Here is a 57,671-nt window from a genome sequence, read left to right as displayed (position 1 = left end):
ACCGGGGTGGTGTTCATGCCGACGTTGCCGTGGTGGTCGTAGACCTGCTCCACGATCAGCCGCTGCGACAACGGCTCCCAGGCCAGCACGCCCCAGCCGGAGCCCTGCACCAGCGAGGTGGCGGCCGTGAGCTGCTTGGAGAACGCCTCGAAGGAGCCGAAGTGCTCGTCGATCGCCGCGGACAGCTCACCGTCGGGCCGGTCGCCGCCGTCGGGGGAGAGGTTGTCCCAGAACATCGTGTGCAGCACGTGCCCGGACAGGTTGAACGCGAAGGTCTTCTCCAGGCCGACGATGCCGGAGAAGTCCTCCTTCTCGCGCGTCTCGGCGAGGCGCTCGAGCATGTCGTTGGCGCCCTTGACGTAGGCGGCGTGGTGCTTGCTGTGGTGCAGCTCCAGGATCTCGCCGGTGATCGCGGGTTCCAGCGCCGCGTAGTCGTAGGGCAGATCCGGCAGCACGTACTGGCTCATCGGTCTCTCTCCGGGGACGGCTTCGTGGTGGGTGCCGCCAGCCTTTCGCAACAGCCATAAGCTTGCAACAGGGAGGTGGGTCAATGGACGAGTACGACTTGACCCCAGCCGGCGCCCACGAGCTCGCCCCGCTGGTCACGCCGCTGAAGCGCCTGTACCGCCGCTGCTTCTCCGGCCCGCCCTGGAACGAGGGCGAGGCACGGCTCGCCGGGTTCACCGGCCGGTTCGCCGCTCACCTCGCCGTCGCCGGCACGCACGGCGTCATCGCCCGGCACGGCGGTGCGATCGCCGGGATCGTCTACGGCTGGCCAGCCGCCGCGGAGACGCCTGACAGCCCGTTCTACGCCCGCGTGTACGGCGCGGTCGATCCAGCGAAGCACCACCTGCTGCTGGCGCCTTCGCTGGAAGTCGCCGAACTGATGGTCGACCCCGACCATCAGGGTCGCGGCCTCGGCCGGGCGCTGCTGGCCCAGCTCGCTGATCCGCACCCGCTCGCATGGCTGTGCACGCACCCCAACGCACCGGCCCGCGGCCTCTACGAGTCCGAGGGTTGGGCGAAGCTCGGCGCCTACACCAACGCCGACGGCACACCGCTGATCGTCATGTCCCGTGCTCGGGGGTGCTGAACGCTACTTGTCGAGGTGCCTCGCGCGTTCGGCCCTGCCGGCGAGCACGTCGTCGCGCTTCTGCTCCATCTCCGCCAGCGCGGTCTCGCGATCGCCTGGGGAGAGGTGGTCGACGTACAGCGTGCCGTTGAGGTGGTCCGTCTTGTGTTGCACGCAGCGGGCGAAGTAGCCGGTCGCCTTGATAACCAGGGGACGGCCGTTCTTGTCCTGGCTGCGGACGACAGCACGGTCTGCGCGGGCCAGGTCGCGGCGCAGCTCCTGCAAGGCCGACTTCGTGTCATGGGCGAGGTACGCCAAGATCGCGGCAGCAAGCTGCCGGTGGGTGAGCACTGGGTTAAAGCGGGTTCACGAGTCCTTCCCGAGACGCGTGCGCTTGCCGGTGGCTGGGGATGAGCGACCGCTGAGGGATGTCGTGCCCACCTGGCGCTGGTGTGAGCACATCACCAAAACCTGTCGGCGTTCTCCCGCTGATCGCTGTCGTTCGAGGCGTGGAGGTACGTGAGGTGTTGTTCGTCGGTGATGACTGGGCTGAAGGTCATCACGACATCGAGATCATGGACACGAACGGCAAGAAGCTGTGTGGCACACGATTGCCTGAGGGCGTCGAGGGCATCCAGCAGCTGCACGCGTTGATCGCAGATCACGCCAGCGGCGGCCCGGATCAAGTGCTGGTCGGCATCGAGACCGATCGCGGGCCGTGGGTGACGGCACTGGTGGCTGCGGGCTACCGGGTGTTCGCGGTCAATCCGCGCCAGGCCGCTCGGTTCCGGGAACGCTTCGCGCTGTCCGGAGCCAAGAGCGATGCCACGGACGCGCACGCGCTGGCGGACATGGTGCGAACGGACTCCCACCAGCTCCGCGAGGTGGCGGGCGACAGCGACCTGTCCGAGGCGATCAAGTTGCTCGCGCGCACGCACCAGACTTTGATCTGGGAGCGGCAACGACAGGTCGCTCGCCTGAGAGCCCAATTGCGCGATTTCTTCCCCGCCGCGCTGGCCGCGTTCGGCGAAGACCTGGCCGCTGCCGAGGTGCTGGATCTGCTCAAGCGGGTACCAGACCCCGATGCCGCGGCAAAGCTGTCGAGGCCCGACATCCTGGCAGTGCTGAAGCGGGTGGGCAGGAAGCGGCTCGTCGATGAGCGAGCCGAACGGATCCACACCGGCCTGAGCTCGGAACAGCTCCGCTTGCCCGTCGTTCTGCAACGGGCCTACGCGATCACGGTCCGAGCTTTGGCGGGCGTGATCGCCGCGCTGGTCGAGCAGATCGACCTCGTCGAGGCCGAGTTGGTCAAGCGTCTCGGTCGGCATCCGGACGCGGAAATCTACCTCTCGCAACCTGGCATGGGTGAGATCGTGAGCAGCAGGGTGCTCGGTGAGTTCGGCGACGACCCCACCCGCTATGCAGGAGCGAAAGCGCGGAAGAACTACGCCGGCACCAGCCCGGTCACCATCGAGTCTGGCCGCAGGGGCACGGTCAACGCCCGCCACGTTCGTAACACGCGGTTGATCGACGCGCTGATGCGCCAGGCCATGTGCGCCCTGCGGAGCTCACCAGGCGCACGGGCCTATTACGATCGCCAGCGCGCCCGCGGAGTGCCGCACAACGCCGCTCTCCGGCATGTTGCCAACCGCCTTGTCGGGATCCTCCACGGCTGTCTCGCCACCCGCACCACCTACGACGAGGCCACCGCGTGGGGCCACCGCGACGAGCGGGCCGCCTAACCTCCAGACGAGGTACCTCGCCCTGCACGGTGCGTCCATCGAGGTCTTGAAACCACTGCGACGGTTCACGCTCCTCGTCAGCGCCGTGACCTTGGCGCTCAACGTGGCAGATCCACTGCTGTCGGGTGACTATGGCAAGGCTGCGTTCGACGCGGTGGGGCCGGTGCTGCTGATCGGGTGGGCCGAGGTCGGACCCGGCATGCTCCAGTCGATCTCGCAGGCTGGTCGATCACGGCAGGCTCAGCTGCTCGCCGTTAGCCACGAGCATCGTGCCTACGAGATGTCCGACGTCGAAGAGGATGCTACGAACCTTGGTCGTGCACGACAGGCGGACGCCCGACACTGGGCGGTCCACAAGCGACCCATCTCGGCGGACACGCTGCGCGGTGAGCTCAAGATCAGCATGGATTGTGCGCGTGAACTAGTAGTCGCTCTTCGTGCCGAACTCGCTGACCTAGTTGTTGAACGTGTTGGGGGACATGGCCTGGGGCTGCGAGTCGCCGCCTTGGTCGGCGATGAACGCGACTAGTTCGTTGCACTGAGTCCGCGATCCCGTTCCGGCCGGCTCAAGGTTCAAACCCGCCGTATCGACTGCTTCTCGATAGGCTTACTGGTTTCACGACGTTCAACTAGACCTTGCTGGGCCAGTTGATCCCATGCTCTTCGGAGGTGCTTGCCGTCGGCAAGTCCCAGCGTTGTACCGAAGATCACGTCCATGTCCCGGCAGACGTCGAGTCGCGGTCGCGTCTGTGTCAGCCTTTTGATGTTCTCGGTGATTGTGGCGATCCATCGCTTCTGGAGTTCCTCCTCGGCCCGTGAGTGTTCCTCCTCGGTGATTTGAGGAACCAGCGTCCCCGAGAACAAGTCCTCCTGACCGGTGTCGGCTTCACGGGCGAGGCGCTTAGTGAGTGCGAGCTGGTGATTGGCCTGGCGCCAGGTGCTGTTCGCCTTCGCTGCCGCTTCGGCGATGCACCACTTGCCCTGAGGGTGGAAGGTGAAGTGGACCAGCCAGTAGACCGGTGTGTCCTGCTCCAGCGTGTTCCAGACCGGAATCAACGTCGCTTCACACCGCTGTGGGGTCCCAGGCTGCGCGCGCTTGTTGACTGCCTCGCACACGAGGCGGGCGTACTCGCTGACCAGCTTGCTCACCGCTTGTCCGCCTGTGGATGCCGCCAGGTAGACGTCGCGCCACCAAGCCCCGCCGAGGACCAGGTCCAGTCGATCGAGGGTGGTTGCTTGTTGGGCAGTGGGCTGGTCGGTGTTGAGAAAGCCTCCGGCTCGAGAGAAGGCCATGGAGATGAAGTTCAGCAGGATCTCGGTCTTGCTTCCTCGTCCGGCGCGAGGGCGCTTGAGCACGCGCACCACCTCGTCGAACGTGGGGCCGAGGCCGTAGGGGTCGATGAACATGAACAGTGGTGCATCACCCGCGAATGCCAGAGCCTCGTCCAAGTGCTTGCTCGCCTTGCCATGGCGTGCTTGCCACCGCGCCTCCGGCGGCATGTTCTGCGTCAGAACGGCCTTGAGGTGTTGATGGTGACTGCGTCGGGCCTCAACGAACATGCACGCGATGTCCCGGTGTGCAGCCCCGGACGCGCCCAACATCCCCGTCACGTTCTTCGCGATCAAGAGAGGGCTTCCGGGCGTGCCGTCTTCGTACTCGCCTGGCCCGGCGTGGGTGTCGACGTAGACCAGGCGCTTGTCGACCTCGGTGGAGCCGGCCTTGCCTGCGAACTTGGGGAAGTAGCTCTTCAGCAGGCTGTGCTTGAACACCGCCGCGGACTTCTTCGACACGAAGAAAGGGTCGCAACCAGGTCCGGTCTCGGTGCCGATCTCACCGCCGGTCTCGCCGCCCAGCTGGTAGTCGGCCAGTTCTTCGGCAGTGAGGTCGTCGTTCGTTCCGTCTGCGGCAATGCTCGGATCGTTGCGCTCGTCGTCAGTCAAGCGGTCCCTCCAGCTCTCACCGAGGTGTCGCTGTTAGTGACCGTCAACGCTACGCAAGAGTGAACCCAGGTCCACTACCTCAGACGGGTGACGCGACGTAGAGTCGCTGACGTTGTGGCGACGACCTTGACGCCGGTGTTGCTGGATCAGATTCGCCCTGCAGGAGTGGCTACCAACTGTGATCGGTTGGGCATCTCGTCCCAGGTACGGCCCTCAAGGAGGCGACCACCTGCTTTCGGCGTGCGGCCTCCCCATTGCTTGAAGAAGAAGGGGACTCCTGCTTGGGCGCACTGGTCACGGATGTCGATCACCCAGCGTTCCTCGACGGGACGTGCGTTCGCGCCTGACTCTCCGCCGACGATGACCCAGTCGATGCGGTCCAAGTTGACATCGTGCAGCGGGCCGATGAGTGGCTCGCAGGACAGGAATCGCACCGCCGCTGGTATGTGCGCGAGGTCGTCGATGCGTCTCACCACGTCCTGGCTCTCCACGGATGTGCCGATCCACACGTTCTCCGGCCAAGTGAGCTTGTCCGCGATCCTGCGCAGTCTCAGTGCTCGCTTGGTGAGGATCTGATACGTGTGCCGGGGGGTCGAGGCCATCACGTCGAACACCCGCTGGATGAACTCGAGCGGGATCTTGGCGTGGAACAGATCGCTCATCGAGTTGACGAACACCAACCGCGGCTCACGCCACCGGAACGGTTCGGCGAGTGAAGCGGCGTGGGTCATCACGCCGAAGCCAGGACCGCTGGTTCGCGGATCCCCATCGGTCTGGTACTTCGCGGAACCCATGGCCTTCAACCGTTTCGCCAGTGCTAGGGCGTAACAGTTGTCGCATCCTGCCGAGATTCGGTCGCATCCGGTTGTCGGATTCCACGTCGTCTCGGTCCACTCGATGCTCGATCGGGTGCTCATCGCTCTCCTCCTGGCCAGATCGACACCGTAGGGCACCGGTTCCTGCCTCTGATGAGTGCTACCCCAGCTTGTATCTCGAACTAGCGTTCGAGGCAACACGCCGCGCCGCGTCCATAAGGTCGTGACGGTGGCGAATCTGTACTGTCACCGAGCCTCGCATCCACCTGGTCGGCTACGGCGACTGGACCGGCCCCGTCCCTTTCACGCTCATCGAAGTCGGGCCGACCGCACACACCACCTTGGCGCAGATCGCGGAAGACCTGGCGTGCCCGCTCGGCGGCGGTGAGCAACGTCCGGACTCCGTAGCCCGGTTTGTCGGAGGTGTGTGTTAGACCTAGGCCGAACGGCCGCACGAGCGCGACCGCAGGGCGACATGGAGTCCGTGCATGAACTTCAACTCCTGGGACCTCAAGCACCAGCCACGCGGCGCGATCGTCGAGGTCAAGCTGAGCGGTAACGCCGCCAACGTCCGCCTCTTCGACAGCTCCAACTTCAGCTCGTTCAAGGCAGGACGGCGCGCGACCGGCTACGGCGGCCAGGCGACCCGCTCGCCGGTGCGCCTACAGGTTCCTCGTTCGGGTCACTGGTACCTCGTGATCGACTACGGCGGCATGAGGGGCAGCGGTCGCGCGTCCGTGCAGGTGCTCCCTGGAGCGCTGCCGGAACTGCGCCAGCGGTCGATGCCCACGCTGGACCGGCTCGCGGAGTCCGTTGCCGCGCTCAACCATGTCGACAACGAGCTCATCTCCAAGCAGTGGGACGTGTTCATCTCCCATGCGTCCGAGGACAAGGACGAGATTGTCCGTCCCCTCGCTCACGCTCTTCAGGGTCTGGGCCTGCGGGTTTGGTATGACGAGTTCGAGCTGAAGCTCGGCGACAGCCTCCGGCGCAAGATCGACCAAGGCATCGCCAACAGCGCGTTTGGTGTGGTTGTGCTCTCCGAGTCGTTCTTCGCCAAGGGATGGGCGCAGTACGAGCTGGATGGTCTGGTCACCCGAACTGTCGACGGCTCGCAGGTCATGCTGCCGCTGTGGCACCGGCTCACTAAGGCGGAGGTCATTTCCTACAGCCCTTCGCTCGCTGACAAGCTGGCCCGTAGCACTACCGACAGCACCCTGGAGGAGATCGCCGCCGAGATCGCGGAGATCGTCATCTCTGCCACCCGAGAGGTTGCTTGAGGACGGCGAATCGGAGTGAGACCCATGTGTCGTTGCCCGGTGGGCCAGGCTGGGGAAATCGTCCACGCCGCTCGTAGTAGCGCAGCGCCTGTGGATCACGCCCGCCAGCTTGGCGAGTCTCTTCCCTTCTCATGCCGGGGTACCGGGTCAAGTCGTGCTCACGGCAGGTGGCGGTCCAGCCAGCGCAGCAGCACGCCCAGACGTCCGCGCTCGTGCCTGCCCTTCCTGATCGCCCTCTTACGGACGGCGTGAACCCCGGTCCGTAGGCGTCCAATGGGCGACGAGTGCAGTTCGTCGCGGCGCAGCATGGCGCGGCGCCGTAACCAGTTGGCGCAAGCATGGATCTGGGCACGGGAGCTTGTAGCTGCTGTTCGTGCGGAACTCGCAAGTCTGGTTGCCAGCAGTCTTGGCGAACTGCCGGCCGGAGCCTTTTGCGAGTTCGAACCTGTGGTGCGGGACCTGACGCCGGTCCCGCAGGATTCGCTGAGCCAGCGGTCTGCGCACCGCTTGCTGGGTGTCGCAACGGAAACGCTTCAGTCCGGTGGCATCATCGTGGTCGTGCGTGGCCTACTCGACAACGAACTCCTCGACGGACCTCATGAGGTGTCCACTTGGCTGCGGCCGGTGCGATGCGCACATCCTGTCGCAGTCGGTGATGTGCCCGGTGCCTTGATGGAGATCGAGTGGCTGTGTCAGCTGTGGGGAGGCGGTGGCCGTCCGCTCCTTCCAGTTCGCGACGGACAGATGCCGGACCTGTACGCCCGTCTGCTGGAGTCCGAGCTGGTCGACTACGTCGCCTCGGGGATCGACGTCGCGACGCCGTTCAGAGTTGATCAGCAGTCCACGTGGGACACGCCGGTGGTTTTGATTGCCTCAGGCGAAGACCGGGATCGTTGGCTTCGTCCGGTGGAGGTGGTCGAGCTCGCGGATGATGATCCTTGGCGGCCGGTCTACACGGCTGTGCTGGGACGACTTCCTGCGACACCGGACCCGCAGAAGCTCGACCTCTTCTTCCTTCGTAAGGATCTGACCTTCGAAGAATTGTTCCCGATTCGGCGCGTTCAAGCTGAGGGTTCACTGCAGGACCTGTTGATCCGGCTCGACAGCTCCGATCACATCAAGCCGCGGCAGCTCAGCAACATGAACTTGGCCGCTGGTATGGAACCCGACACTGGTTTCATGGGGCACGACAAGACGATCCCTCCGCGGTTTCCTATCCGGAGGGCGGCCGGCCCGAACATCATCGTCGTGCTGTCGCCTGGGTCTGTCGAGGATCTGGCGCTGCTGTGGAACTTGAGGGCGGCGCACGGGGACAGGCGGGTGTTGCCGATCGGTGTTCCGGCCGCCGAGTTCACTGATCAGGTTCTTGGTGAACTGCGTCAGCCCGGTAGGGCGACGATGTTCGGGTGGTCAGGTGGGAAGTGTCATGTCACGAGCTCATCGCTGGGGCGCGAGGAGTTGACGGCATTGACCGCACGGACGCCTGGCGTCGTTGTGGCCCGCGAGGAGGAGCTGCTGACCTTCGGTGGTGCCCCGGGAAGGCCTGGAAGTCAGGTGGCCATGTGGAGCGCGGGTCGCGCCAGCCCCACGGTGTCGGACGCCGACCGGAAGGTTCTCAGCCCGTTGCAACAAGATGGTGCCCGTGGTGCGGACGTGATCGTCGACATCAGGGTGCGCGAGCGGTTGTTGCCTCGTGACCGGACGATGCGTGGGCCGCGGTTCTCTGCTGGTTATCGAGGGGGCGCCGCTCAGGCGGATGTGCTGAGGATGGGCCGCATTGATCCGGTTGGTGTGATGTGGCCACCGTCCTGGACTGCTTTGGCTGCCACTGCCCAGACGCGCGGCCTGTCTGCCAAGCCGTCGGAACCAGGCCTCGCTGCGGTCGCGTTGCTGGAGTCTTTGGGTGGCATCGAGCAGATCCGGTGGTTGCTACACGGACCGTTGATCGACTTGCTGTATCGGCTCGGTGAGCGCAGTGGCATGTCGTGGTGGAAGAACCGATGGACGTCGGTGCACAAACAGCTGCGCGCGCAGGGCGTTGATGGTGGGGCGTTGGAGCGTGCGGCGCAAGCGCTAGGTCGTGACGATCCGGCCATCGCGCCCTCGGGCGAGGGACGCGACCTTCCGCTTGAGGACTTCCGGAAGGCGCTTGGCGGCAAGCAACCTGCCGCGGAGAACTGGGTGACTTGGGCGGAGGAGCGGCACCTGCTAGTGCGAGGTGTTCGCGTCAGCTGTCTTGAGTGCAACGGAAAGTCGTGGTTGCCGATGGCCTCGTTGCCTCCACCTGTGGGTTGCACGGGCTGCGGTCGTGAGATCAAGCAGCCGTACGGGGCCAGCGAGCTGAAGTTCACCTATCGGCTCGGAGAGCCACTCCGTCGCGTCCTTGAGACCGACAGCCTTGGGCACGTGATCGTGTTGCGGTGGCTCAACGAGCTGTTCGAGAGCTGGGACCTCGTTGGAGCACATCCTGGTGTGACATTCACGGACCCTGCGACCGGTCAAGATATCGGGGAAGCCGACGTGCTGCTGTTGTTCGCGAACGGAGATCTCGTACCCGTCGAGGTCAAGCGTCGCGTGGCAGGCGCCGACGCCCGCACCACTGACTTGATGGACACCTTGGCCGAAGCGTTGAAAGCACCTTGGGACCTGCTCGCCGTTACCCAGCCTGGGCGAGAGTGCGCGGAGCTGATGGAACTGGCACGCGCTCTGCCGCAGCGACCACGTCTCCTACTCACCAACGATCAACTGCACGAGGGCTTCCCACTTTGGGCCGTGGGCAAGAACCCATTCGCCGCTGGGGATTCACGCGATCCGGACCAGGACGCAGGTCGTGAGGCGTCATTCGTCAAGGCTGTGTGCGACGGCTATCTCGAACAACCACGTGACCGTGTGAGTTCGACGCTTCTAGACCCCTCGCTGAAGTAGCGGCCGGCAGACGGCCAGCCTCCGTACTGGTCCGGATGACGTTGGTGCATCACTGCGGCGAGCTGCAGCAGGGCTCGTGCCACGGCTGCCGGACTGCTAGCTGAGTCAAGGCGGCGTCGACTTCAGGGGGTGCGCTGTATTCCTCGGCCTGCGGCGGAGGGGCTGATCTGGCGATCCTGCCGCGCCGCGCGAGCGAAGGGTCCGCTTGGAATACGGACCCTTCTACGGCCTACTCGGGACTGTTGGCTGATCCCGCTCCTAAGTTGTTTGCTCCGTAGGAGTGCCCTGGGGTGAACACTAAGCCAGACAGTATTTCGTCTGGCTTAACCAACCCTTGCCACGTGACCGGCCATGCTGCTGGGCAGCTCCCAGGTAACGGAGGGGCATCAGATTAAACTTCAACTGCACCACCTCCTAGGGTCACGCCGCCAGGTTACCAGTATGAATGCTGTTGGCGTCACCTCGAGGTCGTCTGTAACACATCCGGTAGTGAGAGCGCTAGCCGGAGGCGCAACCCGCTCGGTACGCGGCTGGGTTCGACCATGTCGCGGATATGGTGACGACTCCCGTAATTCCAGCTGCGAAGGCCCCGACGCTGGCATACTGTGCCTCCGAGTCGTTGGCCCAGGTAGTATCGCCAACCTTAGGCAAAGGATTCAGATGACGACACCTGATCCTCAGACCATGAAGCGGCTGGCTTTTATCCGCTTGCTCCATCAGCAAGGTATCGACCAGTCACGTCTTCCTGAACCTCTCACGTTCACTAGCATTCTGTCTTTCCATGATGCCGTCGAACTTTTCTTGATCTTGACGGGTGAACATCTCCAAGCCACCTTGTCGGACCGAATTCAGTTCATGCAGTACTGGACCGAACTCGGACCACGTCGACTCGCGAACGGTGTTGACCTGTCAGGCAGGGTAGCTATGGATCGCCTGAACCGTCTGCGCAATGCCTTCAAACATGCCGGGGCGATGCCTGGCGCGGCTGCAATCGAGCAGGCGCGCGCCGATCTTGCTAACTTTTTTGAGGACAACACCCCAAAAGTCTTCGGCGTGGCGTACGACCGAGTCGACATGACTGAGATCGTTCCGCAGAATCAAACCCGAGACAAGATCAAGAAGGCGGTTGCTACCAACTTTGGTGGAGACCGCATCGAGGCGATGGCGCTGCTTGTCGAGGCATTTGATGAATTGTTTGCCGAGGTCGACAGGCATAGCTATCCGTCATCGCCGTTCAGCTTCGGTCGGCGCATTCATCATCCTCTTCGCGAGTACGACATTCACTCTATTCTTCGTCAGCCGTCGGATCAGGATAGTCGCATGCCGATTCGAGGGGCGGAAAAGCTTGCGGAAGAATTTGATATAGTTCGCGATATTGCATTGAGTGCTCAAGATGCTCTACGTGTCATGGTGCTTGGTATCGACTACCGGGAGTACGAGCGATTCCGGCAACTAACGCCGAGCGTTTACGGCACGTTTGGTGTTAGCAAGCTCCATCGGTCGCACAGCGACGATTACGCTCCAGATCAGAGTGAGTTCGACTTCTGTCAGCAGTTCGTGATCACCGTCGCGCTGCGCTATGCGGAGCACCAGGCGTACCTTGATCCACCTTCGTGGAAGCAGGTTGCGCAGCCGTGAACTGGTAGTGTTGTTTGGTGATGGGACAGATAATTGGCGACGCTGCTTGGCGAAATTTCGACTTCGGCTAACTAGCTCACGTTCGTTAAGGAGTTGGTGTGTAGGCTGTCGACCTACGCGCATTACGATCTTGTGTGTTTGGATGTAACGGCTTCGGCTGAGTCACGGCCTGGGTTTCGGGCTGTGGGTCCGTTGGAGCCAAGCACCTACTTAACGCGGGCTGATAAGCGCTTTTGCATTGCTGGCTGGCTTGCCAAGTTGCCACCGGCCGCGGCTGACTTCCGTGAATATTCAATCACCACTCGATTCGCCGACGCATGGGCAACTGGCAACCAATCCCTATTGCCGAATCCGTTGTCGGTGAGGTCACCGTCCTCAGCAAGCGCGTGGCATGGGGCCAGTGCTGCGGCGAGCCGCGCTGTTGGTAGGTCAGTGGGGTGACGATCTGCAACCGCGGCCACCCTCGGTGCTCTGTGGCCGTTCACGTTGATCAGTCACCTGATGGGCCTATCGACATGCGCACACGTGTTCTGGTGGGAACGAAGTGGTGTCTGAAGGCGTGGGCACGAGCACCAGTGCTCGTGCCCACGTTCCTGCCCTCGCCGGAGGAGGTGTTGGTAACAACGGCACGCAGAGTACCGACAGGGTGTAGGTCGAAGCTCAACGTGTTGCTCGTTAGACCGGAGACTTCCATGCCGCCAAGCGTGGACGAGGTGAAGCGGCTTGGTCGCGCCATCGCCTTCGTGCACCAGCACGAACCTAACGTGACAAGCCCCTTCGTGAAGGCGGAGATCGAGATCTTGCTACTCACCGGGCGGGCGATGGACTTTGCCGCCCGCTTGAAGGGGTACAACAGCTTCATCCGGTTGCCATCAGAGATGGTGTTCCAGTTCGCGCAGTTTGCGGGTCTCGGGCGGCACGAGCTCCAACAGGTTGTTCTGCCTGCACTGAAGCGTGCAAACATTGTGGACTACACCGTTGATCAGGATGGGAACGTCTCAGAGCTTGAGGAGTATGTCGGCGTCTCGGCGTCGTTGTTGGAGCAGACTGTCGTGTTGTTCGAGAGTCTCAACCCGACTCGCTCGGACCGTGCTTTTCTGAATTCTGTTGAGCTTGGTGCGATCGCACCGCTCGCGAGAACAGAGCATCTCGAACGAATTTCCCGGCGTGGCTTCAGCTCCGAGGAGGCCGAGCGTGCGCTCACCGTCACTCGTGCGGTGGGTATCAATCAGGCGTTGCTATCGGCTGAGCTGAATGAAGACGTGATTTTCAGTCCGTACGTGTGGGGTACTGGACAGATCGATCTTGCGAGCTTCCTGCAGAAGTTGCCGCCTAACGAACGAGACGCGTTGCTTGACATGAGCCAGCAGGTGCTCATGACGCCAGGCATCTCCTTCAACCGCCTCAAGGGCTCGCCTCAAGCGATCTTGAGTGCGCGGCGAAGCGGCTTGATCCAGTCGGCGACGGTGCACTCCGCGTCAGGTGGTCAGTCCACCTATGCGTTCTCGCCGCTGCTCGAAACAGCGGACAATACCCTCGCCACCTCGGAGGCATTGCACCAGCGCAAGCTCTTCGTTGCACACATCCTCTTTGGTCACGAGCAGGCGAGAGCTGGCTTAGGTCGCATCTTGAGCCCCGCCATCCTTGTGAACTCGTTGATCAACCGCGGCCAGGTCGGTCCGGCTACCAACATCAAGACGGACTATCACCTGCTTGAAGCGGCCGGGATCGTGTCAGTGCGACCAGTAGATGATTCAGATCGTGCTTACCTTCGACTGGTTAAGCCAGAGATTGCCAAGGACGGCCTGGAGTGGATCCGGCGCATCACCGACTCCAGCGGCGCTGAGACGATCAAGCTGCGACAATCGCCCTCCGACTTCACGACGCCGGAGCAGATGCGCATGGCGGCGGAGGATGACGGCGAGGCTCGTGAGCTAACGCGGGCCGCTGTGCTCGAACTACGGAAGGAGACGCAGCGTGCCACGCGGCGAGACGACCCCTGGGCTTGAGCCCGGCGACCGTGCCGAAGTTCGAGTTGCTCAGGCATGGTTCTGGGACGGTTACTACGTCCGCCGCGGAGTCGACCTCCAGCATCGCTACGGACGCGATGCACTCAGTGTCACGGATCTGGATCTGCTTGGCTATCTGATTAGTCCGGCGCTGACGGCACAGAAGTACATCGGTGAAGTGAAGACCGGGAAGTCAAGCAGTACACCGAGACCGCTTGACCGAGCGCTGTGGGTTAGAGGTCTCCGTGAGCTCGTGAAGGCCGAGGGCGCGGAGGTCACCACTGCGTTTCGAGCGTCGGCTGATGTCCGTGGATTCACTCGTACCTTCGGTGTGACGATCCAGCACCTTGACGATCTCGAAGCCAGGGAGCGTCGTCTGTATGTTGACGACATCGTCGATTGTGGTTCGCAGGGCGACACGATCGCCCTGCTGATCAAGCAGGTCCACAAGCAGTTGAAGGGCGATGCAGACCTAGAACGTGCGTTCTGGTTTCTCCGGTCGGAGGTCTGGTTCCTCGACCCATTCGACGCGATCAAGCGCAACATCGGCTTGCTGCGCGAGCTGAGGCCGAGATGGTCGGATGGTCTCGATACAGGCTCACTTCAGGCACTGCGATGGTTGTATGCGGAGTCGATAAGTGTCTTGGGGTTGCAGCTTGCCCTGATCGCGGGCGTTGCCGTCACCATGGACGTCTCGTCGTTTCGGGAGCTAGCGCTGGCGCGGTTGTCTGTAGGAGACATACCCCTGTCGGCGATGACTAGGATCTCCGATCGCGTTGATCGCTACGTTAGCGAACTGCTCAAGCATTTTGATGCACCCGTAGACGTGCGGATGGAAGCACTTGGCGCGGTCATGCCTGCGGCGCCTGAGTACGCCGAGCCCTTACTTGAGCTTGTTCAGCGTCTCGCAACCCAGGTCGGTGCGACGTCCAGACTGCCGCGCCAACTTGATCTCCTGATCTTCGAGCGCCTTGCTAGGGCTAGGTCAATCCGAAGTGATGCGGCACGGCGCCTTGGCTTCGGGCCGGCAACTGAGCGCCTCGTCAAGCTGGTTGCCGCTTTCCTACGGGGACAAGTCGGTCTGCCGCCTGCCGTGGACCATGCGCTCACTGCTTCACTGTTCTCCACACGTGGCACTCCAGTGGACCAGCAGGCTCTGTTCGAACCAGAGCCGGAGCATGCGGACGAGCATCAGGCAAATCAAGCCAAGCCGTAGCTGCTTGATCCGTTGCGTTGGCTCACCTTCAGCCCCGTGTCCGGCAGGTACAGAAGTCAGGCGGACAACTGCGGTGCCCATTGCTTCGCGAGGCTCCCGAACACACCTGTGCGCCAAGCACGCGTGATGAGTTCGCGCCAGCCAGTCACCGAGTCGATGATGTGCTTGTTCAGCTCCGCTCGCGCGCTCTCCCACTGGTCGTGTGCCGCCAACCTTGCCAGCAAATGCGGGTGAAGTGACGTCAGCCCACGGTGGAGCTGCTCCCACAGTTGGCTGGGCGAGTCTCCGAGTTGCGGAGCGTCAGCTAGGTGATCGAGGTTGTAGAACCTGCCAGCGATTGCGTAGGTGCCGAGCGTCTCCAGTACCTTGCCGATGTGCGGGTCGTTGTCCACCTTGTCGAGCAGTTCGACTATGTAGCCAGGCGCAGTGCTGCGGGTGGGCGCATCGTGGACGATGAGTCCTCGCACATGCTTGTGTAGCTCCACGATGTCATGGCCGAAGCCCTTCATCATGGTCTTGGACGGCCAGCTTCCCGCGGTGTCCAGCGTGTGCAGGCCCGCGCTGAGCTTCAGCAACTTCTCAATGCCCCCGGCGAGGCAAACAAACACAGTGTCTGCGTCACGGCTGACGAACTTGTAGAACTCGAGCACCTGAAGTCCGTGCCGGAGGAGTGAGGCAGCGGCGTCCACCTCGTCGCTGAGCGCGCGCACTTTGTCGAAGGGGATGTTGCTGCTGCTACTCGTCATCGGCTTCGTCCTCGAAGGGCAGCGGAACGTCGCCCGCAGGAATGCCGTGCGGGTCGTCGAGGTCTTTGATGAACCCGTCCCCGTAGTCCAACTTGTGAACCAGACGCAAGCCCTTCACCTTGGGGCGGTCGTTGTCGACGATGATCAGCTGGAACGGGCGCTCGAAGCGGCCGTCACCGATGGCTCCGCGCTCCTGCAGGGCATCGAGGAACTTCTGGTAGACCCGTCGTGCGAGGCCGCGGTCCGGGTCGTTCGTGCCGAGGTTCTTCTGGGGCGAGTCGATGATCAGCAAGCCGGGCAGCCCGCATTGATCGGTCTCTAGCGTGTAGCTGAGCAGGCTGAGGCTGTAGGCCACCGACACCGCGACTCGGGCGCCGCCACCACGAGACTCGAAGGGCTGCTCGTCGACCCATGGCAGGAGAGTTTTGGCGTCGATGCGAGCCAGCCCTGTGGAGTTCGGGGGCTCGATGCTCTTGATCGTCCGCCGGAAGATGTCGGTCAACGCCTCCGCGACGTCGTCGCGGTTGTCGTAGGCCTCCTCCGCGACACTCAGCTCCGCGTAGCGATTCTCTTGCTCCTCACGCAGCTTCGTGATCGCCAGTTGATCGTCGTCGAGGCGCTGCAGGATGGTGTCGATCTGGGTCAGGTCCTTGAGCTGCTGACGCAGCGCGGCGAGTTCCGCTGTCGCACCGGCGATCGCGTCAACGTGCGGGGCCACCGCTTGCTCGGTCTGCTCGTTCTGGGTGGTGAGCAGCCCCACGAGTTCGACACGAGCGGTCTCGGCCGCTCGCCGGGCCGCCTTTTCCGCGTCACTCAGTGCCGGCATGCGCAGCTCGATCTCTTGGCGCTGCTTCTGCAGCCGGATCCGCGTCTCAAGGTGTTCCTGGCCTCGTAGTGGGCGGCAGCACAGGCTGCAATGCCCAGGAGGCGGGACGATCGCTAGGAGGTCCGCCTCGCACTCGGGACACTCCCGTTTGTCGGCGACCAGCTCTAGGGTGCGTCGATCGGCGGGGTCTGCATCCTCAAGTACTCCGACAGCGCGCAGGCACTCGTTGACCTTGTCGAGCTCAAGCTGGACTTCTCCGAGATCGCGGACGGCGCGCAGCAAGTTCTGCTCGGCGTTGTTGACCCTGTTGTAGGCGGCGAGCCGGCGCTGCTGCCACTGATCGGCGTGCGCGACCGCGGCATTCGCGGACGCCCGCAACTGCGCGAGGCGTGCTTCCGCTTCCTTCTCCTGAACGGCCAGGTCCGTTAGTGCGGCACGCACAGCGGCCGGGTCAGTGGCCTGCGACTCGGCCAGGAACTCCACAATGCCGGTGCTGCGGCGCTGACGTGTGCCGATTTCGCGGTCGATGGCTTCGAGTTCTTTTCGCCGCCTGGTCAGCTCGGGGTTGGTAATCCCCGTCAGGAACTCCAGCGCGTCCAGGCGCAGCCGGTCGGAGGAGGACGGCAGGACGATGTGCCGGTCGATGTCGAACTGGCTGCGGTGCAGGTAGGGCCACACAGCCGAGTGGAATGTCGATTTCGGACCCAGCGCGGAGAATCCCTCCGTAAGACCGAGGTTGTCCAGCAACCACTCCGACATCGTCGTGGCCTCGGCACGGGTTTGCCCGGCGGCGAAGCGCCCGACGAGGTCACCGACCTCGTCGGTGACCTCGACCCGCGAACTGGACGATCGCGACCGCCTTAGCGTGTAGGTGCGGTTACCCAGCCTGATCTTGAGTTCCACCTCGCGCAGCAGGCGGTGCACGGCGCCACGAAATGGCACGTTGTCGACGCCCAGAGCGAAGCCGATCGCATCGGGGATCGAGCTTTTCCCGGTGTCTGCAGGGCCGTGAATGACCACGACCTGGGCATCAAGGTTGTACTCGTGGGCCTGCCACCCACGGTCAGTCCTGATCTTGAGATTCAGCATGCGCAGCACCCGCGCCATGGGTGCTCCTTCCTCTGCGGTGTCGCCGCAGCAATTCGACGAGGCGGTCCGTGGACTGCTGGCCGGAAACCCTGCCTGAGCGGTGAAACTCGGCATGCCTGCGACGCCTTCGTGCCACCCGTTCGGCCGCGCGAGAACCCTCGAACGGCCGAACCCTCGCAATCACGTGACTCCAACTTGCGTGAAGTTATAGCGGATGGTCGACGCTTCCGACGACACGACCCACCCGTGCGTGCATACGGGGCTCGTCGCGCGTGCGTCGCCGATCACGTCGCGCAGATTGTTGACGCACAACGGGTCGGCTGCTGTTCCACGTGCAGACGAACACTCCATGTGCTCGCCCGCGCGCGGATAGTCACCATCGTGGCGACACGCAAGGACCCTCAAGCCTGGAAGTTGGAATCCAAGAGTGTAGAGTCCACTCGAACGCATTGATCATGCGCGAATGCGACGGAGGTGGTGTGCGTGGTCGGGACGCAGCACGCTGACGCCGGAGTGCCCTTGCCGGACGTAGATGTCCTGGTTGCGGGCATCCGGGAGCTGGTGGACGCGGCGCGAACGCTGCGCCAGATGAACGTGACGGGGGTGCAGGCGCTCCCGCCTCGGCTGGTGCAGGCGTGCCGGGAGTTGCTGGACGAGGTGGACGCCTCCTCCAGCAGCTCGTGCACTACGTCTGTTCGTGGTCAGCACTCACGGATCGACGCAGCACCACAGTCAGTCGTGAACAACGCTCTCCGGGAGGTGCCGTTGCGACGCTTGCTGCTGCAGGTGGTCTTGCCCGGCGAGACCTTCACGGTGCCGGAGGTCGTGGCCCGCCTCGCGAAGCTGGGCAAGCAGGTCGATCCGGCCAAGGTCAGCAACGCGCTGGGCTACCAGGTCGACCGCGGGCAGTTGGTTCGTGAGCGTAAGGGGCTCTACACCTACCCGGTGGAGGCACTATCAGCCGACGTCGATGGCACCACAGTGCCGGGCAACGCGCCGGCTGCAGGCGTGAGCGGATCCGTCCGAACCGATCGTCGTCAGCAGGGCGACGATCATGGCCGCCGCACCGTGGCGGTGCGGGGACAGGAGGATCGCCGTGACTCAACCACGGCGGGAGAACGGAGAGAAGCCGGCTAGGAGAAGAATCCACCGGTCCCTACTACGACGAAGGAGCCCCGTATCGCCGGGCGGCCACCCGGTGGGGACTCCTCGTCACATCCAGTGCCCAGAAGCACATAGGACGTCTACTGACGGTACCAGCAGCACCTTGCAGCGTCTATCGCTGCGGGCTCGCGCAGGGGCGGCAGCGATGTCGCACGTCATCAGGTTCTGGTGGAGCTTGCCTCCCGAGATCCACAACTGGGTCGCAGAGCGGCTCCAAGACCTGATCGGCTGAGCTCCTGCGGTGGGTGCCTATTGTCTCCCACCGCAGGGACCCCGCTAAGCCTGCGATGCGCGCCCTTAACCTCGGCGATCCCACCTGACAAGCGGCGAACGATGCGCTCCTCGCGCTTGCGCGAGGAGCGCATCGTTCGCCGCAAAGGCGTTGGTGAGTTGGACTTCTTTCGTGCCGCAGCACTGGAGGAGCGGTCTCCGCGTCTTGGGCACTCCTCACCGGAGGTGTTTGGCTATGCAGCCACGGCGAACGCCCGCTCCGCGAACTCTCCCTCGATCGCACTTGCGTGAAACGCGAAAAACTCGCCGATGGTGAATTCCAACTCGGCGGTTCCGGAGGGTTGAGGCACAGTGCTTCGAAAGACTCGTGCGCCATCGTCTCGGACAACGACCTCGATGCAGTGGCCCGACAGCTCGCCGCGGCCAAGGCCAGCAAGGAAGGCGTCAAACTGGTCGGCCGTGAACCACATTCGATGATCATCAGGGGCGCCGAAGACCTTCTTCGTGTCCCGAACCGCAACCCAGCCGTCGCGCCGAGCGACATGAACGCAGTCCTTGTCCGGGTTGCTTCGACTGGACTTGCGGAAGTCCGCTTCCTCGAACACTGGCGCGTTTGCGATCATCTCGGGGTCTTCTCCTCTGCCTGCAGTCCTGCTACTTGCCGAAATCGCGCGCCACCTGGTGCATGAACGCACGGGACTCCTCGAAGCCCAGCGCGGCCGCGGACAGGCGTGCATGGGCCTGATCGTGGGCCTTCAAGGCGGACTCGTCATCCAAATATCGGATCTCGCCCTCGCCCTCGGTGTAGGCCAGTTCCAGATGTCCGGCGGCACCCGGTGACGGCACACGTACAAGTGTGAACGAGGTCCCGAGTGCGACTCGGCGGCCGGCTGGGACCTTGAAGGGCAACACCTGGATCATCATGTATGGCCGCTGTGACACCTCGATCAAGAACTCGATCTGCTCGCGCATCACGGCCGGGTCAGCCCACTCACGCCGCAGACACGACTCCGATAGGACCATGTGCACGTCCGGCGGGTTGTCCTTCTTGTAGATGTCCTGCCGAGCTAGCCGCGCCTGCACGCGGTCCTCCACGGTCAACCCATCGGCGCCGGGCTGACCTTCGTGAATGGCTCGGACGTACGCCTCGCACTGGCCGAGACCAGGGATGACCTCCGACTGCACGAGTCGAATCCGGTCGGCCAGCTTCTCCAGGTCCACCCGCAGCCGCATGTCCTCGCTGTAGGCGCGGTTGTGGCCGGTGGTCCAGAAGCCTCGCTTGTGGTTGTCGCGCCGCAACTCCATCAGTGTTGCCTGGTAGCCGGGATCGCGGAACCCGAGCTTGTTCGCCATCCGCTCCAGGTCGCCGACAGTGATGTTCCCTTTGCCGTCGATCAATCCGGCGATGCGGCTCTGACTCGTCTCGATCGTCGCGGCTGCTTCAGCCTGCGTGAAGCCGGACTTCTTGATCATGTGCTCGATCTCTTTGCCGAGCAGCAACTTCTTGGCTGTGCGGACAGCGGCCATGCCGGGGTGGGCCTTTCCAGGATGACGGCGGGTCCTGCGCGTACGGCTGGAGGTCATCTTGCCTCAACTACGCAGCGTATCTCGCAACTGCACCCGTTTGGGCGTGCCGCCGAAGGTTGATTATCAACCTAGTTAGTATCACAATCAGATGTGCCCAAGATGATACCGCCGAGGAACATACGCGACTGCATTGAGATCAAGTGAGGGGGCGGGATGACGGACTTGCTGCGCGTTGCCAGCCTGCCTTCACGCTGCGCGGACGCTCCACCGAGTGAGAGTTGCGGCAGGAGCAGGTCTGGTCTGTGTCACCGAACATCCCTCCGTGCCCTATGTGGCGGCGGCATGTCCGTCGGTCGGCTGTTCCTTCCGGTGCTTCACAGCTCGCGAGACCGGGAGGTCCTGTGACTCCGCTGCACCCCACGAAGAGCCAATCGTCCGAGACCCGTCGGCCTCAGGAGATCAAAGTCAGGTGTCGCGACATCGTGGGACGTCGTCGCTTCATCCGTGTCGTTCTGTTGCAAGGCAGCACGATCGCGCTGATCGTTCCGCCAGGCGAAGTCGCGGTCCTCAACTCGGACGACGTGCTTCATCTTCGCGGCGCGTTGCGCCAGGCTGTGTTCGTCGCTTGCGATGCACTGGACGGCGGGGATTATTCGCACGCGGCCACGGACTTGAGCTTCCTGTCCTGCACCATCCCGTGTGAGGACGCCGTTGGCCGCCAGCGGACGATCACTGTGACCGCGACATCCGGCGAACCGATCATGCTGATCGCCCCGGCTGGAGGGGTGTGTGTCCTTCAACCTCTTCAAACCGGAAGCTTGCGGGGCGCTCTACGTGACATGCGCCTAGTCGTGCTCGGCGGCCAGGCGGCATCGCTAGACGTCGTGCAGCCTGAGTCAGCGCGCCGAGAACCCGAGCGGGTGGTCGCATGACCCTCACCGTCCAAGTGGGACTCACGGTGCTGACTGGGTTGATTTTCCTGGTGCGTCTCGTCTGCGTCATGGTGCAGGCCTACGACGACAAACAGATCATCCAGGAGCGAAGTCCGCGGACGAGGCTATGACCGGCGCCGGGGAAACGCATGGCCAAAGTCAGCCTGAATCTGATCCGTGCGCACCAAGCGTCGACTACGCGCTCAACCACGGTTGGTCGTTGGTGCCCAGCCTCGGACATGGCGTGTACGAAGGTGCGCTGACCCGTGAGGTCAACGGGTTCACGGACTTTGTCACGCTACCTCGGCTTGGTCACGCGCTCGTCGCGCGGTTCTACGGCGGGCCTACTCGCGATGAGCCCCGGAAACCCGGCACTGAGTGGTTCAGGCACTACGTGCCCATCGAAGTCGCGCTCAACTGGATCTTGGTCAATGCGGACACCGACGAGCTGCTCCACGACTGGATCCAGACGGACACAGACTCCGGTTCCCGCTAATGACTTCACGCAACGCTGACGACGAGCAAGGAGCTAACGACATGTCATGCGAAGCCGTAGCTGCCGGCGGCGATCTTATGCGTCCTGGGCACGACGGCGATAGCGACGTGCGTCAACGCGCGGCCGAGCTTCGGCAACGAGGATTCCAGCAGACGCAGGTCGTTGACCCGGACACCCACCAGGTTGCCTGGATGTGGGCCAGGGTCTGGAAAGGCGTTCGGGACGCAGTGATCGCCACTCATGATGGCGCACTCGGCTACCGCGTATGGGATGCCGATTTCGATCCGCACAAGCCCTTCGTTGTGGAAGACGACATCGCGCTCTGGAGGCGGGTCGGCAACTTCATCAGCGTCAGCAGCGAACTGCTCGCGATCGAGGATCTGCCGCACATGCGCGGCTACTTCTCCAGGCGTGCCGCTGAGCGGGTCAACCCACCGAGCTGACACCTCTACGGGTGCGGTCGCGCTGTCGCGTTCCATCACGCAGCCCCGGACGGCGCGCCCCCGGCGTGGCCCGGCTCCGAATCAACTCCCTCTCGGAGCCGGGCCCCTGTAATCACCAGAACACGAGGAACACACATGCAGAGCCCGACCAACGACGATCTCAAACGCCTCGCGCAGCATCTCGGAGACGAACTCCGAATAGCACGCAAGGCACGCGGTTGGACCCGTGACAAGCTGCGCGATCGGCTGACCATCGCCAGTGGTGATGATCTCTCACTCCAGACGCTCGGCACCTACGAGCAGGGCACCCGCAGCATCTCCGTCAAGAGGTTCGTCCAGGTCACTTTCGCCTTGGACGCCACACCTCAGCAACTGTTTCAGCGTGCACTCATCCGTACCTTCGGCGACTTCGATGACGTCCACGTCGATGTGAATCTTCATGCGCTTGCGTGCTCTGGCGATCCCCGACTCAGACGGCTTCGGACGTGGGCTGAAGTCCAGCACCGGCAGTCGGATCACAACCCAGTTGCACTGGTCCGGCTCGATCCTCCGGCGATCCAGACAATGGCAGACCTCTCGGGCCTCGGCCCGGCCGACCTGATCGCCGCTCTGAAAGAGCTCTAGCGGACGCGACCTTCCGATCACCGCCCGTCTGTTATCGATCCCCGTCCAGTACGCGGTATGGCCAAGTCGGCCGCGCTTTTCCGTCCACAACCTTTGGAGCGACCGTGGCCGAGTTGTCCAACTTCGCTGGCAAGATCCTGCGCACCATCACCTCGATGCCCGGTACTTCCGACGTTGTCCACGTCGATCTCATCCACGCTGTGGTCGGCGATCCTGTCCAGGGGAGTGACGTCGTGGACGAGCTCGTCCGAGCGGGTCACGCGATCGAGGTTGATCCATGCCACTACCGGCTGACAACGGTGATGCAGCCCGCGGCAGACGATGACCCACTCGGCTACGACGCGTTCATCCTGTGGCACACGATCCGCGCCACGATGGCTGACAAGATCACCCAGCCGTTCAGCTGGCGTCTCTCTCCGGTCTACGAGCAGCCGGGCCAGCTCTACGAATCGGCTGAACACGCGATGAGTTGGTTCCGCGAGCACCGACGGCTTCTCGTCGCCATGTTGAACGCTGCGTTCGAGCGCGGCTGGTATGACCTCTCGTGGAAACTCGCTGAGCCTCTGTGGTCACTGTGCCGGTTCGCCGGCGAGCACGAGGACGAACTTGCCACCCAGCTACTTAGCCTCCGGGCCGTTGACCACCTGCAGGACGACCAACAGGCCCTGCGACGTGCGGTGTTCCATGCTCGCTCGGCGTTCGCCTTGTCCAGTCTGCGTCGCCACGATGAAGCCCTCCCAGAGGCCGAGCGTGCCATCGAACTTGCACGCCGAATCGACACACCGCAGCTGTTGTCGACCGTGCTGTCCGTGCATGGGCGTGCGCTCCAGTTTGCAGGAAGCCCACGAGCTGCCCTGGAAAGATACGAAGAGGCGCTCGTCCTGGCGGAGGAGACGGAGGACACCCGCAGTATCGCGCTGCGGTACCGGCGCGTCGGCGAGGTCTTGATCCAGCTGGACGACGTCGTGGCCGCTACCGAACACTTCCGTGCCGCGGCAGAGTTGATGACCGCTGTCGGCGACGCCGTCGGTCGCGCGCGAGTCCTCACGTTCCTCGGCCGTGCGCAACTCGCAGAGAATGAGCATGTCCGCGGTGCCGCGACGGTTCTTCCTGTACTCGAAGTGCTGGAGAAGAGCGGGTGTGCACTGTACGCAGCGGATGCACTCGAACTTCTTGGCGAAGCCTCCGAAGCGCTCCACGAACCGGCTGCGCGCGTGTACTACATCAGGGCCATCGAAGCGTTCCAAGGCGCGGGCGAAGCTATCCGGGCCGAACGTGTGCGAGGTCGCCTCGCCGGCCTCGGCAACGTTTGAAGGCGTCGTCGTTCCAGGTCAGGACAAGGATCGATACGGCGATCTGTGCACGTCTGCGAAGACACCCCCTGCCGCTTGGACCGGCGGTTGGGGACGTTTGGGAAGGTAACCGAGTGAACACTGAAAGTGATATCGAGGTCGGCGCGGAAGCGCTCCGCAAGGCGATGGTTGACCAGCTCCGCGGCATGGGTGCCGTCCGCAGCGACGCTGTGGCAGATGCCCTGTTGGCTGTGCCCCGGCACCTGTTTGGTCCTGGGGAATCGCTGGAGAAGGCGTACGCGGCCAAGGGCACGCTGCTCACCAAGTGGAACGACGAGGGCGAGGCTGTGAGCACCGTGTCGGCTCCGCACATCCAAGCGATGATGCTGGAGCAGGCCGAGATCGAGCCGGGGATGCGGGTATTGGAGGTCGGTTCCAGCGGCTACAACGCGGCACTGGTCGCCGAGCTGGTAGGCCCGGAGGGCGAGGTCACTACGGTCGACATCGACTCCGAAGTGGTGGAGCGCGCACGAGCGTGTCTGGCTGCGGCTGGATACCACGGTGTGCACGTGTTGGAGGTCGACGCCGAGAACGGGGTGCCGCAGCACGCTCCGTTCGATCGGATCATCGTCACCGCAGGGGCATGGGATTTGCCTCAGTCGTGGTGGGAGCAACTCACCGAGGGCGGCAGGATCATCGTCCCGTTGCTAATGCGCAGCCTGACTCGGTCTGTGGCGTTCGAACGGGTCGGTGATCACTTGGTTAGCCGAGGCTACGAGCTGTGTGCCTTCGTGCCTATGCAGGGCATCGGGTCTCACTCGGAGATGAGCATCCCGTTGCATGGCGACGATGTGATTCTCCGGCTCGACGACAACCCCAGCGTGGATGTCGACCGGCTGCGTGAGGTACTCGCCCAGCCACGTGCAGAAGCGTGGTCAGGCGTCACGATGAGTGGCGAGGGCCGGTTCGACGGCCTGCAGCTGTGGATGGCTATCGCGCTGCCAGGCTTCGGCTTGCTCATGGCGACCAAGGAAGCGCAGACGAAGGGAATCGTGGCTCACGCCTGGCCGATCGGCGTGCCCGCGGTTGCTGTCGACGGCAGCCTGGCCTACCTCGGGCTGCGGCCTGTGGCCGATGACCCGTCGGCACGTGAGTTCGGCGTGTACGGACACGGTCCCGATGCCGACCAGCTCATGGAGCGGGTATTGGAGCGCATCCGGTCGTGGGACGGCGAAAGCCTCTCCGCACAGATCCATGCTTACCCGGCGACGACGCCGGACGAAGAGCTTCCCCAAGGTGGACTCGTGCTGGACAAGAAGCACACGCGGATCGTCGTGTCCTGGTCCTGACGAGCCCTGAGGAAGAACACACGATTCACAAGGAGGACATGTCCATGACCGTTCAGGCCGATCTTGCGATGCCACCGGCGCCGGACGGCTTCGATCTCGACATCCGGTTCGCGGAGTCGGGGCCGGTGCTCGATGTGCTGGTGCAGCTGACTGGTGACAACTGCGGAACCACGTGCGAAAGCGCGTGCGTCAGCTGCCCGTAGCCCGCGTGCGATTCCCGGCGACCGATGGGGTCGCCGGGAATCACGCACCCGCGAAACGAGGGGGGAAAACCGTTGTACCGGTCGGTGGGGATAGCACTGCTGCGGTCGGCCACGCAATCATCCACAGTGGACACAGCGGTGTGTCCAGATCTCTCTGATTGGTCACCGCTAGACCTTGCACAGTGGCACGAGTGGATTCGGAACGTCTGGGAAACCGCGACGCTGGCCCCGGCAATCGAGGTCGCCAGCCCGGTGCTTGCTCGACAGGTGGAGCAGGTTCTCGCCGGTCAGCCCGTCACAGCACGGGAACTGCGGAGCCTTGTTGTGACTCTATTGCGCTACTTGCTGCGCTGCAGGAGCAGAGCGACGCCATTCGGACTGTTTGCCGGCATCGCGCCGGTTAGATTCGGTCCCCATCTTGAGCTCTGCAACGACCTGGAACTTCACGCCTCGGCCCAGGTCGATGCGGAATGGCTGACTGAGGTCGTGCGTCGTCTGCAAGCAATGGCAGACGTTCGCCGCGCGTTGCCGGTGGTCGCGAACAATCTGTTGTTCGTCCGCGACGACCGACTCGTGATCGGGTGCCACCGGCATCCGACGTCCGCCAGCGGTGCCGGCGAGACCTCCATCCGCTACACCAAGCCAGTCCAGGCCGCAGTCGAAGCAGCGCCGACACCAATCCGCGTGGCGGATCTGATCGACAACCTTGAGGCCAGCTACCCGTCGACACCTCGACCACGAATCGAGGCGTTGATTTCGGGCCTGATCGATCAACGGGTACTGCTCACCGCCCTGTACCCGCCCGTGACCTCGCCGGATCCGCTGGGACACGTGTTGGAGGTGTTGGCCCTAGCGGGTGTCGACGACCGTCCAGAGGCTGCGGAACTGGTGGGGCAACTGCGAGCGATCCACGCGGGACTGTCCGAACACAACGCAGCGATCTCCGAGGCCGCACAACGCAACCTGCGCGGGTCAGTCTCGGCGCGGATTACGAACGTCCATCCCAGCGACCGGCCACTGACTGTCGATCTTCATCTTGGCCAAGCCGTGACGATTCCTGACGATGTCGCTCGGGAAGTCGAGGATGCTGCGTCGGTGCTAGTCCGCCTCAACCCGCATCCGTCGGGTGCGCCGGTCTGGCAGGACTACCACGGCCGCTTCGTCGAACGCTACGGCCTTGGGGCCTTCGTGCCGTTGATCGAGCTGGTGCACTTCGACACCGGCCTGGGGTTTCCCGCCGGATACCGCGACTCGATGTTCCCTCCGCCATCGCCACAGCCGCTGTCCGACCGTGACGTCGCACTGCTCGGCCTGGCACAGACCGCAGCGATGGAGCAACGTCGAGAGGTCATTCTCGACGACCTTCTCATCGAACGCCTGGAAGTGGCCCAGGCTGACCACATCCAGCCGCACACCGAACTGCGCTTCCGCGTGCACGCGTCGACGCAGCTCGCACTTACGCATGGCCAATGGGAACTTGCTGTTGCGGGCGTGTCGCGCACCGCAGGAGCCACCATCGGCCGGTTTCTGTGTCTACTTGCTCCCGAGGACCGCGCGGACCTGATCACTGCACTGGCCGCGCTTCCCACGTCGGTGGACGGGGCATTGCCGACGCAGGTGGCCTGTCAGCCGTTGCGATCTCGCGCGGAAAACGTCACCCGGCACCCAGTTGTGCTATCGCATGTCATTGCGCTGGGCGAGCCGCACAGCGGTGGTGGCGAGACGATCGCAATCGACGACCTTGTGGTGACCGGGGATGCCTCGCGCCTGTACCTGATGTCCCGATCACGGACGCGCGTGCTGGAGCCGACGACTTTCAGTGCACTGGAGTTCGTGCACGCCGCCCATCCGCTGCTGCGGTTCCTGTGTGAAATCAGCACCGCCTGGTCGGCCGCATGTGTGCCGTTCTCGTGGGGCGCAGCCAACCATCTACCGTTCCTGCCTCGCCTGCGGTACCAAAACACGATCCTGTCTCCAGCCCGGTGGAATGTCACGAGCGCTCAGTTGCCACCGTTCGGCGCTGACTGGTCGACGTGGGCCGATGCGGTAGCGCAGTGGCGCAAGACGTTCGATGTGCCGGACGGGGTGTACCTGGGCGACGACGACCGACGAGTACTGCTTCACCTCGACGACCCTGCACACCTTCACTTGCTGCGCACCGACCTCGAACGTGCGGGACACGTCACGCTTCGGGAGGGGCCTCCGCCGTCGGCGTACGGTTGGTGTGGCGGACGAGCCCATGAGATCACTGTTCCGTTGGCAGCAACCAGCCCGGCCCAGCCCACACCGCTGATGCGGAACCCCAGCTCGTCCGCGGCCGTCGGCGTGCAAGCGGGGCATCTTCCGGGCGATCCAGAGTCCGGCTGGCTGTACGCCAAGCTGTATGCCCACCCGGATCGGCACAGCGACCTTCTCACGAAGCACCTTCCCCGGCTGCTGGGCAACCTCGACGGCGCGCCCCAGTGGTGGTTCATTCGTTACCAGGACCCACAACCGCACATTCGACTTCGCGTCCGACTCGCGGACCCTGACGCGTTCGGCAACACAGCTGGGCAAGTGGGCTCCTGGGCTGCCGAGCTACAGCACCTTGGCTTGCTCGGCAGGCTCCAGCTAGACACCTACCACCCAGAGGCTGGCCGTTTCGGCGGCGGACTCACCCTCTCGGCTGCGGAAGCGGTCTTTGCGGCCGACTCCGCCGCTGCCGTCGCGCAACTGGCCGCCGGCGATGCCGCGCACTTGCACTCGATCACCGCAGCCAGCCTCGTCGACCTTGTCATCTCGTTCACAGGTAGCCGTCAAGCGGGCCTGCGCTGGCTAATCGAGCACGTCGAGCGGATCTCTACACCCAGGCTCGCGCGCAGCCTCCAGGAACAAGCGATCGAGCTGTGCGACACCGCCAAGAACTTCTCGGCCCTGCGGGCGCTTACAGGTGGCGATCTGATTGCCGCCCGCTTGCAAGAGCGTCAATCCGCAGTGGCCAAATATCGTGACGCTCTTGCCTCCCATGAGACGACCACGGTGGCGCAGCAGGCCGTGTTGCCGGATCTCCTGCATCTGCATTGCATTCGTGTCGCAGGGCCCGACCGCGAAGCTGAGATCGTCTGCCTCCGTCTTGCCCGTGCCGCCGCACTGAGCTGGATCAACCGAGGAGCACGATGACCACCGCATTGGACACAACGGCGGCGCTGATCGAGCGACTGGCCAACCTGGACGCACTCTCATCCCTGCCTACAGGCTGGAGGCGTGGGCCGCAGTCCCTTGGAGGCGGCGCGGCTGGGATCGCCCTGCTGCATATCGAACGCGCCCGCTCGGGCCTAGGAAGCTGGGACACCGCGCACGCCTGGCTGTCGGCAGCTGTCTCCGATGAGCTCACTGCGGGGCCGAACGCGGGGCTGTTCTTTGGCACGCCAGCCCTTGCCTTCGTCATCCACACGGCTGTCGACCGATCGGGAAAGCTCAACGGTGCGCTCCAGAAACTCGACAGCGGCACCGTGGATCTGACTGGACGCCGTCTGCGGCAAGCCCACGCTCGGTTGGACCGGACGGACCGGCCGCCAATGGCTGAGTTCGACTTGATCTGCGGCTTGGCGGGGCTCGGCGCTCACCATCTGCTCCATCAGCCCCGGCACGAGATCACCACCGATGTCCTGTCCTATCTCGTGCGCTTGAGCGAACCCCTTGCCGAACACGCCGATGGACTGCCCGGATGGTGGACTGATGTCGGAACGACAGGTGCTGTGACGCCTGATTTTCCAGGGGGACACGGCAATCTGGCTATGTCACACGGCATCTCCGCACCGCTCGCGCTGTTGTCGTTGGCTCTGCGCCGAGGAATCGTCGTGGACGGGCATCGCGAGGCGATCACCCGAATCTGTGCCTGGCTCGACAGCTGGCGCCAGGACGACAATTTCGGTTCCTGGTGGCCCGGCTTCGTTACCCCAGCCCACGTCGAGAACCGCACCGTGTCTTCCAACAGTAGGCAGAAGTTGTCGTGGTGTTACGGCACTCCAGGGATAGTGCGTGCCCAACAACTCGCCGGACTCGCGTTGGCAGATGTCGAACGGCAGCGGCTCGCCGAGAACGCGATGCTGACCTGCCTCACCGACGCCAGCCAGATCGACCGCATTCGGGAGGTCGGCCTATGCCACGGCATCGCCGGCGTCCTCCAGACCACCTGGCGCATGGCTTCTGATGCCCTGACACCAGCCCTCGCTGCACAGGTGCCGCGGCTCGTCGACGCGCTGCTCCACCGCATTGTCAGCTCACCGACCGCGACTGCGGAGTTTCTCGACGGGGAGGCAGGTGTCGCACTTGCCCTGCACACGGCGGTGACCGACACAGCGCCCCAGGGCAGCTGGGACAGCTGCCTGCTGTTGGCGTAGCCACCCGACAACCCGAGGATCAAGCATGAGCCAGAACAACGAGCCTCACCGGGGCAACAGAGCTTGGCATCAGGTGCTCGTCCGTTTCCCCGACTACGACACCGCTCAGGACACTGCAGTCATCCACCTCGCACCGATCCTCAAGATTGCGGAGGACCGCGGGCTGGTTGCTTCCTGGTTCTTCACCCGCAAGAAGCCCTGCTGGCGACTGCGATTCGGCCTTGATGCGGACGACAACTCTGGTTTCGAGTTCGTCCACACGCGACTGGATGCACTCGTCGAAGGTGGTCACGTGTCCTCGTTGACCAAGACGATCTATGAACCGGAAGTGCACGCCTTCGGAGGGTCCGACGGTATGGCTGTGGCACACAAACTCTTCCATGCCGACAGCCGCCAGGTCCTCACGCACTTCCGAACCGAGAATGCGGTGATCGGACGACGGGAACTGTCTGTTCTCCTGTGCAGCGCACTTCTTCGTGGCGCTGGCCAGGACTGGTACGAGCAGGGCGATGTCTGGGCACGCGTCGCGCAACACCAAGCCCCGCTGGTTGCCGACGCACCGCCTACTGGCAGACAGCATCGCCTACAAGAACAACTACGGCGGCTCATGATCACTGACACGTCACCGGATGGTCCACTGTTTGCTGCCACTGGCTCGCTCGCTGGTCTCGTCGGTTGGTTCGCCGCGTTCGCCGACGCCGGCCAAGCACTAAGGGTCCTCGCGACCGAAGGAAGGCTAGAACGAGGCTTGCGGGCCGTACTCACTCACCAGGTCCTGTTTCACTGGAACCGCCTGGGACTTGATCCGCACACCAAGACATTGCTGGCGAACTCGGCCGCAGGCGCCATATTCGCCGACGGTTCTCCTCCGGCGGCACCCTCGCGACAGGACATCGACGATCAGGCCACCAAGCAGGAGTAGCACGTGCGCGACCTCTCGAGCGATGAAGCCACCGCCCTCTCCAGACTCAGGGAGATGGTTGCATGGTTCCCTCTTGTGCCTCGCGGGCGGCCAGCAGCCCGATCACTGCCAGTGCGCATCGACGAGGTCCACAGACTCGCAACTGACCCAGCGGGCACCGCGGGACAAAGCCGACTGGCCCAACTGACGCAGGCGCTGAACAAGGTCGCGCTTATCGCCAGCGACTGCGGACTCGCTGACCTGGCTCGCGAGTTGTGCTGGCGACAGTTCACGACCTTGCAGGCCGCCGCGTCGCTGCCTGCAGAGGCGGCGCAGTACGCCCTAGAACCCATCGTCAACCTCGGGCGGCTCGCAACACGGCGTGGTGACGGGGGTACGGCGTACCAGCTCTATCAGGACACCTACCGAGCCGTGACCACCGGCACCAGCACGAACATCGATGGCCACGACGTGGATTTCGGCGATCTCGCCCCGCAACCCGATGGGCGGCAGAATCTACAGCGATTCCTCCAAGCAATTCTCGTTGCTGACGGCACCCGTGCACTCACGACGGCAGGGTTGTGGGACCGTGTTCTACCGCACCTGCAGCGCTGCAACGGCGTCAGCGAACGCATGCTCGACGGCCGGCAAGCGGCCGTTCTCGCCTATGCCATGTGTGGTTGCAGTGAACAAGCCCTCGCCCTGATCGACTCTGCCGACACACCAATGCCCTGGGAACGCGCCGTCGCCGCGTGCCTGCGCACACTTTGTCTGCGCCTGACAGGCCGTCCGGCAGAGGGCACGGTGACCGCCATGATCGACGCCTATCAGGCCTTGCCGCTGAATCCCGCTGCCGTCGTGTTCCACACACGTCTCGGTCTATGCGTAGGTGGACTCGCCGCAGCAACCTGTTCGGCAGCGTCAGAGGAGATCACGACGAATCTTGTCCGTCTCGCTGTCCAGGCAAGTGATGCACACGCCGCTGACCTGCTCGCCCGCTGCTTGTCCAATGCTCGCACGGAGTCCTTCGGGCTGTCGCTCGCGTGCATCATCGAGGATGCAGGACTCAACCAACAAAGGATTCCACAGGGGTTGCTGAGCTCCCTGACCTCTGCTGCCGAGCTCGCCCAAGCGGCTCTTAGCGAACTGATCGCTGACGGGACGTTCGACCTCCGGCCTGGATCTGACGTTTAGACGTCAATCCATACAAAGGAAACAAGTCGTGACAACTAGCGCACTCCTCTCTTACTCGTCTGAAGACGACGAGGCTGCACACGCGCTGATCACCAAGCAACTGAGCGTTCGCTACGAGAGCAGCGCGGTATGGGCGGCTCTGATGTCTAGGTCCTACGTCGAGCAGACACATCGGGTGCTGTAGCCATCGGCACCTACGTCGATGTCACCCCGCGGTCCGAGCAGAACGGCAACGCGGTCGAGTAATCGTCCACTCTGGACACTCCTTCTCTCATAGGATAGCTGTGCGTTCGCTTACAAAGGTTAACGAGTCGGAGCGCTCCGCGTGGTTGCGCAAGGTCGGCGGGGAGCTACGTGCCCACCGGGAGCGCCGGGGCGTGAACGTCGAAAGCGTGTACGTTCGAGGGCGCTCTCGCTCGTGGAGCATTCCCGTCGATGAGGTTGTCGGCCTGGAGGCCGGACGTCATTGGGTCTCGCTGACCGACCTGTTCGGGTTGTGCGAGTTCCTCGATGTCGACATGTGGGGCCTGCTCTGCGACAGCTACCGGTACGTGCTGAGTGCGAAGGGGCAGCTTCCGCCGTTGGCGTTCGAGATGAGCAGAGACATCTTCGGTGTCGCCATGGCGTACCTGTGGGTAGGGCTGCCAACATCCACTCTGGCCTTTGTCGAGTGGTGTTGCCGACAGCCGCTGGATTGCGTCTGCGGCGCTGACTGTTCTTGCGCGTGCGAGGGCTGCCATCTCAGCCGTCGTCAACGCCAGGCACTGCTCCGAACGTGGCGCCCGCGACCTTCGGCACTGAACGAGCTGTCGTTACCGGCGGACGACGATCCGGATCAGGTGCCCACCAGCGACTGACGAAGGCTTCACGTGTACCACGACGTCGATCGAGACTCCTACCGCCGCGCGATGGCGGACACGCTCAAAACACTCCTGGAGCGCTCTGGCCTGAGCTACAACGAGACAGTAAAACGCGCGGCCTTGGCGCGGGGCGCGCTCGGCAAGTTCATCGTCGCCGACATGGTGCCGTCGATGGAGTCGTTCGTCCGCCTCTGCGCGGCGCTCGACATCAATGTCTTTACGGCACTCCTGCAGGTCTACGAGACATGCCTTGCAGCACAAGGAAAATTGCTCCCGGCTGACTATGACGAGGTTCCGGGCCGTCACGAGCTGGCCGCCATGCTGGCCTTCGCCGGGGCTCCGGTCTCGGCGATGTCCTTCGCGCACTGGTGCTGCAACAAGGCCTTCGGCTGCCGGTGCGCGCCACAGTGCACATGCTCCTGTGCCGGCTGCCATCTCACGGCAGAGGAGCAGGAACTCGTTTTCGAGGTCTACCGCCTGTCGCCGCCTGCCCCCGGCTGACAGGCGCTGCCGGGGCAGGACTCTCCAGGGAGGAGGCCCTGCCCCCTCCTTACCAATCACATCCGGCCAGGAGGACTCACGATGACATCCACACCAAGGCGTACGCTCAAGCCCAAACCCGGGACTCTTGACCTCACGCTCCCGGAGCGCGAGAAGTACCTCGCCAGACTTGCCAGGCGTTACAAGAACGGGGAGAGCATCCGGGCCACCGCCAGGAGCATCGACCGCCCGTACGGGACCGTTCACCGGTGGCTGTCCGAGGGCGGAGCCCAGTTCTGGCCCCGTGGCGGCAGCAACCAGAAGCCGATCCCGACGACGTCGTCGCTGGCCGACACGCGCGGATGCTGATCTCATGGTGGCTGACCTACCGCGTCTACCGCGACGAACGGGCGCTGTGGGTCGCCGATGCGAAGGCCGAAGGGCTCAGTCTGTCGCAGATCGCCGTCTCGCTCGGCCTGCCGGAAACGCACATCGGCACGGTGTACCCCTGGTTGGTCCGCGGCCGATACCTCCAATACCGAAGAGCGCTGCCCGGAAGCGAAGGGGGAAACCAAGTTGACTGCCACTGTGGACTACACGCGCCACGACGACGCCGACCTGGTCGCGTTTGTACGCGCTGGGACCGTGGGCGCTTTCGGTCCGTTGTACGAGCGGCACGTCACCACGGCGACACGTTGCGCCCCCAATCTCGCGCGTTGCAGCGCCGAGGCTGACGCGCAAATCGCAGGTGGCTGACCGGTGTGGACGGACGCTCCGCTCTCACACAGGCCGGCACCGAGCCCACAGCCTTTGTTTCTACGGCCAGACCGGAGTGCTCGCCGAGGCTGCTGCTCTGTATCGGCCCCGGCAGGCGGCCCGCACCACTTCCTGAATTCCTGACCGTAGCGCCTTTCAGAACGAAGAGAACTCGATGACGCGCGAGCACGATACTGACGATGAGTATGTTCCTTGCGGCACGGAGCAGATCGTTCATGACGACCTCCGGCTGAGCCACGACGCGGGTAGCGATACCGGTACCCGCTGGGCCTTGCGTGCGTTGGGGCATCAGCTGCGGGCGGAGCCAGAACTCGTTGAGCACTCCCTGCACATCATCACCACGCACGGCGACCGAGCTGTCGTCGCCGCGGCGAGCATCCTTGCCTCGATACTCCTCGAAGGTGTGCCCTGTGATCAGCTGACGTGGCCGATAGAGTTTCCTGTCGAGTTCACGGTTCCTGGCGACCTGGACAGTGACGATCGCGCGGCATGGCAGGAGAACGTGAAGGTCGCCTCGGCTGCGGTGTCGGCTTATGCGACACGGGATGCGGGCGCGATCCAGCAAGCCGCTGCCGTCATGTGCCGTGGTGGCGAGTCCGAGGTGTTGGCCGTTCTGGTGACAGCAGCGGTACGCAAGCTTAGCCGTCACGCTTCCTGGTTCGGAGAAGCGATGCGCGCTGCCGAACAGGCAATCGCGCCGAACCTGGTTGCTCCCGAGGGCAACACATGATCCTGCTTGCTTGCCTGTACAGCGAAACGATCCACAGTGGATGAGGTAAGCCTACGGAACCTTACCTCGCCCAAGCTCAATGCGAACGGTGTGGCGGGCACGCGGAAGGCTGTGGAGCGCAGGGATCAGCGGTGAGGAACACGAGAATCCGCCCGTAGTGTCCACCACAGCGACCACGAGGGGTTTGTTGCTCGCCGAGCGACAAACCCCTCTGCCGAGGACAGCGCCAACGCTTGCCCGCACCGGCGTCAACTCAATCTGAAGGCCCAGGCCTGCGATACGTCGAGGTCTCAGGAATTTGGTTGGCCGGTCGAGCACCACTGGTTACCGGGCGGGCCGCTGACGTTCGGCGGTGTGGTGACGTAGTAGGCGTTGACGACCTTGTGCGGCCCGTCCTTGTAGAAGGGGTTCTGACCCCAGGGCGGGACACACACGGTATAGCTGCTGCCAGTGTCCCAGTGGAGTTTGATGAGGATGAAGCTGTCACCGCAGTGGTTGTAGTAGCCGGTCAGCTCGCCTCGCGGCGGGTCGATCGCGTAGAAGCCGCAGACCCGTGGCATGACCCTGGCGGATGAGTTATCGCTGGTGTCGATCATGCCGACCGCGGTCGAGGCGAGGAGCATGCCTGCCGCGGTGAGCGCGCGTGCGGAGTTCACGTTCATCGGGTGATCTCTCTTTCGCTGAAGTTGCTGGTGCACTTCAGTTTTGGAGAGTCCACAACAGACTGACAAGGTGTCTTCTGTATCGCGTCAAAGAGAATACAGAAGACACTGCCTACAGCGGTTCGAGGTAGAGCGTTCCGCCCGCGGCCAACGTCTCGGCGACGAGCATGTCATTCGCGGTCTGCATCGCGGCCACGATCTGAGGCGCGCCGATAGGCGCGTAGCGCAGCGCGGCGATGAGGAAGACGATGTCGCCGTGAGGCAGCGTGAGCCGTGGTGTGGTGATGCGGTCGGTGCGCAGCGGGTAGGCGAGGACGAGGCCGAAGTCGCTGTAGAGGTCGGCGCCGAGTTCGTGTTCGGTGTGGCGCAGCAGGTCGACGGCGGCGTTGCTGGGCAGGAGCAGGTTGCACCACGGGTGCGGTGCGTCCCACAGCCCGGCGTTCCGGAGGAGGGGTTCGCCGTCGGCGAGCCGGTTGACGAAGTCCCAGTAGCTTGCGGTCTGGGTGTCGGCGTCGCGGAACGTGAGGTCGTCGAGGCGGCCGTGTCCGGCGGAGACGCCGGTGTAGGTGACCGCTTCCAGTTCGGCGACGCGCCGATTGTCGCGGATTTTGAGTTGTCCTTCGACGTAGTCGAAGGTGCCAGTGGTGACGAGGTGCTGTTGGTCGGCGGCGAGCTGGTCGACGGTGTCGTAGTGGAGTTTGTGCCACATCACGGTGTCCGGTGCAGGGACGAGGCGCAAGGTGGCGCGGGTGATGATGCCGTGGCGGCCTCGGCCGGCGCGTACTGCGTCGAACAGCTCGCAGTAGTGGTCCGGACTGCAGGAGACGATGTCGCCATGCGGAGTGACGACGTCGAGTTCGAGGACGTTGTCGGTTTGCGCGCCGTGGTGGTGGCTGGCGCCACCGAGGCCGCCGACCGACAGGGTCCCGCCGACGGTGAGCTCTAGATAGTCGGTAAGTACCGGTGGCGTTAGGCCGCGGGGCAGCGTCGCCCGCAGCACCTCGCTCCACCGGGCACCCGCATCGACGACCACGCGGTCCGGGCCGACATCGTGAATGCCGTTAAGCCGGTTCATGTCGACGACCACGCCACCCGGTGCCTGGGCCTGGCCGCCGGTCGAGTGGCCCCGGCCGCGGGGGACGACCTTGAGGCCATGCTCGTGGGCATACCGGACCACGGTGCTGATGTCAGCCGTGGTGACGGGGCGTAGTACTGCGGCGGGCGGGTGGTGGATGGTGCCGCCGTAGTCACGCGCGGCCCAGCGCAGCGTGTCCTGGTCGGTGTCGAGCGTGCCGATCAGTTCGGGCAGGGCCGCGAACACGTGAGGCACTACTGGTCCTCCTTCAAGCTGTTGATCATTTGCTGGCGTAGCTGTGTCGCGGTGGGTTCGGTGTTGCCGTTGAGCAGTTCGGCGGCGGCTGTCCACGCTTGGTGGGCAGCGCGCTGGTTGCCGCGGTCGGCTTGCAGGTCGCCGATGCGGCTGTGGATGTGGGCCTGGCTCCACAGGTCGCCGACGTGGCGGAAGGTGGCTAGCGCGTCGTCGAGGTGCTGCAGGGCGAGGTCGTACTCGCCGGTGGTTTCGGCCAGGCCGGCGAGCAGTGTCGACGCGCAGCCGGCGGACATGAAGTCCTCGGCCTCGTCGAGGGTCGTGCGCACGACGGTGAGCAGTTCGCGTGCCTGGGCGGTCTCGCCCAGCGCGGCGCGTGCCATCGCGAGGTGGGCGGTTGCGACAGCGTGTTCCCAGCTGTCGCCCGCGTCGTGGCTGACCTGGCGGGCGGTCTCGCAGTGCGTGATCGCGGCGGCGTAGTCGCCGAGCTGGCAGTAGGCCCGGCCGAGGCCGACGTGGCAGGCGGCGATGCCGCTGCGATCGTCCAGCTCGGCGCGGATGGTCATCGCCTCCCGGTAGAGGTCGATCGACGAGGCGGCGTCGCCCGCGTCGATACCGGCGTCGGCCAGCGTTTCCAGCATCCACGCCTCGGCGTCGCGGTGCCTACCCCGGCGCGCCATCGTCAGCGCGTCCCGCAACGCGGGCACCCACCAGGACCAGGCGCGCCGGTGGAACAGCATCTCGTTGATCACCACCGGCAGGTAGGCCACGGCTGTGATGTTCCACTGCGCGCCGCAGCGGACCAGACGGACGAGCAGCCGTAGCTCGTCCTCGAACCAGCGGATGGCGTCCGCTGGCCGACGAAATGTCAACGTTGTCACGTTGTGGCTGGGCAAGTCAGGCGGACGCCGTGGTCGGGAAGGCCATAGCAGCCTGGTCGCTTCCGCGCCGGTGCTCAGGTAGGAGTGGATCAGTCGCTCGAGGGCGGCGATGTTGACCTCATCGGGATTGTGCTCAAGGGCGAGTTCCTGGGCGTAGGAGTGGACGAGGTCGTGCATCACGAACTGGTCCTGCGCGGTCAGTTCGATCAGGTGCACGCCCGCCAAGGCGGACAAGTAGCCCAGCGCGAACTCCGGTGGGAGCTCGGTGAGTGCCGCAGCGGCCTCGACACGGATTGGCCCGCCGGGGTGCAGCCCCAGCAGCCGGAACGCGGCTGCCATCTTCGGGGGCAGCGTGTCGTGGGAGTAGGACAGCACCGTTCGCACGGCGAGGGTGTCGTCGACAGCGAGCACGTCGAGTGGCTGGCGCCGGGTGAGCTCGTCCGCCAGGGCGCGCAGCGGTTTGTTGGGCCACAGGCTCGCTCGTTCCGCCGCGATGCGCAGGGCGAGCGGCAGGCGTCCGGCTCGGTCAGCGATGACTTGTGCAGCGGCGGGGTCTGCGTCGAGCCGCGGGCCGACCACCGACCTGAGCAGCTCATGGGCTTGGTCAGCGGTCATGGGCTGCACGGTGATGCGGACCGCGCCGTGGTGTACGACCGCGCCCGACAGGCGGCTGCGGCTGGTGATCAATGCGAGCGACGTCGGAGAGCCCGGCAGCAGCGGGAGGATCTGCTCGGCGTTGAACGCGTTGTCCAGCACCACCAAGGTGCGGGTGCCCTCCAAGAGGGTGCGATACAGGGCGGCCCGGCCACCGAGATCGCTGGGGATCTCCGACGGGGTGGCGCCGAGCGAGAGCAGGAACGCGCCGAGAACAACCGATGGGTCTTCCGGTGGATCGGCGGCGTACCCGCGCAGGTCGGTGAACAGCACTCCATCAGGGAACTCCGCGGCGATCGAGTGCGCCCAGGTGACCACGAACGCGGTCTTGCCCACGCCCGCTGAGCCGTCGATGCCGATCACGCCTTCGTGCACAGCCAGGGCGGCTTCGGCCTCCTTGAGCACCTCCTGGCGAGGTACGAAGCCGCGCACTGCCGCCGGTAGCTGTGCGGGGCGCACGCGCTCGCGCGTTGTCCGGGAACGGGGCTTGGGTACGACAAGTTCGGCAAGCCTGCCGCGGGCACCGAGGGCCTCATCGATCGCCGCGGCGACCTCCGGGCTGGGCACACTGCGGTCGTGTTCGAGGTTGCTGAGATAGCCACGGCTTACGCGGGCCACGGCGCTGAGCTCCGTCAGCGACTTCTTCTGCGCATCGCGCAACTTGCGCATTCGCTGCCCGAACGTCTGGCCATTCGTTTGGGTATGCACATCCCGTGCTTCCAAGGTGGTGTGGATAACTGTCTTCTGTCTCTTGTTCATCGCGATACAGCTCCCCCCTAGCGGTTCCCCCGTGTTGCTGCCAACACTGAACGTTGTCAACTGACCACAAACAGTGGAAACAGCAGGTCCGAGGAGGTGAGGGTATGCAGACCACTCGTTGCTTCGTCACGTATTCCAAGCAGTCAGGCATGCAAAGTCACCCGGTCGAACGACGACTTTCGTCGAAGACCAGAAAGATGTTCGGCTTTCGTGCCCTCGATGGGAGCCGCGATGTCGAACTGGCCGACCTACGGATTGCTCGGCGCTGTTGCCGGCCCTGCCGTGACTGTTCTCAGCAGCTACATAGCGCAGTGCGTGCCGCTGTCGTGGGGCTCTATCGTCCAACGCGAGTGGGTGGCGATGCTGGCTGCCAGCGCCCTGTTGAGTGCCACCCTCGTACAGGCGACCGAACGACACCCAGCATCGGCAGGCGCGCTGGCGTGGCTCATGATCATCGGTCTGTTACTCACCTTGACCGACTGGGTCAGCCACCGGCTACCGCACCGCATCGTCGGTGCTCTCTTCAGCGGCGGCACGGTCCAGTTCAGTCTCTCCGCGCTTGTTCAACACGACATCGGGCCGCTGCTCCGCGCGGGTGTGGCCGCAGCCGCGGTGTTCGCAGTTGGACTGGTGATCTACACGAGCTCGTCGGGGCTGGGCTTTGGAGACGTGACGCTCTCGACGACGATGGCGTTCTTCCTCGGCTGGTACAGCTGGCGCCACGTTGCCGTCAGCTTCGTCCTGGCCCTCATGATCGCCGCAGTTGTCTCGCTGACGCTGATAGCCCGGAGACGTGTGCACCGCGGGCAGCCGATCGCGCTTGGCCCTGCGCTGATCTTCGGCGCGGTCTGCACGATCTTGCAGACGTGACGGAGGCCGGCTGATGTGCCTGCCCCTCCTTCACGAAGAAGACCCCGTGATCGCCTACGAGGCGCCGCGAGCACTGCACCGAGCCGTAGCACTGTTCACCCTCATCGTTCTCGTCGCCGTGTCCAACTACTTGCGTCCGGAAGTCAGCTTCACTCCGGGCGTGCCGGTCGGGGTGGACCTCGCACCCCCACAGGGGTCCACCCCGGCACCACCGTTCCCTTCTCTGGTCTGGAGGCCGCGATGAGCAAGGCCGTTCGTCTTCTCGCCTTGGGAGTAGCTCTGGGCACGCTCGGAGCGTGTAGCTCGCGTCCTGCTGACCCTGGGAAGGAGAACTCGACCACATCACCGCCTGCGGCATCGGCGGAAGCTTCTCCTGACGCAGCCCGGCAACAGGCGGTTTCTGCTTATCAGGCCATGTGGGCTGACTTTGCGGAGGCGGGCGCGACGTCTGACTGGCGTGCTCCTGGTCTGGCAAAGCACGCTGCGGGTACTGCGTTGAACAAGCTTACGAACAGCTTGCGTGCAGATCAGGAGAAGGGACTCGTGACCAAGGGGAGTCCCGTTCTAAATCCCAGCGCCTCCACAGTGGACTCATCGACCCAACCCCGAAAGGTGAGGGTCACGGACTGCGGCGACTCGACCAACGCTCTCAAGTATCGCAAGGACAGCGGTCAGCTCGCTGACGATGTGCCGGGCGGCAAGCGGCGCATCACCGCCACCGTTGAGAAGCAAGCGGACGGGACGTGGAAGGTGACTGACTTCGGCGTTCTCGATCTGGGGACGTGTTAGCGATGCACCGCATGTCAGCTTTGGCAGTGCTTACCGCAGTAGGGCTGTACGCAGGAACGGTCCCTGCTCTGGCCGACGACATCTTCGGCGGTACCACCTGCAGTCAGGCGACGTCCGCGGAATGCGACGTCACCGCAGGAGCCCGCCCGGCGGGCCAATCATCGAACCAGGGGCACGACAACCCCGGCAGTACTGAGGCGCCTGGAAACGACGGCTTCGGCTGTCGCTACGTACCGGTCGATGGTCAACCGCCGGAAGGCCAGCAGAAGGAATCCGGCAGCTGGTACATGGTGTTGTGCTCACCTGATGGCAAGGACCCCGACTCGCATGGCCCGATCTGGATCCCAGCAGGTGCGCAGCGCCCCGCGCCGCCGTCACCCGAGCAGGTTGCGCAGATCGCTCGGAAGCGACTGCAGATGCCGCGTCCGGCCATCTCAGTGAGCCCGGGCGGAACTCAACTGGTCAATCTTCCGACGTGGTTGTGGCTGTCGAACGGATGGATGCCAGTGTCAGCTACGGCGTCTGTGCCCGGAGTGTCTGTGACCGCGGTGGCTAAGCCTGTCTCGGTGACGTGGTCTATGGGCGATGGCGGGTCCGTCATCTGCCGCTCCTCAGGAACGCCCTACACCGCAGATCGCGACCCGAAGAGCTTGTCGCCCGACTGCGGTTACACCTACCGGAGGTCCTCAGCTGGGCAGCCTGCTGAGGCATTCCCGGTCACAGCAACCGTGAGCTGGACCGTGACATGGTCCGGTGCTGGACAAGCGGGGGTATTTCCGGACATGACGACCGTGGCCGCGGTGACTCTGCGGGTGGCCGAAAGCCAGGGGATCGCGACCGGCTGACTGCCTCAGCCTTCCGCCCAACGACGGAGGGCACAACAAGCACCTGATTGAACAAGGCACGTCTGGCATCTGAGTCGACGCGTCGCGATGGCGTCGTGCCTGAAGGAGGTACGTGATGACAACAACCTCAGCTCCGGACAACGCAGACACGACCAAGCGGAAGGCCGCGACGTTGGGTGGATGGGGCGGGCAAACTCCCTCACGCCTCAGCAGAGGTGCTCGGCGCCGCAGCGTGCCACACCTCTTGCTCGGCGTACTGCTGGTTCTGGTGTGCGCAGCTGGAGGGTTGGTCGCCGGCATGCAACTGGGCAACCGCGAGAGTGCACTCGTCCTTGCCCGCCCGGTTGCCGTGGGCCAGATCCTGTCCATGGAGGACCTCAAACAGGTCAGAATGCCACCTGACAGTGGGATGGACCTCTTGCCAGCGGCAGCGACACCAGAGGTGGTGGGACAGCCCGTCGCCTTCAGCCTGCCCGCCGGATCCCTGCTTACCCGATCTCTCCTTGGTACGCCACTGATTCCGCTTCCTGGTAAGGCAGTCGCCGCCGTAGGGCTTAAGCCAGGGCAATTCCCGCCTGACCTGTCACCAGGGACCACGGTCGCGGTACTGATCACGCAAGGACAGAACGCGACACCTGGATCGCCTCCGGCGATCGGGCAGCCGTCGTCGTGGACCGGTGTGGTGGCTGGCGTCGCCAAGCGCGAGACGGAACAGACCACTGTGGTGTCTCTGCACCTGTCCGAATCAGACGCACGCGCGCTGGCAGCGGCCCCGGCGGGGCAACTGTGCCTGGTCGCCATCGCGGGAGGAGTCCGCTGATGCTTATCGCTGTTTGCTCACTTAAGGGTTCGCCCGGTGTAACCACCTTGGCATCCGCGCTCGGTGCCCGCTGGCCAGGCGGGCAAAGCCCGATCGTTGTCGAAGCAGATCCGGCTGGAGGGGATCTTATGGCCCGCTTCCGATTGAGCGACACGCCAGGCCTTGTCAGTCTGGCGGCAGCTGCCCGTCGTCGCGGTGGTACCGATCCCAACCTGGTAACGCAGCACACCCAGGTGTTGAACGGGGGACTGCGGGTGATCATCGGCCCAGTTGGTGCAGAACAAGCCCGCGCGGCACTGAGCGTACTCGCGCCAGGACCGGCGTCGCTGTTGCGCCGAGCAGCAGACCAACCCGGTATCACGATCATCGCCGACTGCGGCCGAGTAGATCCGGACTCGCCAGCACTCGCGATCATCCGCGCAGCGGACACGATGCTGCTCGTTGCCCGGCCTCATGATGACGAGCTCGCACACGTTGCACTCAAGTTGCAGGCAGCCCAGCAGTGGTCGCGCCGTCCGTGCCTCGTCCTGGTGGGAGATGGCTACTCGACTGCCGAGGTCTCCCAGATCCTCCGCATACCTGTGATGGCCCGCGTGCCTAGCGACATCAGGGGCGCGGCTGCGTTGTGCGGTCAGGTCCTGAATCGACGTAGTCCTGACAAGTGCGTGCTAAGCCGTGCCGCCGCCACAATCGCCCTCAACATCCACGCGAACTCACAGCAACCAGCCGCAATCGGCACGCGTGCACCGCAACTGCGGCTGGCACATCCTGACGCCCTGCCGCCGAACGTGTTCGTGCACCCCCGCTCGTCGACCGCAGGCAACGGAGTGGCGGCGCCATGACCCACGCCAACTTTGGAGCCTCAAGCCCTATCGCGTCGGCCAATGGCACCGGTCCACACCTGCACACAACCCAGCACATGCCTGGCCCGACGCAGATTCCTGGTCGTCAGGAGGGCGAGGTCGCCGCCATCGAGCGGCTACGCCAGCACCTGCGGCATGAGCTGTCTTCTCAGCTGAGCCAACGCGTGAGTGCTGATGAGGCTGCTGGTCGACCCCCGATGGATGGTCTTGGCCGCCGTCAGCTTGCTGAGGCCATCCTGACCGATGCCGCTGAGGCACATGCCCAGGCTGAGCTTCACAACTCTGGCACCGGCGGAATGCTTGTGCCACCTGGTGTTGAGCAGAAGTTGATCCGCCAAGTTCTGGATGAAATCTTCGGCCTGGCTGGACTAGAGCCGCTGCTGGCCGACACCGACATCGAGAACATCAACATCAACGGCGATCGAGTCTTCATCAAGTGCGCCGACGGCCGCCGACATCGCCTGCCACCAGTCGCCGGCTCTGACACGGAACTGATCGAGCTCATCCGTGACCTGGCCGCTCGCAGCGGTGTCGAGGAACGGCGGTTCGATCGCGGTAGTCCGATCGTCAACTTCCAGCTCCCCGGCGGTGAGCGGGTTTCCGCCGTCATGGCGGTCACCGCTCGGCCGTCGGTGAGCATCCGCCGCCACCGGTTCACCACAGTCACCCTCGCCGAGCTACGCAAGAACGGCACCATCGATCTTGCGCTGGAGAGCTTCCTGGCTGCACTGGTACGGGCTAAGCGCAACATCCTGGTCACCGGCGGCACCGCTATCGGGAAGACCACCTTGCTGCGAGGCCTTGCATCGGCCATACCGCCCTGGGAACGGCTGATCACCATCGAGGACGTGTTCGAGCTTGGCCTTCAGGAAGACGCCGATGCACACCCTGACGTGGTGGCGCTGCAGGCACGTGAGCCGAACATCGAGGGGCAGGGGGCGATCTCGCTGTCAGATCTGGTGTGGCAGTCCCTGCGGATGTCGCCGGACCGGGTGATCGTCGGGGAGGTTCGCGGTCCGGAGGTCATTCCGCTGACCAACGCGATGTCCATGGGCAACGACGGCAGCATGGGCACTCTGCATTCATCGAGTAGCCAAGGCGCCTTCACCAAACTCGCTGCCTACGCGGTTCAAGGACCTGAGCGGTTGCCGATGGAGGCGACCAACCTCCTGGTGGCAGCGGCACTGCACTTCGTCGTGCACCTCGACAAGCCACGTGAGGACTCAAGTAAGCGCGTCGTCTCCTCTGTCCGTGAAGTCGTTGGAGCCGAGGCCGCCCAGATCATCAGCAACGAGGTCTGGCGACCTGGTCCGGATCTACGCGCCGTGCCAGGTGCCCCGCTCCGCACCGACACCGTGGATCTGCTCGTCGGATCCGGCTACGACCCGGAACTCGTCGAACGGCGTGATGGGTGGTGGACACCGTGACTGCGACCGCTGCTCTCTTCGGCTTGCTAGGAGCTGGAGCAGCCACGGGTGTCTTACTGATCGTGGCGGGACTCCGCGGCAGCGCCCGCGGTTCAACCACCTCATCGAGACTGAGCACCTGGCTTACCCGGCGCCCCGACCGCAAGCAAGTCGGCTGGCTGATCGTCGCCGTTCTGGCCGGACTGGCTATCGGAGCAATCACCGGCTGGATAGCCGGCGCCATCCTGATCGCGCTCGCGGTCGTCTGCCTACCGCGAATTCTCGGCTCGAACACCGACCACAAGCAGCACCTCGAACGCATCGAAGCTATCGCCGCGTGGACCGAGATGCTGCGAGACACCCTTGTGGCTGCCGCAGGTCTTGAACAGGCCATCCTCGCCTCTGCCCCCGCCTGCCCAGCCGCCATCCACGACGAGATTGTCGAGCTCGCCGTCCGCATCGAACGCGGAGAACGACTCGCCCCCTCGCTCCGCCACCTCGCCGACCAGCTCCACGATCCCACGGCCGACCTGGTGATCTCCGCGCTCGTTCTCGCCGCAGAACACCAGGCGCGCCAGCTTGCCGACCTGCTCGGCGAACTCGCGAGCGAGGCCCGCGAACAAGCCTCCATGCGCATGCGCGTAGAAGCTGGCCGTGCACGCACCCGCACCAGCATCCGGGTCATCATGATCACCACGTTGTCCTTCGCCGTTGGCCTGGTGCTCCTCAACCGCGGCTATCTCGCGCCGTACAACTCCGCCTTCGGTCAGATCATGCTGCTGCTCGTCGGTGCACTGTTTGCAACCGCTTTCGCTTGGCTGGCAAGGATTGCACGCCTACGCGACCCCGAAAGGTTCCTGACCGAACTCGAAGCGATCAGACGACACGACACAGACACAGACATCGACAACCTGCTCACACACAACGGGCCAGTGTCATGATCACCACGCTGCTGTGGGGAGCCGGACTCGGCGTTGGGCTGTGGGCTCTCGTGGTATACGCGTTCCCGCCACGACCACCCTTGCGAGCACTGATCAACCAACTAAACGCGCCCCCTGCAGCGCCACCCATCGTGACCGCGGCCCCCGAGGGATGGGCGCACCGCCTGGGTAGCCCGTTCGCCAAACCACTCGCCTTGCTCGGGCTGCCAAGCACCAGGGCACGGAGCGACCTTGCAGTCGCAGGCAAGACCGTCGAACATCACCTAGCCGACAAGGCCACGCTGATGGTCACCGGACTCATGCTGCCGGTCGTCATGCACCTCGTACTCGCCGCGGCCGACATCGATCCCGGTTGGGGACTAACCACGGTCACCAGCCTGCTCACAGCCCTAGGCGGATTCTTCCTGCCGGACCTCAGCGTCCGGAAGGACGCCTCGCGACGCCGATCGCTCTTCCGGCACGCGCTGTCGGCCTATCTCAACCTCATCAGGGTTCTGCTGGCAGGCGGCGCAGGAATCGACGGTGCGCTCTCCGACGCGGTCAGCATCGGCAAAGGCTGGGCGTTCCAACAGCTCCGTCGCGCGCTGGCCACCGCCAAACTAACCCGTACGACACCTTGGTCCGCTCTCGGCCAATTGGGGGCCGAACTCGATGTACGCCAGCTGATCGAACTAGCGGCCTCGGTCAGTCTCGCAGGCACCGAAGGGTCCCGCGTGCGCGCCAGCCTTGTGGCCAAAGCATCGGCGCTTCGCACACGAGAACTCACCGACGCCGAGGGAGAAGCACAAGCAGCTACCGAACGGATGAGCCTGCCGGTCGTGATGCTCTTCGGCGGATTCCTGATCTTCGTGGGATATCCCGCCCTCGCGAGCGTTCTGGGAGCGATGTGACCACCTCGAACTAGTCCACAAGGACTTCAATGGAAGGGAAAGTAGATGCTTACCGAGGTTCGGATGATTCTGATACTCCTGCGTGCTGAGGCGGAGCGGTTGCGCAACGACGAGCGGGGCTACGCGACCGAGACGATCGTGGTTACCGCGCTGTTGGTCGCGCTCGCGCTCGCCGCGGTCGCAGTCCTTGTGGCAAAGGCCATCCAGAAAGCCAACAGCATCACCTTGTAGGCCGGTGAACCCAAGATGTTTCTTTACCTCAAGCGATACCATGAACCCAGTCCGCGCGGGACCTGGTTGCTGGAGCCGCTGCGTCGACTGCGATCCGATGATCGAGGCGCAGGTACTGCGGAACTTGTCATCGCGACGCCGTTGCTCTTACTGCTGGTCTTGCTGATCGCCCAGTTCGCGCTCTACATGCACGCCACACATATCGCCCAGGCCGCCGCATCCGAAGCACTATCAGCGGCGCGGGTGTCAGGTGGCACCGCTGCCGCTGGTACCGCAGAAGGGCAGCGAGTTCTTGCCCAGCTGGGGAGCGGACCACTACAGGGAACATCGGTGAGCGTCCGGCGAGGACCAGGCCAAGTATCTGTGATGGTCTCCGGCAACGTGATCAACGTGGTCCCCTTCGCGACCTTGACCGCTCGTGCCGAAGCAGTTGGCCCAGTAGAGAAGTTCACTCCGCAGACCGGCACGGGACGGTGACGTCGTGACCGAAGTTCGCCAGCATCGCGTCCGTGGACGGCGCATACGTGATGGAATTCGCGTCCTGCTTCAAGACCAACGAGGCTCCACCGCGGCCGAGCTCACACTACTAACCCCTCTGCTCGTCCTGCTGTTGCTGTTCGTAGTCTTCTGCGGTCGACTGGCTGACACGAAGTTGCGAATCAACGACGCAGCGCACCAAGCTGCCCGCGCTGCCACTGTCGCGAGGACCCCATCACAAGCTACTAACAACGCACAAGCCACAGCCAGCGCAGCTCTGGCCTCCGCAGGGATCACGTGCCAGGCCCTGTCGGTCTCAACCGACACACAAGGACTCGAACCAGGCTCGACGCTCACGGTCACCGTCTCATGCTGCATCGGTCTGCAAGACCTGACCTTGCTCGGTGTGCCGGGCAGCCGGACATTCGAATCGAGCTTCTCCTCACCGGTTGATGTCTGGCGTGGCACCTCAACCTCTCTTCGGTCGGGTGATGCCGAGTGAAGAGCGGACGGCTGCCGTACAGCGCACAGAAGCTGCGCCTAGATGAGGACGGGCGAGTGACGGCATTCGTCGTCGTCATCACCCTCGCCGCCTTGCTGTTCGCCGGCCTTGTACTCGATGGTGGTCTCGCGCTGGCCGCTAAGGTCCGTGCGATGGGCGAGGCCCAGGAAGCCGCGAGAGCCGGTGCACAGGAAATCGATCTGACTGCCTACCGCGTCGGCGGCATTCTGCGTCTAGCACCAGAACGAGCCAGTGCCGCGGGCCGCGACCACCTTGCTGCTGCGGGCCATACGGGCACCGTTTCCGTCGCTGACAACACGGTCAACGTGACGGTCAGCATCACTCATCCCACTCAGCTGCTCGGCCTGATCGGCATCGGTTCGATCACCGTGACCGGAACTGGGGCAGCGCAACCACAACGCGGTGTCTCCGGCGTACTTCCATGACGCCACAACCCAGACCTCGAACGCAATCGGCTCGACGGAAGGAGACAGAGGATGGCGACGGTGGAGGAGATCGCACGCCGTGTCGAACAGGCTGATGCTGCCCGAAGCAGCAGGCGTTCTGCCGCAGCAAGATGCGTCGGCGAACTTGCGCTCCTGCGGGCGGATGCAGCCGCGAAACTCGCTGACATCGAACGCGAGCTCGGAGACGTGCTTGCCGAGTTCAGTGACGTGATTGGTGTCGATGAGCTAGCAGAGTTCACCGAGGTACCCGCTACAGACCTTCAGCAGTGGCTCAACAACCGCAAGACAACTCGTACCAGAAGGAAGCGAACCCCAGCCACACCAACGGAGAAGAGCGATTCGGGCCGTGCACCGTCGGCGGCCAAGACGACGTCATCTGCAGGCGCAACAGCAGGGCAGGCTGACGTCGCAACGTCTCGTCCCAAGGTGGACCCACCCACGCACACTTTTGACCCTGTGGCCTCACCACCGCAGCCCAGTCAGCTTCCACCAGCTCGGGTGGCGACTGCCTAGCCAGTAGCCCGTACTTCCCAAGGAATCGAGTAACCGTGACCGCAGACGCCCACTTCGGCCGGCGAAAGCCGACGCGGCGGCGACAAGGCCATCTTCTCTGGTCGGTAGTGTCGTCCGCGGCACGATTCATACGCGGGCTGCTCGCGCTCGCTGCCCTGCTCGGGTTGCTAGCTGGTCTCCCATGGGCCTTGGTGCACTTCGTGGGATGGCCGATACCTGCTCATGTGCCGACCTGGGACGAAATCCAAGCGACGCTCCTCAGTCCTATGAGCGCCGATTTCCTGCTCAACACTTTGGCGGTGCTGTGCTGGATCGCGTGGTTCTTCTTCGCTCTCGACGTTGTGCGCTGTGCTGTCGATGAGGCGCGGGGAATCACGTGGACACAGGTCCACCCGCCAGGACCGCTGCAGGGACTCGCCGCCGCACTGATCGGCACCGTTGTACTCGCCCTGCTCGGCAGCAGAACCTCATACACCGCAACAGCCAGCAGCACAGCCACGCTGACGGGCGAGCCCGCGCCAATCGCGGTCGTGGCTCCGCTGACCCCAGGACCGGTCTCGTCAACAACCGATCATCTGATCACCAGCACCCACGCTGTGAGCACGTTGCTCGTCGATCAGTCAGCAGTGTCCCCGCCGGGCACAGTGCGGGTCATCGAGGAAGTTCGGCTCCCGCACGGCGGGATTTACGACAGCCTGTGGCGCATCGCCGAACGCGTCTACGGTCCCGGAGGTGGCAACCGCTGGCCTGAACTCTTCCAGCTCAACCGCGGTGTCGAACAGCAGGACGGACACACACTCACCAACCCCAACCTCGTACGACCCGGCTGGAAGATCACCGCCTACGTGCCCGCAGTTCCTCATGAAAGCTCACAAAGCAAGCCGCCTTCGCCAGCACCTCCACAGAACCCCCAACGTCCGACGAGCACTCCATCGACGACTCAGACGCCAGAACACTCCGCAGCACCAGACCAGGCCAACGACCACAGCCACGACGTCGACGAGCGAACAGAATCAGGAATCGAGGTCTTGCCCGGCATATTCGTCAGCCTCGGCCTGGCCGCGGCAGTCACTGCGGCCGTGGTGTCTGCCCGGATGTGGCAGCGGCGCCGTTACCGGATTGGCAGCCGAGACCGTGCAGACCTGTCCCGCCCGATCGCTCCCGTAGTCCGTGCACTGCGCGCTGCGCACGAGGCCAACATCGCAACCGACGGAACGATCGAAGAATTCAAGGTCCTTGACCTAGCACCAGCAGCTCCGCAAACCCACGTCGCGACGACCAGCATGAAGGAGACCGGTGAGGACGCTGTTCCACTACTGGCTAAGGTCGGCGTAAGGGCTGGATGTGACCTCGCCCTGGACCTCGCCAGCACCCGCGGCCTTGGTGTGGCGGGTCCTGGCGCCGCTGCGGCTGCGAGGGCCATCCTGCTGCACCTGGTGACCGAGCGGCGGCCTGGTAGTGGAACGTGCGTGCTCGTACCTAGGCACGATCTGGATCTCATCCTCGAGAGCGCAGAGGTGGAGCATTTTCCGTCCACTGTTCGCGTCGTTGGTTCCCTCGACGCTGCGCTCGATGAGATGGAAGCAGCTCTGCTCACCAGGACCCGCCTCGTCATCGAAGCGGCTGAATCTCACATCAACCCGGCTCCGCTCGTGCTAGTTGCAAGCGCCGCGCCTCACGCTGACCGTCGTCTGCAGTCCGTCCTCGACAACGGCTCCGTCCTCGGCCTAGCCGGCGTGCTCCTCGGCCAGTGGCGTCCAGGTGCCACCGTGCACGTCCGCCACGACGGCACTGTCAGCGCGACCAGTCCTGGATTCGGCGACACTCTCGCCGGTACACGCCTGTTCAACCTGCCTGCCACCGACGCCACGGAGCTGCTCGCCGCACTGCGCGACGCCGAAGGCCCCGCCAACCCGGCTGCGAGCGAACGAGTCGACCCAGACGAACAAGACCAAGCCTCAGTCGCAGATACCCACCGCAGCGCCTCCGGCCCTGGCGTGTCGATGGGTGACCACCGCTCCCCGGCGGTGGTCACGCAGCTCGAATCGACCAGTCCTTACCTGTTGGAAGGCGATTCACCGGTCACGCCAAGCCGGAGTTCGCGACCGCCCGACTCCCACTCCAACAACGTGTCTGCGGCCAAGACGGAAGCTGACCACACCAGCGCACACATCGAGACGTCCACAGACATCGTGGAGGCTGCATATCGGCCGCAACAGCTCAAGCAATCGTCGGAGCACGCCGTTGCTGACCAACCCGCAGCGAGGCGCCCCCTGCATGTGTCCGTGCTGGGACGCGTCCTGCTTCACCTGGACGCCAGCGCGGGCGATCGCGAACTGAACGGTGCGCTCACGGCGAAGCAGCGCGAGCTGCTCGTCTATCTCGCTCTTCACCCTCAGGGCGTTCGCCGTGAGGTTCTCAACGAGGCCGTGTGGCCAGACAGTCAGCCTCCGCGGCCATACAACTCGTTCTACAACACTCTGTCGGTGCTGCGCCGCGCGCTCAGCGACGCCACTGACGGCCTCATCAGCAACGCCATCCTCAACGATGACGGCCGATATCAGCTCGACAGGACGCTCGTGAGCGTCGACTACTGGCAGCTTCAACGCGCCCTACACGAGCCCCGGCTAAGCAGCGCCAGTGCCCAGAGGCGCCTACATGATGTCATCGAGCTCTATCGCGGTGATCTCGCGGAGGACCTACTCGTCACCTGGATCGAACCACTCCGTGAAGCAACACGACGCGACGTTCTGGATGCGCTCAGCACCCTGCTCCGAGCACACGGCGATGCCGATCAGGAAATGACGCTCTCCCTGCTGGAACACACTCGAAAGCTCGATCGGTACAACGAGGGCGTCTACCGCGACATCATTCGCACCCAGGCCCGGCTCGGCCAGTACGCCGCCATCCCGCGCACGATCGCGCTGCTGACCACCACACTCGACGAGATCGACCAGGAGCCCAGCACCGACACTCTCAACCTCGCTGAGTTTCTCCAGCGTCGCGGCGGAACGCGGCAAGGGCACTCACCCGACAACGTGGCGGCCAGTTAGTCAATCGATCACGGTGTCGGTCCATCCCGCCTGTGCACCGACCCATGGTCATAACGCTCAGCCCCTCACTTGACACCAGATTGCGTGTGTTCATAGGCGACAGGTCGGCGCCTCACGAAGCCTTGTACCGTAACGCCCAGCCGCGGACTTCCGACGTCACGGGTGCTGGGCCGGGAGAGCTCGCGACATCCCAAGCAAGTGCCATCCCGACCCAGTGTCGTAGGTCGCCAAAGGCTGATCTGTGCTGCACCCGAACCGCGCACGAAGCGAACCTTGCGGCCGACGAGCTCCGGCCCGAAGATGTTCACACGGAGAATGTGCGGAGACTCGCGGTCGTGTGGCGAACGGGCCACGATATAAAATCTGCTCCGCAGAGGGCTTGGCCGTACGACAGCCTTTCCGGTGATTGCCAACGTGGTCATGTGGCTTCACTGTAAGAGGAGCGTGGAGGTGGCCCGCCAGCCAGAGCACCGCCGGGCCCAGGAAGCGGCTCGCAGCTGGCAGTCAGAGCGAGAGAGCAGGCCCAGAGCATTCGGCCGAACCCACACTCTCGGTGAACAGCCCTGTGAGTGCACCCCAGAACGGCGTGGCGCTGTGGGGTGTCCAGGTGAGTTTCCAGGCTACTTTCTCGTCTAGTTACCTGCTAGAGAAGAAGCCCTCGGGCCGGATAAAGCCGCTGCTCAACCAGTTTGTACGGGGTACTTGAGCAACGCCCGACTCGGTGGCCGGCAGGCACATGAACAGTCGGCGGCGTAGGCGGTCACCTCCCTCTGATGAAGTGGGTACGTTGACCGAAACGGGCTCAGTTCTCGGGCCTGGGTCTTTCCACCGACTGAGGCTTGCACTCATACGCCGGCTCCATGTCTTCGCCTCGGGCCGTGCTGCGGAGCCGATCCTGCCTGTCTGCTGACGCATCCGAGCTGCGGCGTTAGCGCGCTAAGCCACGAGTGCTGATCTGCGCCTTAGAGCGCGCTTAGTAAGAACTACCCGGACGTTCAAGATCAACCTCGGTCCCCCTCTTCCATGCTCCGAGCTTGACCGAGGTAGCCGGAAGGCCATCACTGCAGCTCAAGTGTAGTGTGATGTGAGTCACATACGGGGAGATTGCAAATCCCCGTACGGGGTGGTTACATAGTAGACGTACCGCCCCGCCTCGGATGTTCAACGGCTAGGAAGCCTCAGCTGTCGAGCTGCAGCCCGGTTCAATTCCGGCGTTGGACGTAATCGCCCGAGGTTGCTTTGAAGGTCATCTGCTCCATCGGGAGGCGATTCGCGTGTTGGTTAAGCACTCAAAGCGCACTATTAGGAGTGGCTGTAAGAAATGTGGTGACAAGTCGCTCTACTGGGCGCATGACTCCGAAGAGGCGGGGGAGTATTGCCAGGATTGTAAGGCCTCGGGAAAGTGGGTGCTGATCAATGCATCCGGCCTGTTGCATAAATGCGATGAACCTAAGCCGGTACAGGCTGTGCGCGCTGAGGATTCATCTCCGGCCGTTCCGAGTGTGTCTGTAGATCAGGATGAGGAGAAACTTCCGGTGAGTAATGCCCATGGGTCCACCGGCTCAACGGATAGCGGTGGAGCGTTCGCCGCGTTTCAGTCTCTCGTGGCAAGCCTTGCGCCTAAGGTCGACAGGGACGAAGTTGCGGCGATGATCAAGGCGGAGATGGAAAACATTGTCGTCCCTACTCGAACTGTAGTTGAGCGGCTTATTGGAGACCGCAAGATCATTGCCAACTCGCACGAGAAGCTTGCGGATGTTACTACCGATCTTCTTTCGGGCGAACATGTGCTGATGGTGGGACCGGCAGGCACCGGGAAAAGCACCATTGCAGAGCAGGCTGCTGAAAGCCTCGGGCTTCCTTATTTCTCGATCAGTCTTTCGCCAATGACTCCCGCATCTCAGATCCTCGGCTACATGCAAGCTGAGGGTGAATACGTGAGGTCACTGTTCCGGGAGGCATACGAGCATGGGGGAGTGTTTCACTTCGATGAGTTCGACAACGGCCACCCCAGTGTGCTAGCGGTGATCAATGCAAGCTTGGCCAATGCTCAAATGGCTTTTCCTGACCAGATGGTAAAGCGGCACGATGATTTCCGCTGTGTTGCATCAGCTAATACCTACGGTCGAGGCCCTGATCGTGCTTATGTTGGGCGTCAACAAATTGACGCTGCCACCCTCGATCGATTCTCCATCGAAACCATCGGGGTTGATGAGTCTCTTGAGTATTCGCTGTGCATGGCCTCTGGGCTTGGTAAAGATGAGGTTCTTCGCGTTCTCGACTACGTTCGAAACCTGCGGGCGAACGCAGAGCAACGCGCAATGACCGTGGTTATTTCGCCTCGTGCGAGCGTTGGTATGTGCCGTCTTCTTGCCGCCGGTAAGACCTGGGAAGCGGCGGTGGAGTCGCGGATGCGACGAGGTATGAGCGATAAGGATTGGGGCAAGCTCTGTGCCAACTACTGAATAGTTATATATATCGGGCAGCGCCGCTAGACCTCAAACCTGTGGAGAGTAACCATGATCACCGTTGAATCCGAACGTGAAGTCGAACATTCCTACGATTCTGTGATCGAGTTGGCGGAAGCTGGGCTCAAAAATCTCTGGCAGTTCAATGAAGGACGTCTGACAAAGGGGTGGCACGGCGTCGATTCGCCTGAAGAGGTTCTGAAGCTCGCATCGGAAGGGTGGCTAGATGAAGCTGAATGTGCGATGGATATCGCAGCTGAAGCGATCGAATCTGTGGAGCGAGACAGCGAGGTCTCTGCGTTCCGTGCAGTATGGGACGTCACTGGTTGTGAAGTGGACGTATCTCGATACCTGGCGAGTCAGCCTGAGAATATGATCGATTACGAGATTGCGCCAACTGTGAAATCTAGTCGCGTGATCGTGCTGTGCGCATCCGTTTGTTACAGTTCGGCGATATCTGTGAGGAACATCAAACGTCGTGGGCATAGTGTTGCTGCTCTGGCATTTGCCCTTTCAAAGCTGGGTTTTGCCACGGAGCTTTGGGCTGATGTAAGCGTGACGGGCGGTCAGTACGCAGGGCGAATTCGAGTTCAGGTTAAAGGGCCGAATGATGCCTTGGATCCGGCGCTGATCATGTTCGCCTATTCTCATCCGTCGATGCTTCGTGCTCTCAGCCTTCCCGCTATGCACGAGTGGCCCAAGAGGTTTCACAAGCCACTACGTATTGGCTCCAGCTACGGGCGTCCCATTGATCCAAAGGAGGATCTTCCGGAAGGATCGATCTACCTTCCTGCCGTAAGTTCTCATAAGGACGTTCCGGAAGTTCAGGAAATTCTGCTGAAGTACCTAGGGGAGTTGGGAATTCTTTGATGGTTCACGTTAAGTGTGCGGGTAAGGGGAGTCTCGTCAGAATTGCTCTCCGAGGTGCGTGTGGCGTCGGTGTCGAACGGTCCGTGCCCGTGCGGCTTCCGAGGTCACACGCCCTCTGACTCGCTTCCTGTATAGAGCTAAGGGGTAGATTACCGTGGAGAACGTAGCGCAAGCAGCGTTGAACAAAACTGAACTACTGCGCGAGTCTGGACCGGCGACGGCCACGCCGGACGTGCAACCCACGACTCAAGAGAAGCGCCGACAGGCCAAGCGGCAACGTCTCACTCCCGAAGAACGCAAGGAGCGAGCCGATGCATTGCATAGTCGCCTGCAATCGAGCATTGCAGACCTAGCGAACGCGGAGCGGTGGGCAGATTTCATTCATGCCGCACGAGGCTTCGGTACCACATGGAGCTTCAACAACCTCATGTTGATCACTGCGCAGGCTGCAGAACGGGGCTTTACTCCATCGCTGGTGAAGACGTCCCGCGCGTGGAGGGAGCTGGGGCGCACCATCAAGGCTGGTGAGAAGGCGCTCTACATCCTAGAGCCGGTTAAGTACCGCTTGTCTGCCGAGGAGGCAGAGAAGGCGGGAAAGGCCGGATACGACAGTGATGGGAACCCCCGGCGGGTCATGCGCGGAGCTCGACCGTCACCGCGCTTTGACATCAGCCAGACCGAAGGAGAGCAGGTACCGGCGAGCGTCGATGCCGCCACACTGGTCACCGATGAGGATTTTGCGGCCGTGTGGGAGGCGGTCGCTGATCAGATTCGGCAGGCGGGGTACAACGTGGCCGGTGGACCACCTGGCCAGGTGGACAGCTACACAGACCCCGAAACAAGGGAAGTGTGGGTCTGCGACACGTTGGATGACGTGCCCGCCATCATGGCCGCACTCAAGGAGTTGGCACACATCCTGCTAGGCCATCTCGATGACCCCGTGGACTATCGCCAACATCGCGGACCAATCGACGCCGAGGCTAAGTCGGTAGCGTTCATCGTGGCTGGGGCTCTCGGAATTGAGACCGCTACCACTGACGTCCTCGGCTGGTGGAACGGCCTCACGGACTTCATGCCTGAGGCAGCGGAGCGAATTACCGCCACAGCGCAGCAAATCCTGAAGGCTGCAGAGAAACCCGCACTCAGCTGATCGACGCCCAGCCGGACATGCTCCTTGCAGTTCAATATCAGCGTTCTCTCTGCTGTCGTAACGATCTTGTTGGCAGGCCTGTGGCCGCTGCTGCCGTATGGGATCGCCGCAGAGATCTTTTTCGCCTTGATACCGAATAAGAATCGATGCGCCTTGGCGCTAATCTGTCCGAAAGTGAGTGCTCAGTGAAGTCGGCAGTAGACGTTGGAGACGCTCTTCCCGGCGGCTTGACAGTGGTCGAGGTCGGCACTGCGGATCCAGACCACGTGGGAAATTGCTTCGACTGCGAGACAGCGTTCAACAACAGCTCAATCGTGGTGCGCGTCGTTAGCGACGGCACCGACGTGCACGTCATGCATGTGCACTGCATCCAGATCCGCAGGCATCACTGTGTTCGCCACCTCTCCGTTAGCGAGCATGCCGAGTCGCTCTCACGGCTTAGCGATGCCGTAAGCGCGTTGACGGAGCTGAACCACCCCGGCGGCGAGTTCGAGGCGCTTATCGACGACCTGAGTGGATCGTTCAGCGCATACCGTCAGCTCATCGAGGGCTAGCAGCCCTTCTGGCTGAGGGCGCGAGGCTCGATCAACTTCTACGCAAGCTAAGCGGGACCTACCGCCCCCGACCCGTTAACGTGTCACCTAAGGGCGCCCTGTACAGGCTGGACGTCGTACCAGCGCCGTCTACGACCAACACAGCGACAGGCCGCTTCAGGCAAGCGGCGACAGGGAATGCAGGTGATGACGCGGTGGAGCCGGTCGAGCTGACGCCGGAGGTTCAGGCAGTCATCGAGGCATGCCGAGACTTCATCGGAGGGGCGAGCGGCGCCTCTGTGGAGGCGCTGTACAGCGGGAAGGAACTGCCGCAACTGCGCTCGTCCGTCAGGGACCAGGTCGACCTGTTGGTGCGACTGGCACGGGCCGGCCAGCTCCTCGGCGTCGAGCTCGACACACAGCCGGACGATGAGAAGGCAGATGGCGACCAAGGCGACGATGTCGTCGCAGAATGCGCTCGTGCTGTTGCCCGTTGGAAGGTGACTCGTGACGTGCACAAGGCGCTAAGGACTCGGACCGCACAGGCTAAGCAGCGCGACCGAGAGAATCAGGAAGCGCGGGACAAGGCGGTGTTGAACCTGGCTGCCGCTCGGCCGGACTGGGGAACGCAGAGGATGGGCAAGGCGGTCGGACTTCCGGAGAAGACGCTTCGCGACATCTTGACCAAGTCCAACGTCCAGCGTTGATGGTCAAGTTCGTCCTAGATGACTGATTCCAAGGGGTCAGTGATCGTAGGCGGTTAACGACCGCATGACGGGTTGCTCTGACTTGTCGTTGTGCCAGATCGCGGTGGTC

Annotated in this window: 53 protein-coding genes (1 of these 53 running past the window's edge); 42 read left to right on the top strand and 11 right to left on the bottom strand. The window is 63.6% G+C overall.

The window, feature by feature from the left end:
- Positions 1–467, bottom strand: partial view of a superoxide dismutase gene (locus ABZV40_RS34965; protein ID WP_355451565.1) — the 5' portion only. Its footprint begins 163 nt before the window's first position; only the first 467 of its 630 coding nucleotides appear in the window; the start codon lies at positions 465–467; its stop codon lies beyond the left edge, outside the window.
- Between the two features lie 83 nt (positions 468–550).
- Here ABZV40_RS34965 and ABZV40_RS34960 point away from each other — a divergent pair, with 83 nt between their 5' ends.
- Positions 551–1,093, top strand: coding sequence for a GNAT family N-acetyltransferase (locus tag ABZV40_RS34960; protein ID WP_355451562.1), 543 nt, complete (start codon positions 551–553; stop codon positions 1,091–1,093).
- A 3-nt stretch (positions 1,094–1,096) separates the two neighbouring features.
- Here the strand turns inward: ABZV40_RS34960 and ABZV40_RS34955 are convergent, their stop codons facing one another.
- Positions 1,097–1,423 (bottom strand): peptide deformylase, encoded by a 327-nt coding sequence (locus tag ABZV40_RS34955; protein WP_355451559.1) that lies wholly within the window; start codon positions 1,421–1,423, stop codon positions 1,097–1,099.
- A gap of 173 nt (positions 1,424–1,596) precedes the next feature.
- Between ABZV40_RS34955 and ABZV40_RS34950 the strand changes: the two genes are divergently transcribed.
- Together ABZV40_RS34950 and ABZV40_RS34945 are read left to right on the top strand one after the other, a co-directional pair.
- Entirely contained in the window at positions 1,597–2,814 is a 1,218-nt protein-coding gene (locus ABZV40_RS34950) for an IS110 family transposase (RefSeq protein ID WP_355451611.1), read from the top strand.
- Positions 2,815–2,899: 85 nt separating this feature from the next.
- A complete protein-coding gene (locus tag ABZV40_RS34945; protein WP_355451557.1) occupies positions 2,900–3,343 on the top strand; it encodes a hypothetical protein in 444 nt (147 codons plus the stop codon).
- A 44-nt stretch (positions 3,344–3,387) separates the two neighbouring features.
- Here the strand turns inward: ABZV40_RS34945 and tcmP are convergent, their stop codons facing one another.
- Positions 3,388–4,755 carry a three-Cys-motif partner protein TcmP gene (gene tcmP / locus ABZV40_RS34940; RefSeq protein WP_355451554.1) on the bottom strand — a complete coding sequence of 456 codons (1,368 nt, stop codon included), beginning with the start codon at positions 4,753–4,755 and terminating at the stop codon, positions 3,388–3,390.
- Positions 4,756–4,901: 146 nt separating this feature from the next.
- Positions 4,902–5,672: a phage Gp37/Gp68 family protein gene (locus tag ABZV40_RS34935; protein ID WP_355451551.1), complete on the bottom strand. Its 771-nt coding sequence runs from the start codon at positions 5,670–5,672 to the stop codon at positions 4,902–4,904.
- A gap of 386 nt (positions 5,673–6,058) precedes the next feature.
- Here ABZV40_RS34935 and ABZV40_RS34930 point away from each other — a divergent pair, with 386 nt between their 5' ends.
- The 5 genes from ABZV40_RS34930 (at position 6,059) to ABZV40_RS34910 (ending at position 14,638) form a co-directional block, all read left to right on the top strand.
- On the top strand, positions 6,059–6,850 hold the full coding sequence (locus tag ABZV40_RS34930) for a DUF1883 domain-containing protein (RefSeq protein ID WP_355451548.1): 792 nt from the start codon (positions 6,059–6,061) through the stop codon (positions 6,848–6,850).
- Positions 6,851–7,123: 273 nt separating this feature from the next.
- Complete coding sequence (locus ABZV40_RS34925; protein WP_355451545.1) at positions 7,124–9,775, top strand: hypothetical protein; 2,652 nt, start codon at positions 7,124–7,126, stop codon at positions 9,773–9,775.
- 684 nt (positions 9,776–10,459) lie between these two features.
- Positions 10,460–11,413 carry a hypothetical protein gene (locus ABZV40_RS34920; protein ID WP_355451542.1) on the top strand — a complete coding sequence of 318 codons (954 nt, stop codon included), beginning with the start codon at positions 10,460–10,462 and terminating at the stop codon, positions 11,411–11,413.
- A 704-nt stretch (positions 11,414–12,117) separates the two neighbouring features.
- On the top strand, positions 12,118–13,422 hold the full coding sequence (locus ABZV40_RS34915) for a hypothetical protein (RefSeq protein WP_355451540.1): 1,305 nt from the start codon (positions 12,118–12,120) through the stop codon (positions 13,420–13,422).
- Positions 13,391–14,638, top strand: a complete 1,248-nt coding sequence (locus ABZV40_RS34910) for a hypothetical protein (RefSeq protein ID WP_355451537.1) — start codon at positions 13,391–13,393, stop codon at positions 14,636–14,638. Before ABZV40_RS34915 ends, ABZV40_RS34910 begins: the two co-directional genes overlap by 32 nt.
- Before the next feature lie 56 nt (positions 14,639–14,694).
- Here the strand turns inward: ABZV40_RS34910 and ABZV40_RS34905 are convergent, their stop codons facing one another.
- On the bottom strand, positions 14,695–15,384 hold the full coding sequence (locus ABZV40_RS34905; protein ID WP_355451535.1) for a hypothetical protein: 690 nt from the start codon (positions 15,382–15,384) through the stop codon (positions 14,695–14,697).
- On the bottom strand, positions 15,374–17,317 hold the full coding sequence (locus tag ABZV40_RS34900) for a hypothetical protein (RefSeq protein WP_355451532.1): 1,944 nt from the start codon (positions 17,315–17,317) through the stop codon (positions 15,374–15,376). Before ABZV40_RS34900 ends, ABZV40_RS34905 begins: the two co-directional genes overlap by 11 nt.
- A gap of 465 nt (positions 17,318–17,782) precedes the next feature.
- Between ABZV40_RS34900 and ABZV40_RS34895 the strand changes: the two genes are divergently transcribed.
- Complete coding sequence (locus ABZV40_RS34895) at positions 17,783–18,436, top strand: hypothetical protein (RefSeq protein ID WP_355451530.1); 654 nt, start codon at positions 17,783–17,785, stop codon at positions 18,434–18,436.
- Positions 18,437–18,927: 491 nt separating this feature from the next.
- On the opposite strand, the gene ABZV40_RS34890 is transcribed toward ABZV40_RS34895, so the two are convergent.
- The gene (locus ABZV40_RS34890) at positions 18,928–19,317 is read right to left on the bottom strand and encodes a DUF397 domain-containing protein (protein WP_355451527.1); all 390 of its coding nucleotides are present in this window, start codon (positions 19,315–19,317) and stop codon (positions 18,928–18,930) included.
- 31 nt (positions 19,318–19,348) lie between these two features.
- Positions 19,349–20,221, bottom strand: coding sequence for a helix-turn-helix transcriptional regulator (locus tag ABZV40_RS34885; protein ID WP_355451524.1), 873 nt, complete (start codon positions 20,219–20,221; stop codon positions 19,349–19,351).
- A gap of 401 nt (positions 20,222–20,622) precedes the next feature.
- On the opposite strand from ABZV40_RS34885, the gene ABZV40_RS34880 reads away from it, so the two are divergent.
- From ABZV40_RS34880 to ABZV40_RS34805, 16 genes are all read left to right on the top strand, one after another.
- Positions 20,623–21,153: a hypothetical protein gene (locus ABZV40_RS34880; RefSeq protein WP_355451521.1), complete on the top strand. Its 531-nt coding sequence runs from the start codon at positions 20,623–20,625 to the stop codon at positions 21,151–21,153.
- Positions 21,150–21,284: a hypothetical protein gene (locus tag ABZV40_RS34875; protein ID WP_355451518.1), complete on the top strand. Its 135-nt coding sequence runs from the start codon at positions 21,150–21,152 to the stop codon at positions 21,282–21,284. Before ABZV40_RS34880 ends, ABZV40_RS34875 begins: the two co-directional genes overlap by 4 nt.
- Entirely contained in the window at positions 21,281–21,649 is a 369-nt protein-coding gene (locus ABZV40_RS34870) for a hypothetical protein (RefSeq protein ID WP_355451515.1), read from the top strand. Before ABZV40_RS34875 ends, ABZV40_RS34870 begins: the two co-directional genes overlap by 4 nt.
- Positions 21,649–22,092, top strand: coding sequence for a hypothetical protein (locus ABZV40_RS34865; protein ID WP_355451512.1), 444 nt, complete (start codon positions 21,649–21,651; stop codon positions 22,090–22,092). The genes ABZV40_RS34870 and ABZV40_RS34865 overlap by 1 nt, the downstream gene beginning before the upstream one ends.
- A gap of 135 nt (positions 22,093–22,227) precedes the next feature.
- Complete coding sequence (locus tag ABZV40_RS34860; protein ID WP_355451509.1) at positions 22,228–22,716, top strand: helix-turn-helix transcriptional regulator; 489 nt, start codon at positions 22,228–22,230, stop codon at positions 22,714–22,716.
- Between the two features lie 104 nt (positions 22,717–22,820).
- Positions 22,821–24,029 (top strand): tetratricopeptide repeat protein, encoded by a 1,209-nt coding sequence (locus tag ABZV40_RS34855; protein WP_355451506.1) that lies wholly within the window; start codon positions 22,821–22,823, stop codon positions 24,027–24,029.
- 113 nt (positions 24,030–24,142) lie between these two features.
- Positions 24,143–25,357, top strand: coding sequence for a methyltransferase, FxLD system (gene fxlM / locus ABZV40_RS34850; RefSeq protein WP_355451503.1), 1,215 nt, complete (start codon positions 24,143–24,145; stop codon positions 25,355–25,357).
- A 38-nt stretch (positions 25,358–25,395) separates the two neighbouring features.
- Complete coding sequence (locus tag ABZV40_RS34845; RefSeq protein ID WP_355451500.1) at positions 25,396–25,560, top strand: FxLD family lanthipeptide; 165 nt, start codon at positions 25,396–25,398, stop codon at positions 25,558–25,560.
- Positions 25,561–25,584: 24 nt separating this feature from the next.
- Positions 25,585–28,719, top strand: coding sequence for a lantibiotic dehydratase (locus ABZV40_RS34840; RefSeq protein ID WP_355451497.1), 3,135 nt, complete (start codon positions 25,585–25,587; stop codon positions 28,717–28,719).
- The gene (locus ABZV40_RS34835; protein WP_355451494.1) at positions 28,716–29,942 is read left to right on the top strand and encodes a lanthionine synthetase C family protein; all 1,227 of its coding nucleotides are present in this window, start codon (positions 28,716–28,718) and stop codon (positions 29,940–29,942) included. The genes ABZV40_RS34840 and ABZV40_RS34835 overlap by 4 nt, the downstream gene beginning before the upstream one ends.
- Before the next feature lie 25 nt (positions 29,943–29,967).
- A complete protein-coding gene (locus ABZV40_RS34830; RefSeq protein WP_355451491.1) occupies positions 29,968–30,864 on the top strand; it encodes a thiopeptide-type bacteriocin biosynthesis protein in 897 nt (298 codons plus the stop codon).
- A gap of 111 nt (positions 30,865–30,975) precedes the next feature.
- Positions 30,976–32,037, top strand: a complete 1,062-nt coding sequence (locus ABZV40_RS34825) for a hypothetical protein (RefSeq protein WP_355451488.1) — start codon at positions 30,976–30,978, stop codon at positions 32,035–32,037.
- A 377-nt stretch (positions 32,038–32,414) separates the two neighbouring features.
- Positions 32,415–32,894, top strand: coding sequence for a hypothetical protein (locus tag ABZV40_RS34820; RefSeq protein ID WP_355451485.1), 480 nt, complete (start codon positions 32,415–32,417; stop codon positions 32,892–32,894).
- 12 nt (positions 32,895–32,906) lie between these two features.
- A complete protein-coding gene (locus tag ABZV40_RS34815; protein WP_355451482.1) occupies positions 32,907–33,398 on the top strand; it encodes a helix-turn-helix transcriptional regulator in 492 nt (163 codons plus the stop codon).
- 81 nt (positions 33,399–33,479) lie between these two features.
- Entirely contained in the window at positions 33,480–33,746 is a 267-nt protein-coding gene (locus ABZV40_RS34810) for a helix-turn-helix domain-containing protein (protein ID WP_355451479.1), read from the top strand.
- A gap of 562 nt (positions 33,747–34,308) precedes the next feature.
- Positions 34,309–34,884, top strand: a complete 576-nt coding sequence (locus ABZV40_RS34805; protein WP_355451476.1) for a hypothetical protein — start codon at positions 34,309–34,311, stop codon at positions 34,882–34,884.
- A gap of 290 nt (positions 34,885–35,174) precedes the next feature.
- On the opposite strand, the gene ABZV40_RS34800 is transcribed toward ABZV40_RS34805, so the two are convergent.
- The 3 genes from ABZV40_RS34800 to ABZV40_RS34790 all read right to left on the bottom strand — a co-directional run bounded on the left by ABZV40_RS34800 (position 35,175) and on the right by ABZV40_RS34790 (position 39,167).
- Entirely contained in the window at positions 35,175–35,546 is a 372-nt protein-coding gene (locus ABZV40_RS34800; RefSeq protein ID WP_355451473.1) for a DUF6355 family natural product biosynthesis protein, read from the bottom strand.
- Between the two features lie 112 nt (positions 35,547–35,658).
- A complete protein-coding gene (locus ABZV40_RS34795; protein ID WP_355451470.1) occupies positions 35,659–36,867 on the bottom strand; it encodes an FAD-binding protein in 1,209 nt (402 codons plus the stop codon).
- An 8-nt stretch (positions 36,868–36,875) separates the two neighbouring features.
- On the bottom strand, positions 36,876–39,167 hold the full coding sequence (locus ABZV40_RS34790) for a helix-turn-helix domain-containing protein (RefSeq protein WP_355451467.1): 2,292 nt from the start codon (positions 39,165–39,167) through the stop codon (positions 36,876–36,878).
- 219 nt (positions 39,168–39,386) lie between these two features.
- On the opposite strand from ABZV40_RS34790, the gene ABZV40_RS34785 reads away from it, so the two are divergent.
- The 17 genes from ABZV40_RS34785 to ABZV40_RS34705 all read left to right on the top strand — a co-directional run bounded on the left by ABZV40_RS34785 (position 39,387) and on the right by ABZV40_RS34705 (position 57,562).
- The gene (locus ABZV40_RS34785) at positions 39,387–40,037 is read left to right on the top strand and encodes a prepilin peptidase (protein ID WP_355451464.1); all 651 of its coding nucleotides are present in this window, start codon (positions 39,387–39,389) and stop codon (positions 40,035–40,037) included.
- Between the two features lie 612 nt (positions 40,038–40,649).
- Complete coding sequence (locus ABZV40_RS34780; RefSeq protein ID WP_355451461.1) at positions 40,650–40,826, top strand: hypothetical protein; 177 nt, start codon at positions 40,650–40,652, stop codon at positions 40,824–40,826.
- A 1,143-nt stretch (positions 40,827–41,969) separates the two neighbouring features.
- A complete protein-coding gene (locus ABZV40_RS34775; RefSeq protein ID WP_355451458.1) occupies positions 41,970–42,491 on the top strand; it encodes an SAF domain-containing protein in 522 nt (173 codons plus the stop codon).
- Positions 42,491–43,333, top strand: coding sequence for a chromosome partitioning protein (locus ABZV40_RS34770; RefSeq protein ID WP_355451455.1), 843 nt, complete (start codon positions 42,491–42,493; stop codon positions 43,331–43,333). Before ABZV40_RS34775 ends, ABZV40_RS34770 begins: the two co-directional genes overlap by 1 nt.
- Entirely contained in the window at positions 43,330–44,781 is a 1,452-nt protein-coding gene (locus ABZV40_RS34765) for an ATPase, T2SS/T4P/T4SS family (protein ID WP_355451452.1), read from the top strand. Before ABZV40_RS34770 ends, ABZV40_RS34765 begins: the two co-directional genes overlap by 4 nt.
- Entirely contained in the window at positions 44,778–45,701 is a 924-nt protein-coding gene (locus tag ABZV40_RS34760; RefSeq protein ID WP_355451449.1) for a pilus assembly protein TadB, read from the top strand. Before ABZV40_RS34765 ends, ABZV40_RS34760 begins: the two co-directional genes overlap by 4 nt.
- Entirely contained in the window at positions 45,698–46,591 is an 894-nt protein-coding gene (locus ABZV40_RS34755; RefSeq protein WP_355451446.1) for a type II secretion system F family protein, read from the top strand. Before ABZV40_RS34760 ends, ABZV40_RS34755 begins: the two co-directional genes overlap by 4 nt.
- A 45-nt stretch (positions 46,592–46,636) precedes the next feature.
- Positions 46,637–46,822 (top strand): hypothetical protein, encoded by a 186-nt coding sequence (locus ABZV40_RS34750; RefSeq protein WP_355451443.1) that lies wholly within the window; start codon positions 46,637–46,639, stop codon positions 46,820–46,822.
- A gap of 15 nt (positions 46,823–46,837) precedes the next feature.
- On the top strand, positions 46,838–47,299 hold the full coding sequence (locus ABZV40_RS34745; protein ID WP_355451440.1) for a TadE/TadG family type IV pilus assembly protein: 462 nt from the start codon (positions 46,838–46,840) through the stop codon (positions 47,297–47,299).
- Between the two features lie 4 nt (positions 47,300–47,303).
- Positions 47,304–47,801, top strand: coding sequence for a TadE/TadG family type IV pilus assembly protein (locus ABZV40_RS34740; RefSeq protein WP_355451437.1), 498 nt, complete (start codon positions 47,304–47,306; stop codon positions 47,799–47,801).
- Positions 47,802–47,857: 56 nt separating this feature from the next.
- A complete protein-coding gene (locus ABZV40_RS34735; RefSeq protein ID WP_355451434.1) occupies positions 47,858–48,247 on the top strand; it encodes a pilus assembly protein TadG-related protein in 390 nt (129 codons plus the stop codon).
- Between the two features lie 800 nt (positions 48,248–49,047).
- Positions 49,048–51,834 carry a hypothetical protein gene (locus ABZV40_RS34730; RefSeq protein WP_355451431.1) on the top strand — a complete coding sequence of 929 codons (2,787 nt, stop codon included), beginning with the start codon at positions 49,048–49,050 and terminating at the stop codon, positions 51,832–51,834.
- A 1,406-nt stretch (positions 51,835–53,240) separates the two neighbouring features.
- Complete coding sequence (locus ABZV40_RS34725; RefSeq protein WP_355451428.1) at positions 53,241–54,299, top strand: AAA family ATPase; 1,059 nt, start codon at positions 53,241–53,243, stop codon at positions 54,297–54,299.
- Between the two features lie 54 nt (positions 54,300–54,353).
- Positions 54,354–55,172: a hypothetical protein gene (locus ABZV40_RS34720; protein ID WP_355451425.1), complete on the top strand. Its 819-nt coding sequence runs from the start codon at positions 54,354–54,356 to the stop codon at positions 55,170–55,172.
- A 154-nt stretch (positions 55,173–55,326) separates the two neighbouring features.
- Positions 55,327–56,322 carry an ArdC family protein gene (locus ABZV40_RS34715; protein WP_355451422.1) on the top strand — a complete coding sequence of 332 codons (996 nt, stop codon included), beginning with the start codon at positions 55,327–55,329 and terminating at the stop codon, positions 56,320–56,322.
- Between the two features lie 185 nt (positions 56,323–56,507).
- Entirely contained in the window at positions 56,508–56,876 is a 369-nt protein-coding gene (locus ABZV40_RS34710) for a hypothetical protein (protein WP_355451419.1), read from the top strand.
- 194 nt (positions 56,877–57,070) lie between these two features.
- Positions 57,071–57,562, top strand: a complete 492-nt coding sequence (locus ABZV40_RS34705) for a hypothetical protein (protein WP_355451416.1) — start codon at positions 57,071–57,073, stop codon at positions 57,560–57,562.
- The last annotated feature ends 109 nt before the right edge of the window (positions 57,563–57,671 follow it).

Source organism: Lentzea sp. NPDC004782, assembly GCF_040609115.1.
GTDB lineage: Bacteria > Actinomycetota > Actinomycetes > Mycobacteriales > Pseudonocardiaceae > Lentzea.
Note: the sequence above shows the minus strand (reverse complement) of the source record. Positions and strands in the feature narration are given on the sequence as shown.

What these genes read in the sequence shown, in the direction of transcription:
- ABZV40_RS34960 (WP_355451562.1), top strand. Translation starts at nt 551, where the DNA reads ATGGACGAGTACGACTTGACCCCAGCCGGCGCCCACGAGCTCGCCCCG.
- ABZV40_RS34935 (WP_355451551.1), bottom strand. Translation starts at nt 5,672, where the DNA reads ATGAGCACCCGATCGAGCATCGAGTGGACCGAGACGACGTGGAATCCG.
- ABZV40_RS34930 (WP_355451548.1), top strand. Translation starts at nt 6,059, where the DNA reads ATGAACTTCAACTCCTGGGACCTCAAGCACCAGCCACGCGGCGCGATC.
- ABZV40_RS34925 (WP_355451545.1), top strand. Translation starts at nt 7,124, where the DNA reads ATGGGCGACGAGTGCAGTTCGTCGCGGCGCAGCATGGCGCGGCGCCGT.
- ABZV40_RS34920 (WP_355451542.1), top strand. Translation starts at nt 10,460, where the DNA reads ATGAAGCGGCTGGCTTTTATCCGCTTGCTCCATCAGCAAGGTATCGAC.
- ABZV40_RS34905 (WP_355451535.1), bottom strand. Translation starts at nt 15,384, where the DNA reads ATGACGAGTAGCAGCAGCAACATCCCCTTCGACAAAGTGCGCGCGCTC.
- ABZV40_RS34900 (WP_355451532.1), bottom strand. Translation starts at nt 17,317, where the DNA reads ATGGCGCGGGTGCTGCGCATGCTGAATCTCAAGATCAGGACTGACCGT.
- ABZV40_RS34890 (WP_355451527.1), bottom strand. Translation starts at nt 19,317, where the DNA reads ATGATCGCAAACGCGCCAGTGTTCGAGGAAGCGGACTTCCGCAAGTCC.
- ABZV40_RS34885 (WP_355451524.1), bottom strand. Translation starts at nt 20,221, where the DNA reads ATGGCCGCTGTCCGCACAGCCAAGAAGTTGCTGCTCGGCAAAGAGATC.
- ABZV40_RS34875 (WP_355451518.1), top strand. Translation starts at nt 21,150, where the DNA reads ATGACCCTCACCGTCCAAGTGGGACTCACGGTGCTGACTGGGTTGATT.
- ABZV40_RS34870 (WP_355451515.1), top strand. Translation starts at nt 21,281, where the DNA reads ATGACCGGCGCCGGGGAAACGCATGGCCAAAGTCAGCCTGAATCTGAT.
- ABZV40_RS34865 (WP_355451512.1), top strand. Translation starts at nt 21,649, where the DNA reads ATGACTTCACGCAACGCTGACGACGAGCAAGGAGCTAACGACATGTCA.
- ABZV40_RS34860 (WP_355451509.1), top strand. Translation starts at nt 22,228, where the DNA reads ATGCAGAGCCCGACCAACGACGATCTCAAACGCCTCGCGCAGCATCTC.
- ABZV40_RS34845 (WP_355451500.1), top strand. Translation starts at nt 25,396, where the DNA reads ATGTCCATGACCGTTCAGGCCGATCTTGCGATGCCACCGGCGCCGGAC.
- ABZV40_RS34840 (WP_355451497.1), top strand. Translation starts at nt 25,585, where the DNA reads ATGGGGTCGCCGGGAATCACGCACCCGCGAAACGAGGGGGGAAAACCG.
- ABZV40_RS34835 (WP_355451494.1), top strand. Translation starts at nt 28,716, where the DNA reads ATGACCACCGCATTGGACACAACGGCGGCGCTGATCGAGCGACTGGCC.
- ABZV40_RS34830 (WP_355451491.1), top strand. Translation starts at nt 29,968, where the DNA reads ATGAGCCAGAACAACGAGCCTCACCGGGGCAACAGAGCTTGGCATCAG.
- ABZV40_RS34810 (WP_355451479.1), top strand. Translation starts at nt 33,480, where the DNA reads ATGACATCCACACCAAGGCGTACGCTCAAGCCCAAACCCGGGACTCTT.
- ABZV40_RS34805 (WP_355451476.1), top strand. Translation starts at nt 34,309, where the DNA reads ATGACGCGCGAGCACGATACTGACGATGAGTATGTTCCTTGCGGCACG.
- ABZV40_RS34800 (WP_355451473.1), bottom strand. Translation starts at nt 35,546, where the DNA reads ATGAACGTGAACTCCGCACGCGCGCTCACCGCGGCAGGCATGCTCCTC.
- ABZV40_RS34790 (WP_355451467.1), bottom strand. Translation starts at nt 39,167, where the DNA reads ATGAACAAGAGACAGAAGACAGTTATCCACACCACCTTGGAAGCACGG.
- ABZV40_RS34785 (WP_355451464.1), top strand. Translation starts at nt 39,387, where the DNA reads ATGGGAGCCGCGATGTCGAACTGGCCGACCTACGGATTGCTCGGCGCT.
- ABZV40_RS34775 (WP_355451458.1), top strand. Translation starts at nt 41,970, where the DNA reads ATGCAACTGGGCAACCGCGAGAGTGCACTCGTCCTTGCCCGCCCGGTT.
- ABZV40_RS34770 (WP_355451455.1), top strand. Translation starts at nt 42,491, where the DNA reads ATGCTTATCGCTGTTTGCTCACTTAAGGGTTCGCCCGGTGTAACCACC.
- ABZV40_RS34765 (WP_355451452.1), top strand. Translation starts at nt 43,330, where the DNA reads ATGACCCACGCCAACTTTGGAGCCTCAAGCCCTATCGCGTCGGCCAAT.
- ABZV40_RS34755 (WP_355451446.1), top strand. Translation starts at nt 45,698, where the DNA reads ATGATCACCACGCTGCTGTGGGGAGCCGGACTCGGCGTTGGGCTGTGG.
- ABZV40_RS34750 (WP_355451443.1), top strand. Translation starts at nt 46,637, where the DNA reads ATGCTTACCGAGGTTCGGATGATTCTGATACTCCTGCGTGCTGAGGCG.
- ABZV40_RS34745 (WP_355451440.1), top strand. Translation starts at nt 46,838, where the DNA reads ATGTTTCTTTACCTCAAGCGATACCATGAACCCAGTCCGCGCGGGACC.
- ABZV40_RS34730 (WP_355451431.1), top strand. Translation starts at nt 49,048, where the DNA reads ATGAGCGCCGATTTCCTGCTCAACACTTTGGCGGTGCTGTGCTGGATC.
- ABZV40_RS34720 (WP_355451425.1), top strand. Translation starts at nt 54,354, where the DNA reads ATGATCACCGTTGAATCCGAACGTGAAGTCGAACATTCCTACGATTCT.